At 72.6% G+C, this 56,985-nt stretch carries 39 protein-coding genes, 23 pseudogenes and 2 riboswitches (1 of these 64 only partly in view); of the genes and pseudogenes, 34 read left to right on the forward strand and 28 right to left on the reverse strand.

Annotated features, from left to right (window positions below):
- Positions 1 to 741 (reverse strand): DNA glycosylase AlkZ-like family protein (locus tag ACZ411_RS02370; protein ID WP_464168359.1); only part of this gene is annotated, 741 nt, incomplete at its 3' end.
- 143 nt (positions 742 to 884) lie between these two features.
- Between ACZ411_RS02370 and ACZ411_RS02375 the strand changes: the two genes are divergently transcribed.
- The 4 genes and pseudogenes from ACZ411_RS02375 (at position 885) to ACZ411_RS02390 (ending at position 3,467) form a co-directional block, all read left to right on the forward strand.
- Positions 885 to 1,619 carry an AI-2E family transporter gene (locus ACZ411_RS02375; protein WP_464168271.1) on the forward strand — a complete coding sequence of 245 codons (735 nt, stop codon included), beginning with the start codon at positions 885 to 887 and terminating at the stop codon, positions 1,617 to 1,619.
- Positions 1,523 to 2,974, forward strand: coding sequence for a pyridoxal-phosphate dependent enzyme (locus ACZ411_RS02380; RefSeq protein WP_464168273.1), 1,452 nt, complete (start codon positions 1,523 to 1,525; stop codon positions 2,972 to 2,974). Before ACZ411_RS02375 ends, ACZ411_RS02380 begins: the two co-directional genes overlap by 97 nt.
- A pseudogene (locus ACZ411_RS02385) lies at positions 2,902 to 3,234 on the forward strand (pyridoxal-phosphate dependent enzyme); the annotation flags it as partial. The gene ACZ411_RS02380 and the pseudogene ACZ411_RS02385, both read left to right, overlap by 73 nt.
- 11 nt (positions 3,235 to 3,245) lie before the next feature.
- Entirely contained in the window at positions 3,246 to 3,467 is a 222-nt protein-coding gene (locus ACZ411_RS02390; protein WP_464168275.1) for an ACT domain-containing protein, read from the forward strand.
- A 75-nt stretch (positions 3,468 to 3,542) separates the two neighbouring features.
- Here ACZ411_RS02390 and greA read toward each other — a convergent pair.
- Positions 3,543 to 4,043, reverse strand: a pseudogene (gene greA / locus ACZ411_RS02395) (transcription elongation factor GreA).
- A 41-nt stretch (positions 4,044 to 4,084) separates the two neighbouring features.
- A complete protein-coding gene (locus ACZ411_RS02400; RefSeq protein WP_464168277.1) occupies positions 4,085 to 4,408 on the reverse strand; it encodes a DUF4307 domain-containing protein in 324 nt (107 codons plus the stop codon).
- A gap of 248 nt (positions 4,409 to 4,656) precedes the next feature.
- Here ACZ411_RS02400 and mca point away from each other — a divergent pair, with 248 nt between their 5' ends.
- Both mca and ACZ411_RS02410 read left to right on the forward strand, forming a co-directional pair.
- Positions 4,657 to 5,700: a mycothiol conjugate amidase Mca gene (gene mca / locus ACZ411_RS02405; RefSeq protein WP_464168279.1), complete on the forward strand. Its 1,044-nt coding sequence runs from the start codon at positions 4,657 to 4,659 to the stop codon at positions 5,698 to 5,700.
- Entirely contained in the window at positions 5,673 to 5,885 is a 213-nt protein-coding gene (locus tag ACZ411_RS02410; protein WP_464168281.1) for a hypothetical protein, read from the forward strand. Before mca ends, ACZ411_RS02410 begins: the two co-directional genes overlap by 28 nt.
- 65 nt (positions 5,886 to 5,950) lie before the next feature.
- Here ACZ411_RS02410 and trhA read toward each other — a convergent pair.
- Positions 5,951 to 6,727: pseudogene (gene trhA / locus ACZ411_RS02415) on the reverse strand (PAQR family membrane homeostasis protein TrhA).
- Between the two features lie 82 nt (positions 6,728 to 6,809).
- Between trhA and uppS the strand changes: the two are divergent.
- Together uppS and ACZ411_RS02425 are read left to right on the forward strand one after the other, a co-directional pair.
- Positions 6,810 to 7,608, forward strand: a pseudogene (uppS, locus tag ACZ411_RS02420) (polyprenyl diphosphate synthase).
- Positions 7,609 to 7,936: 328 nt separating this feature from the next.
- Positions 7,937 to 9,241 (forward strand): annotated as a pseudogene (locus ACZ411_RS02425) (PhoH family protein).
- An 82-nt stretch (positions 9,242 to 9,323) separates the two neighbouring features.
- On the opposite strand, the pseudogene ACZ411_RS02430 reads toward ACZ411_RS02425, so the two are convergent.
- From ACZ411_RS02430 to xseA, 6 genes and pseudogenes are all read right to left on the reverse strand, one after another.
- Positions 9,324 to 10,704: pseudogene (locus tag ACZ411_RS02430) on the reverse strand (class II fumarate hydratase); the annotation flags it as partial.
- A gap of 166 nt (positions 10,705 to 10,870) precedes the next feature.
- Positions 10,871 to 11,469: pseudogene (locus tag ACZ411_RS02435) on the reverse strand (carbonic anhydrase).
- Positions 11,470 to 11,684: 215 nt separating this feature from the next.
- Positions 11,685 to 11,891 (reverse strand): annotated as a pseudogene (locus tag ACZ411_RS02440) (DUF4245 family protein); the annotation flags it as partial.
- 97 nt (positions 11,892 to 11,988) lie between these two features.
- Positions 11,989 to 12,345: pseudogene (locus tag ACZ411_RS02445) on the reverse strand (hypothetical protein); the annotation flags it as partial.
- Positions 12,243 to 12,500: an exodeoxyribonuclease VII small subunit gene (locus tag ACZ411_RS02450; RefSeq protein WP_464168361.1), complete on the reverse strand. Its 258-nt coding sequence runs from the start codon at positions 12,498 to 12,500 to the stop codon at positions 12,243 to 12,245. The pseudogene ACZ411_RS02445 and the gene ACZ411_RS02450, both read right to left, overlap by 103 nt.
- 169 nt (positions 12,501 to 12,669) lie before the next feature.
- Positions 12,670 to 13,833 (reverse strand): annotated as a pseudogene (gene xseA / locus ACZ411_RS02455) (exodeoxyribonuclease VII large subunit); the annotation flags it as partial.
- Positions 13,834 to 13,934: 101 nt separating this feature from the next.
- Here xseA and ACZ411_RS02460 point away from each other — a divergent pair.
- The gene (locus tag ACZ411_RS02460) at positions 13,935 to 14,969 is read left to right on the forward strand and encodes a 4-hydroxy-3-methylbut-2-enyl diphosphate reductase (RefSeq protein WP_094117022.1); all 1,035 of its coding nucleotides are present in this window, start codon (positions 13,935 to 13,937) and stop codon (positions 14,967 to 14,969) included.
- Positions 14,970 to 15,206: 237 nt separating this feature from the next.
- Positions 15,207 to 15,815, forward strand: a complete 609-nt coding sequence (locus tag ACZ411_RS02465; RefSeq protein ID WP_464168283.1) for a DUF6264 family protein — start codon at positions 15,207 to 15,209, stop codon at positions 15,813 to 15,815.
- A 93-nt stretch (positions 15,816 to 15,908) separates the two neighbouring features.
- Here ACZ411_RS02465 and fbaA read toward each other — a convergent pair.
- The 3 genes and pseudogenes from fbaA to rmuC (ACZ411_RS02480) all read right to left on the reverse strand — a co-directional run bounded on the left by fbaA (position 15,909) and on the right by rmuC (ACZ411_RS02480) (position 17,839).
- Positions 15,909 to 16,932 (reverse strand): annotated as a pseudogene (fbaA, locus tag ACZ411_RS02470) (class II fructose-bisphosphate aldolase).
- A 105-nt stretch (positions 16,933 to 17,037) separates the two neighbouring features.
- A complete protein-coding gene (gene rmuC / locus ACZ411_RS02475; RefSeq protein WP_464168285.1) occupies positions 17,038 to 17,511 on the reverse strand; it encodes a DNA recombination protein RmuC in 474 nt (157 codons plus the stop codon).
- Positions 17,512 to 17,596: 85 nt separating this feature from the next.
- Positions 17,597 to 17,839, reverse strand: coding sequence for a DNA recombination protein RmuC (gene rmuC / locus ACZ411_RS02480; protein WP_464168287.1), 243 nt, complete (start codon positions 17,837 to 17,839; stop codon positions 17,597 to 17,599).
- Positions 17,840 to 17,942: 103 nt separating this feature from the next.
- On the opposite strand from rmuC (ACZ411_RS02480), the gene ACZ411_RS02485 reads away from it, so the two are divergent.
- Positions 17,943 to 18,278 (forward strand): hypothetical protein, encoded by a 336-nt coding sequence (locus tag ACZ411_RS02485; protein ID WP_464168289.1) that lies wholly within the window; start codon positions 17,943 to 17,945, stop codon positions 18,276 to 18,278.
- Between the two features lie 238 nt (positions 18,279 to 18,516).
- Here the strand turns inward: ACZ411_RS02485 and ACZ411_RS02490 are convergent.
- Positions 18,517 to 19,144 (reverse strand): annotated as a pseudogene (locus ACZ411_RS02490) (3'-5' exonuclease).
- Between the two features lie 93 nt (positions 19,145 to 19,237).
- Between ACZ411_RS02490 and ychF the strand changes: the two are divergent.
- The 3 genes and pseudogenes from ychF (at position 19,238) to ACZ411_RS02505 (ending at position 20,946) form a co-directional block, all read left to right on the forward strand.
- Positions 19,238 to 20,313: pseudogene (gene ychF, locus ACZ411_RS02495) on the forward strand (redox-regulated ATPase YchF).
- Positions 20,314 to 20,369: 56 nt separating this feature from the next.
- The gene (locus ACZ411_RS02500) at positions 20,370 to 20,651 is read left to right on the forward strand and encodes a type II toxin-antitoxin system RelE/ParE family toxin (RefSeq protein WP_464168291.1); all 282 of its coding nucleotides are present in this window, start codon (positions 20,370 to 20,372) and stop codon (positions 20,649 to 20,651) included.
- On the forward strand, positions 20,626 to 20,946 hold the full coding sequence (locus ACZ411_RS02505; RefSeq protein ID WP_464168293.1) for a HigA family addiction module antitoxin: 321 nt from the start codon (positions 20,626 to 20,628) through the stop codon (positions 20,944 to 20,946). Before ACZ411_RS02500 ends, ACZ411_RS02505 begins: the two co-directional genes overlap by 26 nt.
- Positions 20,947 to 20,957: 11 nt before the next feature.
- Here the strand turns inward: ACZ411_RS02505 and ACZ411_RS02510 are convergent.
- The 3 pseudogenes from ACZ411_RS02510 to ACZ411_RS02520 form a co-directional block, all read right to left on the reverse strand.
- Positions 20,958 to 21,727, reverse strand: a pseudogene (locus tag ACZ411_RS02510) (SCO1664 family protein).
- Positions 21,727 to 22,276 (reverse strand): annotated as a pseudogene (locus tag ACZ411_RS02515) (DUF3090 domain-containing protein). Before ACZ411_RS02515 ends, ACZ411_RS02510 begins: the two co-directional pseudogenes overlap by 1 nt.
- A gap of 24 nt (positions 22,277 to 22,300) precedes the next feature.
- Positions 22,301 to 22,995: pseudogene (locus ACZ411_RS02520) on the reverse strand (histidine phosphatase family protein).
- A gap of 182 nt (positions 22,996 to 23,177) precedes the next feature.
- Between ACZ411_RS02520 and ACZ411_RS02525 the strand changes: the two are divergent.
- From ACZ411_RS02525 to ACZ411_RS02535, 3 genes are all read left to right on the forward strand, one after another.
- Entirely contained in the window at positions 23,178 to 23,567 is a 390-nt protein-coding gene (locus tag ACZ411_RS02525; protein WP_464168295.1) for a hypothetical protein, read from the forward strand.
- Between the two features lie 72 nt (positions 23,568 to 23,639).
- Positions 23,640 to 24,128, forward strand: coding sequence for a DUF2510 domain-containing protein (locus ACZ411_RS02530; protein ID WP_464168297.1), 489 nt, complete (start codon positions 23,640 to 23,642; stop codon positions 24,126 to 24,128).
- Between the two features lie 213 nt (positions 24,129 to 24,341).
- On the forward strand, positions 24,342 to 24,764 hold the full coding sequence (locus ACZ411_RS02535) for a TlpA family protein disulfide reductase (RefSeq protein ID WP_464168299.1): 423 nt from the start codon (positions 24,342 to 24,344) through the stop codon (positions 24,762 to 24,764).
- A gap of 10 nt (positions 24,765 to 24,774) precedes the next feature.
- On the opposite strand, the gene ACZ411_RS02540 is transcribed toward ACZ411_RS02535, so the two are convergent.
- From ACZ411_RS02540 to ACZ411_RS02550, 3 genes and pseudogenes are all read right to left on the reverse strand, one after another.
- A complete protein-coding gene (locus ACZ411_RS02540; RefSeq protein ID WP_094116328.1) occupies positions 24,775 to 25,230 on the reverse strand; it encodes a universal stress protein in 456 nt (151 codons plus the stop codon).
- A 2-nt stretch (positions 25,231 to 25,232) separates the two neighbouring features.
- Positions 25,233 to 26,698, reverse strand: a pseudogene (locus ACZ411_RS02545) (APC family permease).
- Between the two features lie 156 nt (positions 26,699 to 26,854).
- Positions 26,855 to 27,307: a MarR family transcriptional regulator gene (locus ACZ411_RS02550; RefSeq protein ID WP_464168302.1), complete on the reverse strand. Its 453-nt coding sequence runs from the start codon at positions 27,305 to 27,307 to the stop codon at positions 26,855 to 26,857.
- A gap of 216 nt (positions 27,308 to 27,523) precedes the next feature.
- On the opposite strand from ACZ411_RS02550, the gene ACZ411_RS02555 reads away from it, so the two are divergent.
- Both ACZ411_RS02555 and ACZ411_RS02560 read left to right on the forward strand, forming a co-directional pair.
- Entirely contained in the window at positions 27,524 to 27,928 is a 405-nt protein-coding gene (locus ACZ411_RS02555) for a hypothetical protein (RefSeq protein WP_464168304.1), read from the forward strand.
- A 368-nt stretch (positions 27,929 to 28,296) separates the two neighbouring features.
- Entirely contained in the window at positions 28,297 to 28,596 is a 300-nt protein-coding gene (locus ACZ411_RS02560; RefSeq protein ID WP_464168306.1) for a GIY-YIG nuclease family protein, read from the forward strand.
- A gap of 55 nt (positions 28,597 to 28,651) precedes the next feature.
- Here the strand turns inward: ACZ411_RS02560 and ACZ411_RS02565 are convergent, their stop codons facing one another.
- Entirely contained in the window at positions 28,652 to 29,785 is a 1,134-nt protein-coding gene (locus tag ACZ411_RS02565) for a zinc-ribbon domain-containing protein (protein WP_464168308.1), read from the reverse strand.
- A gap of 46 nt (positions 29,786 to 29,831) precedes the next feature.
- Between ACZ411_RS02565 and ACZ411_RS02570 the strand changes: the two genes are divergently transcribed.
- The 3 genes from ACZ411_RS02570 to ACZ411_RS02580 all read left to right on the forward strand — a co-directional run bounded on the left by ACZ411_RS02570 (position 29,832) and on the right by ACZ411_RS02580 (position 33,398).
- Entirely contained in the window at positions 29,832 to 30,386 is a 555-nt protein-coding gene (locus tag ACZ411_RS02570; RefSeq protein ID WP_464168310.1) for a GNAT family N-acetyltransferase, read from the forward strand.
- 215 nt (positions 30,387 to 30,601) lie between these two features.
- A complete protein-coding gene (locus ACZ411_RS02575; RefSeq protein WP_464168312.1) occupies positions 30,602 to 32,797 on the forward strand; it encodes a glycoside hydrolase family 43 protein in 2,196 nt (731 codons plus the stop codon).
- A complete protein-coding gene (locus ACZ411_RS02580; protein WP_464168314.1) occupies positions 32,697 to 33,398 on the forward strand; it encodes a hypothetical protein in 702 nt (233 codons plus the stop codon). The genes ACZ411_RS02575 and ACZ411_RS02580 overlap by 101 nt, the downstream gene beginning before the upstream one ends.
- Positions 33,399 to 33,448: 50 nt before the next feature.
- Here ACZ411_RS02580 and ACZ411_RS02585 read toward each other — a convergent pair whose 3' ends face one another.
- Complete coding sequence (locus ACZ411_RS02585; protein ID WP_104290097.1) at positions 33,449 to 33,847, reverse strand: ChaB family protein; 399 nt, start codon at positions 33,845 to 33,847, stop codon at positions 33,449 to 33,451.
- A gap of 160 nt (positions 33,848 to 34,007) precedes the next feature.
- Positions 34,008 to 35,705 (reverse strand): alkaline phosphatase, encoded by a 1,698-nt coding sequence (phoA, locus tag ACZ411_RS02590; protein ID WP_464168317.1) that lies wholly within the window; start codon positions 35,703 to 35,705, stop codon positions 34,008 to 34,010.
- Between the two features lie 189 nt (positions 35,706 to 35,894).
- Between phoA and ACZ411_RS02595 the strand changes: the two are divergent.
- Positions 35,895 to 36,245, forward strand: a pseudogene (locus tag ACZ411_RS02595) (copper resistance CopC family protein); the annotation flags it as partial.
- Between the two features lie 502 nt (positions 36,246 to 36,747).
- On the opposite strand, the gene ACZ411_RS02600 reads toward ACZ411_RS02595, so the two are convergent.
- On the reverse strand, positions 36,748 to 37,134 hold the full coding sequence (locus tag ACZ411_RS02600) for a BlaI/MecI/CopY family transcriptional regulator (protein ID WP_464168319.1): 387 nt from the start codon (positions 37,132 to 37,134) through the stop codon (positions 36,748 to 36,750).
- Positions 37,135 to 37,247: 113 nt separating this feature from the next.
- Here ACZ411_RS02600 and ACZ411_RS02605 point away from each other — a divergent pair, with 113 nt between their 5' ends.
- From ACZ411_RS02605 to gcvP, 4 genes and pseudogenes are all read left to right on the forward strand, one after another.
- Positions 37,248 to 37,712 carry an SseB family protein gene (locus ACZ411_RS02605; RefSeq protein ID WP_094116318.1) on the forward strand — a complete coding sequence of 155 codons (465 nt, stop codon included), beginning with the start codon at positions 37,248 to 37,250 and terminating at the stop codon, positions 37,710 to 37,712.
- A 145-nt stretch (positions 37,713 to 37,857) separates the two neighbouring features.
- Positions 37,858 to 37,944: riboswitch (glycine riboswitch) on the forward strand.
- Between the two features lies 1 nt (position 37,945).
- Positions 37,946 to 38,039, forward strand: a riboswitch (glycine riboswitch).
- 46 nt (positions 38,040 to 38,085) lie between these two features.
- Positions 38,086 to 39,295 (forward strand): annotated as a pseudogene (gene gcvT, locus ACZ411_RS02610) (glycine cleavage system aminomethyltransferase GcvT).
- Positions 39,292 to 39,663, forward strand: a complete 372-nt coding sequence (gene gcvH / locus ACZ411_RS02615; protein WP_094116316.1) for a glycine cleavage system protein GcvH — start codon at positions 39,292 to 39,294, stop codon at positions 39,661 to 39,663. The pseudogene gcvT and the gene gcvH overlap by 4 nt, the downstream one beginning before the upstream one ends.
- Positions 39,660 to 42,641, forward strand: a complete 2,982-nt coding sequence (gene gcvP / locus ACZ411_RS02620) for an aminomethyl-transferring glycine dehydrogenase (protein ID WP_464168323.1) — start codon at positions 39,660 to 39,662, stop codon at positions 42,639 to 42,641. The genes gcvH and gcvP overlap by 4 nt, the downstream gene beginning before the upstream one ends.
- Positions 42,642 to 42,735: 94 nt before the next feature.
- On the opposite strand, the gene ACZ411_RS02625 is transcribed toward gcvP, so the two are convergent.
- The 3 genes and pseudogenes from ACZ411_RS02625 to ACZ411_RS02635 all read right to left on the reverse strand — a co-directional run bounded on the left by ACZ411_RS02625 (position 42,736) and on the right by ACZ411_RS02635 (position 45,686).
- Positions 42,736 to 44,334 (reverse strand): solute symporter family protein, encoded by a 1,599-nt coding sequence (locus ACZ411_RS02625; RefSeq protein WP_464168364.1) that lies wholly within the window; start codon positions 44,332 to 44,334, stop codon positions 42,736 to 42,738.
- A 20-nt stretch (positions 44,335 to 44,354) separates the two neighbouring features.
- Positions 44,355 to 44,763 (reverse strand): annotated as a pseudogene (locus tag ACZ411_RS02630) (DUF485 domain-containing protein).
- A gap of 107 nt (positions 44,764 to 44,870) precedes the next feature.
- Positions 44,871 to 45,686 (reverse strand): CPBP family intramembrane glutamic endopeptidase, encoded by an 816-nt coding sequence (locus tag ACZ411_RS02635; RefSeq protein ID WP_464168325.1) that lies wholly within the window; start codon positions 45,684 to 45,686, stop codon positions 44,871 to 44,873.
- A 587-nt stretch (positions 45,687 to 46,273) separates the two neighbouring features.
- Between ACZ411_RS02635 and ACZ411_RS02640 the strand changes: the two are divergent.
- From ACZ411_RS02640 to ACZ411_RS02655, 4 genes and pseudogenes are all read left to right on the forward strand, one after another.
- A pseudogene (locus ACZ411_RS02640) lies at positions 46,274 to 46,396 on the forward strand (hypothetical protein); the annotation flags it as partial.
- 394 nt (positions 46,397 to 46,790) lie between these two features.
- Positions 46,791 to 47,822 carry an ABC transporter substrate-binding protein gene (locus ACZ411_RS02645; RefSeq protein ID WP_464168366.1) on the forward strand — a complete coding sequence of 344 codons (1,032 nt, stop codon included), beginning with the start codon at positions 46,791 to 46,793 and terminating at the stop codon, positions 47,820 to 47,822.
- A 179-nt stretch (positions 47,823 to 48,001) separates the two neighbouring features.
- Complete coding sequence (locus ACZ411_RS02650) at positions 48,002 to 49,528, forward strand: ABC transporter permease (RefSeq protein ID WP_104344483.1); 1,527 nt, start codon at positions 48,002 to 48,004, stop codon at positions 49,526 to 49,528.
- A gap of 3 nt (positions 49,529 to 49,531) precedes the next feature.
- The gene (locus tag ACZ411_RS02655) at positions 49,532 to 50,713 is read left to right on the forward strand and encodes an ABC transporter permease (RefSeq protein WP_464168328.1); all 1,182 of its coding nucleotides are present in this window, start codon (positions 49,532 to 49,534) and stop codon (positions 50,711 to 50,713) included.
- A 53-nt stretch (positions 50,714 to 50,766) separates the two neighbouring features.
- Here the strand turns inward: ACZ411_RS02655 and ACZ411_RS02660 are convergent, their stop codons facing one another.
- Positions 50,767 to 51,372 carry a PH domain-containing protein gene (locus ACZ411_RS02660; RefSeq protein WP_464168330.1) on the reverse strand — a complete coding sequence of 202 codons (606 nt, stop codon included), beginning with the start codon at positions 51,370 to 51,372 and terminating at the stop codon, positions 50,767 to 50,769.
- A gap of 71 nt (positions 51,373 to 51,443) precedes the next feature.
- Between ACZ411_RS02660 and ACZ411_RS02665 the strand changes: the two are divergent.
- The 3 genes and pseudogenes from ACZ411_RS02665 to typA form a co-directional block, all read left to right on the forward strand.
- Positions 51,444 to 53,134, forward strand: a pseudogene (locus ACZ411_RS02665) (ABC transporter ATP-binding protein).
- Between the two features lie 109 nt (positions 53,135 to 53,243).
- A complete protein-coding gene (locus ACZ411_RS02670; protein WP_464168332.1) occupies positions 53,244 to 55,097 on the forward strand; it encodes an ABC transporter family substrate-binding protein in 1,854 nt (617 codons plus the stop codon).
- A 116-nt stretch (positions 55,098 to 55,213) separates the two neighbouring features.
- Positions 55,214 to 56,985: pseudogene (typA, locus tag ACZ411_RS02675) on the forward strand (translational GTPase TypA); it runs 137 nt beyond the window's last position.

A 56,985-nucleotide genomic window follows, 5' to 3' on the forward strand; every position in this document is an offset into this window, starting at 1 on the left:
GGCGTCCCTCCACCCGGGCACGGTCACCGGCAGCACCTCGCCCGCGTCCGCGAGGTCGCGGAGCGCCCGGTCGGTCGCGGCGCGGGACAGGCGGTGGTAGTCGCCGAGGTCGGCGGCGGTGCCGATGCCGTGCGCGACGGCGGACCGGCGGACGAGCTCGCGCACCGCGTCCTCCTCGGGCACCTCGCGGGCGAGGACGGACGCGGGCAGCACGTCCTCCGCGAGCCCGTAGACGCGCTCGAACCCGCGGCGGCCGGCGCTCGCGATCTCGCCCCACGCGAACATCGCCTCCAGCGCCCGCTTCACGTCCGACCAGCCCCACCACGGACCCGTGCGGACGTTCGCCTCGTGCTCGACGGCGCTCGCGGGCACCGGGCCGGTGCGCGCGAGCTCGGCGCGGAGCTCCCGGATGAGGGGCGCGTGCTCGAGCGCCCAGGAGCCCGGGCGCGTGCGGCGGGCGCGCTCGGCGTCCATCCGCCAGCGGAACAGGGGCAGGTCGTCCACGGGCAGCACGGCCGCCTGGTGCGCCCAGTACTCGGTGTACGCGCCGCCGCCGCCGAACAGCATCCGGTCGAGCGCGGCGCGGTCGTAGGGGCCGACGCGGGCGAGGACGGGGAGGTTGTGGCTGCGCTCGAAGACGTTGACGGAGTCGATCTGCAGCAGGCCGAGCCGGCGGGTCTCCGCGGCGAGGCGGCGCGTGCCCGCGGCGGCGTGCGGCCGGCCGAGCCCCTGCGCCGCCAGCGCGACGCGTCGGGCGAGGGCGGGGGGACACGGTGTCGACCATGCTCCGACGCTACCCGCGGCCGCCGACGGGGAACCGGAAGGGCGTGGCCGCGCACCCCGCCCGGCACCGGCTCGCGGAGGCCCGTCCGTAGACTCCCAGCATGATCTTCGGCCAGCGATCCCGCGCCCGCGCCGCGGCGGACGCCCGCGCGGTCGAGCGCCGCGCCGATCCCGACATCGACAGCGTCCAGCCGGTCGCGCGCACGGTCGCGGAGACCGTGCCGCCGGGCATGGTCATCGCGGGGGCGTGGGCGCGGCGCCTGCTCCTCATCCTCGGCGTGCTGGGGGTCGTGGGCTGGCTCGTGATCCAGCTCGAGTACGTCGTGATCCCGCTGCTGCTCGCCATCGTCCTCGCGGCCCTCCTCGTGCCCATCTCGTCGTGGATGCAGCGCCACCACGTGCCCAAGTGGCTCGCGGTCGCGATCTCCGAGATCGGCGTCATCGTGGCGGTAGCCGCGCTCGTCTACCTCGTGACGACGCAGATCATCGGGCAGTACGACTCCATCCGGGCGCAGACGCTCACGCGCTACGCGGACGTGCGCGGCTTCCTCACCGACGGCCCGCTGCAGCTCTCGGAGGCGCAGCTGAACGACGCGTACACCCAGGCGGTCGACGCGGTCCAGCGCGACGCGGGCGTGCTCCAGCGGTGCGCTGTCCGTCACCTCGTCGCTCGGGCACGTCCTCACGGGCGTCCTGCTGGTGCTCTTCTCGACCCTCGATCCTCATCGACGGCGCGGGCATGTGGCGCTGGGTCGTGCGGCTCTTCCCGCGGCTCGCGCGCCCCGCCGTCGACGGCGCGGGCCGCGCGGGCTGGACGACGCTGCAGAACTTCGTGAAGGTGCAGGTGCTCGTCGCCCTCATCGACGCGGTCGGCATCGCGGGCGGGGCCGCCATCATCGGGGTGCCGCTGGCCATCCCCATCGGCGTGCTGGTGTTCCTCGGATCGTTCATCCCGATCGTCGGCGCCGTCGTCACGGGCACGCTCGCCGTGTTCGTCGCGCTGGTCTACAACGGGCTGACGCAGGCGCTCATCATGATCGCGATCGTGCTCATCGTGCAGCAGGTGGAGGGGCACATCCTCCAGCCGCTCATCATGGGCTCGGTCGTGAAGGTGCACCCGCTCGCCGTCGTGCTGTCGGTCGCGGCCGGCATGGTCGGCGGCATCGCGGGCACGTTCTTCGCCGTGCCGCTCGTCGCCACCGTCAACTCCATGGTCAAGCACGTGGCGAGCGGAGCCCTGGCGCGGGCAGCCCGAGCCCCCGCCTCCCGCCGTCCCCGCCGACGCCTCGCACGCCACCCGCCGTCCCCGCCCCAGGAAGCGCACCCCATGACCGACGCCGCCACCGCCCCCGCCGCGCACGCCGACCCGCCGCTCCTGCGCGCCGTCGGCGACGAGCTCGACCCGAGCCAGCTGGGGGAGGACGCCGCCGCCCTCGCCGGGGAGCTGCCGCGCGGATCGGCGCCGACGCTCGCCCGCATCGAGGAGGCCCGCCAGGTGGTCGGCCGCGTGGCCGACGTGACGCCCATGGAGTCCTCGCGCTTCCTCGCGGAGATCCTCGGCAGCCCCGTGCACCTCAAGTGCGAGAACCTGCAGCGCACCGGCTCGTACAAGATCCGCGGCGCGTACAACCGCATCTCCCGGCTCACCGACGAGGAGAAGGCGCGCGGCGTCGTCGCCGCGTCGGCGGGCAACCACGCGCAGGGCGTCGCGTTCGCGGCGCGCGAGCTCGGCATCCGCGCCACGATCTTCATGCCCACGGGCGTCGCGCTGCCGAAGCTCCAGGCCACGCGCCAGTACGGCGCGGAGGTCATCCTCCGCGGCCACACGGTCGCGGAGCCGCTGCTCGCGGCCGCGGAGTTCGCGGCGCAGACCGGCGCGGTGCTCATCCCGCCCTTCGACCACGAGGACGTCATCACGGGCCAGGCCACGCTCGGCCTCGAGATCCTCGACCAGACGCCCGACGTCGAGACGGTCGTCGTCCCCATCGGCGGCGGCGGGCTCATCTCGGGCGTCGCGACCGCGCTGAAGCTCCGGGCCGCCCAGGAGGGCCGCACGATCCGCGTCGTCGGCGTGCAGGCGCGGAACGCCGCCGCGTACCCGCCCTCGCTCGTCCGCGGGCCGCGCGACCCGAGATCGAGATCACGCCCACCATCGCCGACGGCATCGCGGTCGCGAAGCCGGGCCTGCTGAACTTCGACATCATCCGCGAGAGCGTGGACGAGGTGGTCACGGTCGAGGACGACGACACGGCGCGCGCCCTGCTCCTCCTCCTGGAGCGCGCGAAGCTCGTGGTGGAGCCGGCCGGCGCCGTGGGCGTCGCGGCGATCCTCGCGGGACTCTGTGCGGGACGCCGGCCGCACGGTCGTCATCCTCTCCGGCGGCAACATCGACCCGCTCATGATGGAGCGCGTCATCAGCCGGGGCCTCGCCGCGTGCCGACCGCTACGTGAAGCTGCGGATCATGCCGCCCGACCGCCCCGGCCAGCTCGCCCGCACCTCGCAGATCATCTCCGAGGCGAACGCCAACGTGGTCGAGGTGCTGCACACGCGGCACGGCCAGGGCCTGCAGATCAGCGAGGTCGAGCTCGAGGTGAGCGTCGAGACCCGGGGTCCCGAGCACACCGCCGAGGTCGTCCAGCGCCTGCGCGAGGCCGGGTACGACCCGCGCCTCCAGCGCGATTGACGTCCTGACGCACCCGGCACGCGGGAGGGCCGCGGACCATCCGGTCCGCGGCCCCTCTCGTCGTGCTCGTCGCGACTACGGCGTGTAGTTCTCCACGGCCTGGATCTCGACGGGGATCTCGCGGCCGTTCGGCGCGGTGTACGCGCCCTTCCGCCTCGACCTCGCCAGCCGATGATGGCGGCGCCGAGCTGGGCGATCTGCTCGCTGTACACGTCGAGGTCGCTGTCGCCCGCGATCTCGCGGTTGCCGAGCAGGAACTTCGTCTCGTCGCCCGCGATGAGCGCGGTGACGACGGTCCCGGGGCTCCACGATGCCGTGGCTCTCGGGGGCGTCCCCGACCTCGGCCGTGCGGAGGAGCTGCGTGAGCTGGCGGATGCGGGCCTCGATCTCTGCCCTGCTCCTCCTTGGCGGCGTGGTAGCCGCCGTTCTCCTTGAGGTCGCCCTCCTCGGCGGGCGATCTCGATCTTCTTCGCGATCTCCTCGCGGCCCTGCACGCTGAGGGTGTCGAGCTCCCTGCTGGAGGCGGTCGAACGCCTCCTGGGTCAGCCAGGTGATCTCGCCTCGCTCCTGCGCCACGGTGGACTCCTTGCACTCGCACGGACGCCCCGACGGATCCGTCAGGGCGAATCCCCCAACTCTAGGCGGGCCAGCAGCTGTGGATCAAGCCGGTGACTGGGGGGACCGGTGGTGCGGAGGCGCACCGTCTCCATCCGCTCGAACCCGTCCTGCGCCGGCAGCTCGACGACCTTCCAGCCGACGATGGAGCGCTGCTCGTCCTGCGCCTGCACGGCGCACCACGCCGCGTCGCCCGCCGGCATGACCACCGAGAAGGTCACGTCGATGGTGCGGTCGTCCACGATGTCGAAGGCGCGGTCGGTGGCGTCGATGGAACCGGACGCCTGGTCGAGACCCGCCCACAGCACCCACGCGCCGAACACCACGGCGACGAGGCCGCCGGCTGTGCCGTAGAGCCAGCGCTGGCGGATCCGCGCGGGTCGCGTGCGACCGTAGCGCTCGTCGAGCGCGGCGGTGGTGGGGAGCGCGGGGACGCGGTGCTCGACGGTCTCGTCGTCGTCCGCGGGAGCGCCGGCCGGGGACGGGGGAGCGGGACCCTGTCGTCACGGCAACTCCTCCACACGCACCTTGTACTCTGGGGATCCAGACGACCGTCCCCACCCTCTGGAGCCCCGTGACCCTGCGCCTCATGGCCGTGCATGCCCACCCCGACGACGAGTCGAGCAAGGGCGCGGCGACGTACACCCACTACACGCAGCAGGGTGCCGAGGTCATGGTCGTCAGCTGCACCGGCGGCGAGGCCGGCGACATCCTCAACGAGGGGCTCGCCGATCGCGCGATGGCGGAGCGCGACCTGCCGGGCCTCCGCCGCATCGAGATGGCGCGCGCGCAGGCCGTGATGGGCGTGCAGCACCGCTGGCTCGGCTACGTCGACTCCGGCATGGCGCGCGAGGACGGCTCGCTGCCGCCCGCGGCCTTCGCGAGCATCCCGGTGGAGGTGTCGGCCGAGCCGCTGATCCGCCTGGTGCGCCGGTTCCGCCCGCACGTGCTGGTGGCGTACGACGAGAACGGCGGCTACCCGCACCCCGACCACATCCAGGCGCACATTGTGGCCATGGAGGCGTGGCGCGAGTCCGGCGTCGCCGGCTCCTACCCCGACGCGGGCGAGCCGTGGGAGGTCTCCAAGCTCTACTTCGACCGGATCTTCAACGGCGCCAAGCCGCGGGCCGTGCGCGAGCACCTGGTCGCCACCGACGCGGCCCCGGAGATGCTCGAGGCCGTCGACGAGATGCTCGGCTGGATGGGCGACCGCCCCGACCTCGCGACCACGCACGTGGACGTCGGCCAGCACTTCGAGGCCCGCGACCGCGCGCTGCTCTCGCACGCGAGCCAGGTCGCCCCCGACAGCACGTTCTTCCGCTGGCCGCGCGACCTGCAGCAGCGGGCGTGGCCGTTCGAGGACTTCCAGCTCGGCGCGGGTCGCGCGTCGACGCGCCGGACGAGGAGCACGACCTCTTCGCCGGCATCGTCGACGAGGAGAGCGCGGTGCGCGCGTGATGCGCCAGGACCTCGTCCTCCGTCTCGCCGCCGCCGTCACCACGCCGAGCCCCACGCCCACGGCGGAGTTCGACCCGGACACGGTCTCCCCGGGCCGCCATCGGCTTCATCGCGATCTTCTTCGTCGCCGTCGTGGTGCTGCTGCTCATGGTGGACATGACGCGCCGGATCCGCCGCACCCGCTACCGCGAGGAGATCCGCGGGCGCCTGGAGGCCGAGAAGCTCGAGGCCGACCTCGCCCGCGACGCGGCGCCGGAGCGGGGACCGCGCACGTCCACCGACGCGGACCCCGGAGCGGACGCTCCCGCCGCGCCGGACGACCCGGCCGCCCCGCCCCGCGCCTGAGGGGCGCCCGCCCGACGCAGGGGCGCCCGTCCGACGAGGGGCGCACGTCACACGAGGGGCGCCCGTCACACGAGGGGCGGATCCGTCGCCACCAGCAGGATCCCCGTCCAGTGGCAGAGGAACGCCCTACGAGCGTGAAGGCGTGGAAGATCTCGTGGAAGCCGAAGCGGCCCGGCCACGGGTTCGGCCGCTTCAGCGCGTAGACGACGGCGCCGACCGTGTAGGCGCAGTCCGCCGGCGAGGATGAGCGTCATCATCGCGGCGTCGGCGCGGAAGAAGTCGACGATGAAGACGAGCGACGCGTACCCGAGCACCAGGTAGAGGAGCACGTAGAGCCACCGCGGGGCGCCGATCCACAGCACGCGGAACAGCACGCCGAGGACCGCGCCCGACCACACCAGCCAGAGCAGCAGCACCGACTTCCCGTGCGGCAGGGCCAGGACCGTGATGGGCGTGTAGGAGCCGGCGATGAGCAGGAAGATGTTCGCGTGGTCCACGCGCTTCAGGAGGACCTTCGCGCGCGGCGACCAGTCGAACCGGTGGTAGACGGCCGAGACGCCGAACAGCAGCAGCGACGACGCCACGAACACGGCGCAGGCGACGCGGGCGGCGGTGCCGTCGGCCACCGCGATGAGCACGACGCCGAGCACGAGCGCCACCGGGGTCATGCCCGCGTGCAGCCAGCCGCGCCAGAGGTGGGCCGGGGCTCGGGCCCCGCGTCCTGCGCGTCCTCGACGAGCGGGAGGTGCGGGGGACGGGGCCGTCCTCCTCGCGGCGCTTCCGCAGCGGCTCCGCTCGTCCGGGGTGCCGAGCGGTCCGGGGGAGGCGGCGGCGGGCGTCATCCTGCGAGTGTAGGACAGCCCCGGTGACGTCACCCGGCCGGGGCGATCCGCGCCTCCCGGCGCGTGGGATAGCGTGGGACACGTGCGAGAGAAGCCGATCCGACCGTGCGCGCGGTCTGCTCGACCCGGGCGTACCAGAAGCGCATCCGCCGGGGCCTCGACCGCACCGCGCTCCCGCACCACATCGCGATGATCCTGGACGGCAACCGCCGGTGGGCCCGCCAGCTGGGCCTAGAGTCCGCGGCGCACGGCCACCGCGCCGGGAGCCGGCCGAGCTTCCTGGAGTTCCTCGAGCTGGTGCGACGACCTCGACATCAAGGTCACGACGCTCTACCTGCTCTCCACCGACAACCTCACGGGGCGCGGCAGCGCCGAGCTGACGGCGCTCATCGACAATATCCACATCGGCCAGCTCGCGGAGGACCTCTCGCGGCACCGCGACTGGCGCGTCGAGCACGTCGGCTCGGACCAGGGCCTGCCGCCCGAGCTCCTCGCCCGGCTCGACGCGTCGGAGGAGCGCCTCGAAGGGGGACGCGGGGCTGCACATCAACCTCGCGGTCGGGTACGGCGGGCGCACCGAGATCGCGGACGCCATGCGCAGCATCGTCCAGTCGCACCACCTCGCCGGCGGCACACTCGAGGACCTCGCGGCCCTCCTCACGCCCGATCTCATCGGCGAGCACCTCTACACGGGCGGGCAGCCGGACCCGGACCTGGTGATCCGCACCTCGGGCGAGCAGCGCATCAGCGACTTCATGCTCTGGCAGTCGGCCCACAGCGAGCTCTACTTCATGGAGGCGCTCGGGCCCGACCTCCGCGAGGTCGACTTCCTCCGCGCCCTCCGCGACTACTCCTCCCGCCAGCGCCGCTTCGGCTCCTGACCCGCGCGGCCCCGGTGCTCCGGCTGCTCGGCCGGCCCCGCTCCGCCGGTCGCCGCCGCGGCGCCGGGCAGAGAGTTAACGTCCCCTGACACATCGGGACGCGCGTGGCTCTGGCCACCGGGCGGGTTCGACGTAGGTTCCACTCATCGGGCATGGCGCCCGATCGAGAGGGCCGCAGCATCGCTTCTCGTCACCGTGGCCCGATCGCCGTCAGGATCCGAGCGCGAACGCTCGGGGATGGAGTGGCCCGTGGCCCCGATGGACAGCCAGAGCAGCACCGCACGGCACGTGGGCCGGGGAGGGGACGCCGCAGGCCGAGCGCACGTACGTGCTCGACACCTCCGTCCTCCTGTCCGACCCGCGGGCGCTCTTCCGCTTCGCCGAGCACGCGGTGGTGATCCCGGTCATCGTCATCACGGAGCTCGAGTCGAAGCGGAACGACCCCGAGATCGGCTACTTCGCCCGCCAGGAGCCCTCCGCCATCTCGACCAGCTCCGGGAGGAGCACGAGCGGCTCGACTTCCCCATCGAGGTGGGCGAGGCCGGCGGCACCCTGCGGGTGGAGCTCAACCACTCCAGCATGGCGGCGCTCCCCAACGGGCTGCAGCTCGGCGACAACGACTGGCGCATCCTCGCGGTCGCCCTCAACCTGTCGACCGAGGGCCTCGCCGTCACGGTCGTCTCGAAGGACATGCCGCTGCGCGCGAAGGCCGCCTCCATCGGCCTCCAGGCCGAGGAGTACCGGGCCGAGCTCGCGGTCGACAGCGGCTGGACCGGCATGGCCGACGTCACGCTGTCCAGCGAGCAGATGGCCGACCTGTACGAAGCGGGACACGCTGCAGACGCGGGCGGTCCAGGACCTTCCCGTGAACACGGGCGTCGTCCTGCACTCCGACCGCGGATCCGCCCTCGGGCGGGTCGTCCGCCGCGGGACCGTCAAGTCCGTGCGCGGCGACCGGGAGGTGTTCGGGCTCAAGGGGGCGCTCGGCCGAGCAGCGGCTCGCGATCGACCTGCTCCTGGACCGCGAGGTGGGGATCGTCTCCCTCGGCGGCAGCGCGGGAACCGGCAAGTCGGCGCTCGCCCTCTGCGCCGCGAAGCTCGAGGCGGTGCTGGAGAAGCAGCAGCACCGCAAGATCATGGTGTTCCGGCCGCTGTACGCGGTGGGGGGCCAGGAGCTCGGCTACCTGCCGGGCGACGCGGCGGAGAAGATGAACCCGTGGGCGCAGGCCGTGTTCGACACCCTCGGCTCGGTCGTCTCGCAGAACGTCATGGACGAGGTGGTGGAGCGGGGGATCCTCGAGGTGCTGCCGCTCGCGCACATCCGCGGGCGCTCGCTGCACGACGCCTTCGTGATCGTCGACGAGGCCCAGTCGCTCGAGCGGAACGTGCTGCTCACGGTGCTCAGCCGCATCTCGGGCAGAACTCGCGCGTGGTGCTCACGCACGACGTGGCGCAGCGCGACAACCTGCGGGTCGGCCGGCACGACGGCGTCGCCAGCGTCATCGAGACGCTGAAGGGCCACGAGCTGTTCGGCCACATCACGCTGACGCGCTCGGAGCGGAGCGCGATCGCGGCGCTCGTCACGGGGCTGCTGGACGGCGACCCCGTGTGGTCCGCGGGGCCGCCGGCATGACGACGGGCGCCGGTCCCTGAGGGGATCGGCGCCCGTCGGCGTCGGTGGTGCGTCTAACGGTGCGGGTGGTCGTCCCTGACAGGCCGGGCGCCGTCATCCGCAGCACGTCGAGGCCCTGGTCGAGCTGCTCCTCGGCGATCTCGCCGCGCTCGACGTAGCCGAGGTCGACGACGGCCTCGCGCACCGTCATCTTCTGCGCGACCGAGTGCTTCGCGATCTTCGCCGCGGCCTCGTAGCCGATGATGCGGTTCAGCGGCGTCACGATGGACGGCGACGACTCCGCGAGCGCGCGTGCGTGCTCCTCGTCGACGCGCAGGCCGTCGACGGTCTCGTCGGCGAGCAGGCGCGTGGAGGACGAGAGGATCCGGATCGACTCGAGCAGCGACGAGCCCATGACGGGGATCGCGACGTTGAGCTCGAACAGGCCCGAGGCGCCCGCCCAGGCGACGGTGGCGTCGTTGCCGATGACGCGCGCGCAGACCATGAGCACGGCCTCGGGGATGACCGGGTTGACCTTCCCGGGCATGATCGAGGACCCGGGCTGGAGGTCGGGGATGTGCAGCTCGCCGAGGCCCTGTGTTCGGGCCCGAGCCCATCCAGCGGATGTCGTTGCAGATCTTGGTGAGGCTGACTGCGAGCGTGCGGAGCGCGCCGGGAGGCGTCGACCAGGCCGTCGCGCGCGCCCTGCGCCTCGAAGTGGTCGAGCGCCTCGGTGACGGGCAGGCCGGTGTCGTCGGCGAGGACCTGGATGACCTTCTGCGGGAACCCGAGGGGCGTGTTGATGCCCGTGCCCGTGGCGGTGCCGCCGAGGGGGACCTCCGCGACGCGGGGGAGCGCGGTGCGCACCCGCTCGATGCCGAGGCGCACCTGGCGGGCGTAGCCGGCGAACTCCTGGCCGAACGTGACCGGGGTCGCGTCCATCAGGTGCGTGCGGCCCGCCTTGACGAGCCCCTTCCAGGCCTCGGCCTTCGACTCGAGCGCCTCCGCGAGGTGCTCGAGGGCGGGGATCAGCTCGGCGAGGAGCGCGCCCGTGACGGCCACGCGCACCGAGGTGGGGAACACGTCGTTCGACGACTGCGACGCGTTGACGTGGTCGTTCGGGTGCACGGGCTCTCCCGAGCGACGCCGTGGCGAGGGCCGCGAGGACCTCGTTCATGTTCATGTTCGAGCTCGTGCCGGAGCCCGTCTGGTAACAGACACGTCGATGGGGAAGTGCTCGTGGCGGATCCGCCCGCCACCTGGTCCGCCGCGGCGACGATCGCGTCGGCGACGTCCGCGTCGATGATGCCCATCTCGCCGTTGACGATGGCGGCGGCGCGCTTGATGCGGGCGAGCGCCTGGATCTGCGCGGGCTCGAGGCCGCGGCCGGAGATGGGGAAGTTCTCGACGGCGCGCTGCGTCTGGGCGGCGTAGAGCGCGTCCCTCGGGACCCGCACCTCGCCCATCGTGTCGTGCTCGATGCGCGGAACTCGTCCGTCGTGCCGCTGTCTGATCCGGGGAAGTGTCGACCACGCTGTTTCTCTCTCCTTCGGGACGGGTGATGGACCGGGCCTCGTGGGCCCGGGGTACGGGGGCGGCGCGCACGGCGCCGTCGGGCATGCGGGTGGGGCCTCCGCGGGCGGCGGCGCCCTAGCGGGGGATGTCGCCCACGATGACGTCGGGCACCGCGGTGCCCTCGAGGAGCTTGTAGTTGGCGCCGACGATGGCCAGGCTACCGGCCGCCACCCGGTCGGAGATCATCTCGGAGGCCTCCAGCATGCGGGTCACGGTGTCGCGCAGGTGCTGGCGTCCGACCTCGCCGGCGTCGACCTCGGACGGGACGACGGGGTCGCCCGCGACACGGCGGACGGCGGGCTCGATGGGCGCGATGAGGCGCGCGATGTGCGGCGGCAGCGCCTCGGCGTCGGGCGCCGCGCTCTCGATGGCCGCGCGCACGGCCCCGCACTCGTCGTGGCCGAGCACGACGATGAGCGGCACGCCCAGCACGGCGACCGCGTACTCGAGGCTGCCGAGCACCGAGTCGGAGATGATCTGGCCGGCGTTCCGCACCACGAAGAGGTCGCCGAGGCCCTTGTCGAAGATGATCTCGGCGGCGAGGCGGGAGTCGCTGCAGCCGAAGAGCGCGGCGACCGGGCGCTGCACGTGCGCGAGGGCCGCGCGGCGCTCGACGTCCTGACGCGGGGTGCTGGGGGCGAGCCCTGGACGAAGCGGGCGTCGCCCTCGACCATCTCGGCCCACACCTCGGCGGGTGCCTGCGCGACCTCGTCCTGATCGAGGTCATCCCTCGATCCCCTCTCCGGGGTGCGGTGGTGCTCGTGGTGCCCTCGTCCGGCGTCGGGGCGGGGGTCGCGGAGGAGCCCGCCTCCGTTCCGCGCGCGGCGGCCACGGCGTCGATGGCGGTGCGCAGCTCGTTGGCGTCGGCCGTGCCGTAGACCGCGTAGGTGCTGTCGCCGTCGACGGCGCTCGCCGCGAGGACCACGTTGCCCGGGTCCTCGGCCTGGCCGTTGTCGTACAGGGTCCACTCGAGGCCGCCGATCTCCTCCTGGCTCACCTCCGGCGCCGACTGGAGGGTCTCGTCGAGCCAGGTGGGGTTCGCGTCGATGCCCTGGGAGATGCCGATGTAGCGGTTGCTCGGCGTGATGAGGCCGATGTACCAGACGGCGACGCCGTCGCGGCCGGCCGGTCGGGATCTCGGCGTCGTTGCTCTTCCAGGCCGTGGGCAGGTCGGGCACGACGAGGGTCTGCGGGAAGCCGCCCTGCGCCTCGGCGGCCGTGGCGCCGTAGTCGACGTCGGGCAGGATCGTGGTGTTCGAGCGGGGCACCAGAGCGACGATTACCGCGACGGTGGCGACCGTGACGATGAGCGAGTACAGCAGGTTGCGGAAGGTCTGCTTGGCGCGGTGACGGCGCGAGTCGGCGGCCTTGCGGGCGGCGGTCTCCTCGGGCGTCTCCGGTCGGCCCAGCTCGGCGACGACGTTCGGCGTGCGGTCCTTCGCCACGGTCAGCCGGCGTCGGACGCGGTGGTGCGGGCGGCGTCGAGCCGTGCCTTGGCGCCGAGCAGCCACTCCTCGCAGCGGGCCGCGAGGGCCTCGCCGCGCTCCCACAGCGCGATCGACTCCTCGAGCGTGGACGCGCCCTGCTCGAGGTCGGCGACGACGCGCACCAGCGCGTCGCGGGCCTCCTCGTAGCTGAGCGCGGAGAGGTCGTCGGGCAGGCGGGCGCCGGTGTCGGTGCCGGTGTCGGCGGGGCTGGTGGGCATGGGGGAAAGACCCTGGCTTTCGGAGCCGGGCGCGGGCCGGGCCCCGCGGGTGGGGGACGAGGGCAGGCAGGGCGGCCGACGACGGGATGTCGTCGGTGGGGCCGGTGGAGGTGGCGCCGAGCGCGCCTGCGGCGAGGCGGAGGACGAGGCCCGTGCCTGCCGGGGCGTCCGCGGGGGTGCGGAGCGCGGATCCGTCGGCGGCCTGGACGATGGCGTACCCGCGGTCGAGGACGTGCTGCGGGGACAGGGCGCGCAGCTGCCGCGAGAGCTCGCTCGTGCGCTGCACGCCGCGCTCCACGACGCGGCCGGCGAGCTCCGCGGAGCGCGCGATGTACCGGCCGAGCTCCTCGGCGCGCGAGTCGACGATCCATGAGGAGCCCGTGAGCACGGGACGGGAGCGCAGCTGCTCGATGCGGTCGATCTCGCCCCGCACCTGCGAGGTGAGGCGCATCGACCGATGCGGGCGCGCGCCTGCTGCACGCGGGCGAGCTCCTCCGAGACGTCCGGCGACCACGCGCTTCGCGGCATCAGTGGGGGTGGACGCGCGGAGGTCGGCCACGTCGTCGAGCAGGGGCCGGTCGGCCTCGTGGCCGATGGCGCTCACGAGCGGGGTGCGGCAGGCGGCGGCGGTGCGCACGAGGGTCTCGTCGCTGAAGACGAGCAGGTTCTGGAAGTCGCCGCCGCCCCGGGCGATGACGATGACGTCCACCTCGGGATCCTCATCGAGCACGCCGATGGCGCGGGTGACCTCGCCCGCGGCCCGGTCGCCCTGCACGGCGGTGTGCACGACGCGGAAGCGCACGCTCGGCCAGCGCAGCTGCGCGTTCCGGAGGACGTCCTTCTCGGCGTCGGAGTCCTTGCCGGTGATGAGGCCGATGCAGCCGGGGAGGAACGGGAGGCGCCGCTTGCGGTCGGCGTCGAACAGGCCCTCCGCGCGCAGCGTCTGGCGCAGGCGCTCGAGGCGCTCGAGCAGGTCGCCGAGGCCGACGTGCCGCATCTCCAGCACCTGCATGGTGAGCGTGCCGCCCTTGACCCAGTAGTTGGGCTTGACGAGCGCGACGACGCGGGCGCCCTGGCCGAGGTCGGCGGGGATCTTCGCGCGCACCGACGACCAGACGGTGAAGCTGATGGTGGCGTCGACGTCGAGGTCCTTGAGCTTGCCGTAGACGTTGCCGCCGGAGCCGCCCCATTGGGTGATCTCGCCCTCGACCCAGGCCGTGCCGAGCCGGTCGATCCAGCCCTTGATCTTGCCGGACAGCACCGAGACGGGCCACGGCGCGTCGACGGTCGGGGCCCCCGCGGCGGGCATGGACACGGTGCGCGTCTCGCTCATGGCTCCCCACTCGGCGCCCAGCGCGGGCGCATACAATCGGATGCGTGACTACAGCGACCACTGACCAGCGACTCGTGGGAGCACCCGTCGTCAGCCTGTCGATGCCCCGGATGCCCGGCGTCCGCAACAGGCTCAAGGATAACCCGGTGGGCGGACCCAAGAAGGTCCTGCTCGCCGCTCCCCGGGGCTACTGCGCAGGCGTGGACCGCGCCGTCGTCGCCGTCGAGAAGGCCCTCGAGCGCTACGGCGCCCCCGTCTACGTGCGGAAGCAGATCGTCCACAACGTGCACGTCGTCTCCACCCTCGAGCGCATGGGCGCGATCTTCGTGGAGGAGGTCGACGAGGTGCCCACGGGCGCCCACGTCGTCTTCAGCGCCCACGGCGTCTCGCCGGCCGTCGTGCAGGGCGCCGCCGACCGCGGCCTCCAGGCCATCGACGCGACCTGCCCGCTGGTCACCAAGGTGCACCGCGAGGCGGTGCGCTTCGCGAAGGCCGACAAGCAGATCCTCCTCATCGGCCACGAGGGCCACGAGGAGGTCGAGGGCACCGCGGGCGAGGCGCCCGAGCAGACCATCGTCGTCAACTCCCCGGAGCACGCCGACACCATCGAGGTGCGGGACCCGGACAACCTCGTCTGGCTCTCGCAGACCACGCTCTCGGTCGACGAGACCATGGAGACCGTCCGTCGCCTCCGCGTGCGCTTCCCGAACCTGCAGGACCCGCCGAGCGACGACATCTGCTACGCCACGCAGAACCGCCAGGTGGCCATCAAGAAGGTCGCGGTCGACGCCGACCTCGTCATCGTCATCGGCTCCGCGAACAGCTCCAACTCGGTCCGCCTCGTCGAGGTGGCCCTCGAGTACGGCGCCAAGGCGTCCTACCGCGTGGACTACGCCTCCGAGGTCAAGCAGGAGTGGCTCGACGGTGTGCAGACGGTCGGCGTCACGAGCGGCGCCTCCGTCCCCGAGGTCCTCGTGCAGGAGCTGCTCGACGACCTCGCCGACGCCGGCTACGGCGACGTGACCGCGGTCGTGACCGCGGAGGAGGACCTCGTGTTCTCCCTCCCCAAGGAGCTGCGCAAGGACCAGTCCGGCAACACGGACTCGCGCGCCATCGGCGGGCGCACCCGCGCGTGAGCGACGACGACGGGCAGCGCCGCTCCGGCCGGCCCGCCCCGCGCTTCGGCGAGTACGCGTCCCCGTCGTCCTCCGCGGGCGGCTCCTCCGAGCTGTCCGAGGCCGATGCGCGCATCGTCGCCGAGGCGGCCGCCTACCGCGAGGCCGCGGCCGCCCGGGACGCTCCGGGTGGCGAGGGCGTCGCGAAGGGCCGTAAGGCCGGCAAGCAGGCGGCGCCCGCAGACCCTCGCCGAGCAGATGGCGGCGGAGCGCAAGGCCGCGCGCGAGCGCCAGCAGGCCGAGCGCCGCGACGCCGAGAAGGCCGCGGTGGACGCGCGTCGCGCATCCGAGAGGACCGCGGCGACGGAGCGCCGGGATGCGCGACGTGCACCCGCTCCCCCGCGCCCGGATCCCGCTCCGGACCAGCCCGCCGGCTCGGCTCCGGGTACGACGCCCGGACGCCCCGGCTACCTCGCCGGCCAGGAGCCGCGTCGTGCGCCGCGGCGGTTCGACGCGGCCATCACCATCGGCCTGCTCGCCGCCGGGCTCGTGAACGTGGCCGGCAGCATCGGTGCCAACTCGGATCCCTCGCAGGCCATCGACCAGTCCTACGCCCTCTTCGGCGGGGGCACCTACACGGTCACGCCGCAGACCGCGGTCATCGGCATCGCGGTCAACGTCGTGAACGTGGTCGTGTTCGTGCTGACCGCGTGGATCGCCCTCGAGCTCGTGAAGCGCCGGCGCATGGCATTCTGGGTGCCCATCGCGGGCGCGGTCCTCGCCACGGTGATCACGAGCGTGCTCGTGCTGACGCTCATCATCCAGGACCCGGCGTTCCAGCAGATCATGTCGAACGGCGGGCCCTGACGGCTGCACGCACGCGAACGACGGCGGGGCCGGTCCACCAGGACCGGCCCCGCCGTCGTCCCCCCGCCCGGAGCGGGAGCGCGACCGCCGTCGCTAGCTCTGCGACTTCCCGTGCGAGCCGAGCTGGCGCGTGGCCTCGACGACGCGAGCGGCCATGGCCGACTCCGCCGTCTTGCCCCAGGCGCGCGGGTCGTACGTCTTCTTGTCGCCGACCTCGCCGTCGACCTTGAGGAAGCCGTCGTAGCTGCGGAGCACCGAGTCGGCGATGGAGCGGCTGAACGCGTACTGCGTGTCGGTGTCGATGTTCATCTTCACGACGCCGTTGCGCACGGCCTCGGCGATCTCGTCGTCGGAGGAGCCGGATCCGCCGTGGAAGACGAGGTCGAACGGCTTCTCGGAGGTGCCGTACTTCGACTGGATGCCGTCCTGGATCTCCTTGAGGAGCGACTGGGCGCAGCTGCACGCCGCCGGGCTTGTACACGCCGTGCACGTTGCCGAAGGTGAGCGCGGCCATGCAGCCGGCCTGGTCGCCGAGGCCGAGGGCCTCGACGGTGGAGATCGCATCCTCGAGGGTCGTGTAGAGGTGCGCGCCGGTGTCGTGGCTGACGCCGTCCTCCTCGCCGCCGACGACGCCGATCTCGACCTCGAGGATGGCGTTGATGGCCTTCATGCGGGGCAGGAGGTCGGTCGCGATGTCCAGGTTCTCGTTCAGCGGGATGGCCGAGCCGTCCCACATGTGCGACTGGAAGATGGGGTTGCGGCCCGCGCGGACCTCCTCCTCGCTGGCCTCGATCATGGGGATGACGAAGCCGTCGAGGGCGTCCTTCGGGCAGTGGTCGGTGTGCAGGGCGACCGTGATGTAGTTCTTCGCGACCTCGGTGGCGAAGCGCGCGAAGGCGAGGGCGCCGGCCGCGCGGTTCTTCACGGTGTGGCCGGAGAAGTAGTCGGCGCCGCCCGTGGTGACCTGGATGATGCCGTCGGAGCCGGCGTCCGTGAGCCCCTGGAGGACCGCGTTGATGGTCTGCGAGGACGAGACGTTGACCGCGGGGTAGGCGAATCCGCCGGACTTGGCGCGATCCAGCATCTCGGCGTACTGCTCGGGGGTTGCTACGGGCATGGTGCATCTCCTTCGGCGGATCCACGGCGACGCCGTGCGGCTGACGCGGGCCCTCGGCGGCCGGTGGGAGGTGCTCCCGCGGCCGGGCCCCGCGTGCTCGCCACTCTACCGAGCGGTCGCGTCGGCGTCCCCGGACGCCCGGGGAGCGGATGCGGCCGACGTGAACTCTGTCCGCCGCCAGCTCGCGCGTGGTGGCCTCGAGCGGCGCGAGGGTGCCGATGACCTTCGATGGTTCGAGCCGGCTGAGGCGGCGGGCGGTGGGCAGCACCTGGCGCTCCAGGGATCCGACGACGCGGTTGTAGTCGCCGACGGCGCCCGTGAGGAGCGGCCGAGCTTCGCGATGTGCTCGCCGCTGGTGGCCAGGCGGGCGTGCAGCTCGCGGCTGAGGTCGAAGAGCTGCTTCGCGTCCTCCGTGAGGACCTCCTGCTGCCAGCTGAACGCGACGGTCTTGAGCACCGACCACAGCGTGACGGGGGAGGAGAGGGCGACCCGGCGGCTGAACGCGAACTCCATGATGCTCGGATCCGCCTCCAGCGCCGACGACACCAGCGACTCGCTCGGGATGAACGCGATGACCATCTCTCGGGCTCGCGTCGAGCCCCTCCCAGTACGCCCGGCTGCCGAGCGCCGTGATGCGGTCGGCGCACCGCCTGCACGTGCTGCTTCATGAGGTGGTCGCGGCGCGCGCCCTCGGGCCGGTGGCGGAGGCGGGGATGGCGCTCGCCTCGAGGTACGCGGTGAAGGGCGCCTTGGCGTCGACCGCGATGTTCTTGCCGCCCGGGAGGTGCACCACCATGTCGGGCCGCCCGACGCCCTGGGCGGTGGAGACGCTGGTCTGCACGTCGAAGTCGACGCGGTGGATGAGGCCCGCCGCCTCCACGACGCTCCGCAGCTGCGTCTCGCCCACACCCCGCGCGTGCTGTTGGAGCGGAGCGCGGAGGCGAGCGTCTCGGCGGTGGCGCGCAGCCGCTCCTCCGCCTCCGTGGCGCTCCGCAGCTGCTCGCGCCGCCGTGCTGCTGGCGGCGCTGCTCCTCGAGCTCGTGCACCTTCGCCTGCACCTGCTTGAGGCTCTCGGCGACCGGGCTGAGCGCCGTGAGCACCCGGCCGTCCTCCTCGGTGCGGGCGACCTCGGCGCGCTGGACCTCGCGGAGGCGTGCCTGCAGCTCCCCGATGCGGTCCTCCTGCTGCCCGATCTGCTCGCGGAGGTGGGATTCCTGGGCCTCCAGTCGCTCGCGGTGCAGCGCGTCCTGCGCCTGGGCGCGCTCCGGCGTACTGCGCGGCGGCCTGCCCGACCTGCTCCTCGGCGAGGCGCTCCGTGCGGTCGAGCTGCTCCCGGAGGGCCGTGACGGTGGCCTCCGCGGCGGCGAGGCGGGCGGCCTCGCCCGCGCGGCCCGGCGCATCGACCCCGGAGCGGGCGCGGGACACGGCTATGCCCGCCACTGCGCCCACGGCCAGGCCGATGACGAGGCCGACGAGCAGGGCGATGACGGGATCCATGCGTGCAGTGTGCCAGCGGCCCCCGACACGGCCGGGACGTGCGGCGCGCGCCCGGAGGACGGATCCGGCGGGGTGCACGGGAGCGGATCAGGCCCAGTCGATGGGCGGGGTCGCGGCGGCCGACGCCCGCGCGACGGGCTGCGTGCGCGGCGCGCCGATGCGGCCCATCCCGACGCCGACCGCCTCGGCGAGGCCCGTCAGTGAGGCGGCGCCGTGCCGTCCGGCCGCGTGCACGACGATGGCCGCGCAGGCCCGCGCGTCGGCCAGCGCCTCGTGGTGCGCGAAGTCCTCGAAGCCCGCCGCCGTGCGGCCACCGGCAGCCGGTACGACTCGAGCGCGTAGGTGCGGCGGGCGACCTGGAGGCTGCAGAGGTAGGAGTACGGCGGCGGGATGAGCGCGGTCGCGCGGCACGCGCCCTGGATGACGCCCATGTCGAAGCGCGCGTTGTGGGCGACGAGGTGGTCGTCGCCCGCGAACGCCATGAGGCGCGGCAGCTGATCGGCCCAGCCGAGGGCGTCCGCCACGTCGTCCTCGACGATGCCGTGGATCCGCGTGTTCCAGACGGAGAGGAGTCGTGCCCGGCCGGCGGGCGGATGAGCCACGACGCGGTGTCGACGACGACGCCGTCCCGGACCTTGACGAGACCCACCGAGCAGGCGCTCGCCGACGAGTTGTTGGCGGTCTCGAAGTCGATCGCGGTGAAGTCCAACGGCATCGATGCTCGCACGCACTACGATGCCGGATCCCGGGAGAGCCCGGCCGTCCATGGGCAGGGGAGGAGGCGGCCCGCCCCGTACCATGGTCTCCCGTGGCTCTCACTATCGCGATCGTCGGTCTCCCCAACGTCGGCAAGTCGACGCTCTTCAACGCCCTGACCAAGAACCAGGTGCTCGCCGCGAACTACCCGTTCGCGACCATCGAGCCGAACGTGGTGGTGGCGGCATCCGGACCCGCGCCTCGAGGTGCTCGCCGGCCTCTTCGGCTCCGAGCGGATCCTCCCGGCCCCCGTCTCCTTCGTCGACATCGCGGGCATCGTCCGCGGCGCGAGCGAGGGCGAGGGCCTCGGCAACCAGTTCCTCGCGAACATCCGCGAGGCCGACGCCATCGCGCAGGTCGTCCGCGGCTTCGAGGACGAGGACGTCGTGCACGTCGACGGCCGCGTCGACGCGGCCAGCGACATGGAGACCATCAACACCGAGCTGATCCTCGCCGACCTCCAGACCCTCGAGCGCGCCGAGCCGCGCTACGAGAAGGAGCTGAAGACCAAGCGCATCGAGCCCGTCGTGCTCGAGACGGCGAAGGCCGCGCGCGAGTGGCTCGACTCGGGCAAGCCGCTGTCCGCGTCCTCCATCGACCTCGAGCCCGTCCGCGAGCTCGGGCTGCTGACCGCGAAGCCCTTCATCTACGTGTTCAACGTCGACGAGCAGGTGCTCGGAGACGAGGATAAGCTTCGCGGAGCTGGCTGCCCTCGTGGCGCCCGCGCAGGCCGTGTTCCTCGACGCGAAGATCGAGTCGGAGCTCATCGAGCTCGACCCCGAGGACGCCGCCGAGATGCTCGCGAGCACCGGCCAGGAGGAGCTCGGGCCTCAGACCAGCTTCGCCCGCATCGGCTTCGAGACGCTCGGCCTCCAGACCTACCTGACGGCGGGCCCGAAGGAGACGCGGGCCTGGACCATCGGCAAGGGCTGGAAGGCCCCGCAAGCCGCCGGCGTGATCCACACGGACTTCGAGAAGGGCTTCATCAAGGCCGAGGTCATCTCCTACGACGACCTGGTCGAGACCGGCTCCATCGCCGAGGCGCGCTCCAAGGGCAAGGCCCGCATCGAGGGCAAGGAGTACGTCATGCAGGACGGCGACGTGGTGGAGTTCCGCTTCAACAACTGATCGGATCTGTGCATGACGCCGGGCGTCATTGACGCGTAGCGTTATACGATCACCCTGTGATCAGATCGTTCGGCAGCAGGATCACCGAGCGCATCTGGGATCAGCAGTACGTCAAGGGCATCGCTCGGATGATCCTGAGGGCGGCGCTCCGGAAGCTCGAGGCGGTGAACGCGGCGGTGGACGTCGAGGATCTTCGCGTCCCGCCCGGCAACCGTCTCGAACGGCTGAGAGGCGACCGCCGTGCTCAGTACAGCATCCGGGTGAACGACCAGTGGCGGATCTGCTTCATCTGGCGAGAGGGAGGTGCGGAGGATGTCGAACTCGTCGACTACCACTGAGGGCGATCGGATCGCGCCGATCCATCCGGGAGAGATCCTGATGGCGGATTTCATCGAGGGCTTCGGGATCACGCAGAACAGGCTCGCCGTGTCGATCGGCGTCCCGCCACGGCGCATCAACGAGATCGTGCATGGAAAGCGCGGCATCACCGCCGATACCGCCGTCCGCCTCGCACGCTACTTCGGCACCTCGGACGAGTTCTGGATGAACCTCCAGTCGCACTACGAGCTGCGGCTGGAGCGGCGTTCCTTGCAGGACCGGATCGCGGAGATCGTCCCGCTCCGGATCGCCTGATCGCGGTCGGCTCAGAACAGCGGCCAGGGCACCGCGGACTGCTGTCCCGCGGGCTCCGGGAAGCGGGCGTCGGCGCGGCAGCCGGACGCACCGGGTGTCGAGCGCGGCGAGCTCCTCCGGGGCGACGAGGTCGGCGAGCTCGCGGCCGAGGTCGCCGTCCAGCCCGGCGCGGACGCGGTCGACGCCGGCCAGCTCCTCGGCGGTGAGCGCCTCGCCCATCCACCCCCACAGCACCGTGCGGAGCTTGTGGTCCCGGTGGAAGGTGAGGCCGTGGTCGACGCCGTGGCGGTGGCCGTCCGGCATCGCGAGCACGTGGTAGCCCTTGCGGTCGGCGTTGTTGACGATCACGTCGAAGACGGCCATGCGGCGGAGCGCGGGGGAGTCCTCGTGGATCAGCGTCACCGAGTTCCCCCTCCTGGTCCTCGCCCCCGAGCACGGTGCGGTAGCCGGTCTCCGGCACCTCGTCCGTGGGGATCAGGTCGACGGCGTCCTGGTCGGGATCCTCGTCCTGCCAGAGCTGCACCATGCCCGGGCCGAGCGGGCCGTCCCGCAGCCAGGTGCGGGGCACGACGTCCCAGCCGAGCGCCTCCGAGATGAGGTACGCGGCGACCTCGCGGTTCGCGAGCGTGCCGTCGGGGAAGTCCCACAGCGGGTTCTCGCCCTGGATGGGCTTGTAGACCACGGCGGTGTCGCCGATGGTGCCGAGGAAGGTCGCGTTGGACGCGGTGCGGATGCGGCCCGTGAGCGTCAGCTCGGCGGTGACCAGGTCCGTCGCCGGCATCAGTCCTCGCGAGCGATGCAGATGTGACCCTCGGGGTCCATCGGCTGGCCGCAGAACGGGCACGTCGGGCGGCCGGCGTCCACGATCTCGCGGGTGCGGAGGGCGAACGCCCGGGCCGCGCCCACGGGCAGGCGCACGACGAGCATCTCGCCGTCGTCCGCGGACGGCATGCCGGGGAGGTCGTCGTCCTCGTCGCCGTCGGTCAGCGGATACGCCTCGATGACGACCTGCGCGGTCGTCGGATCCGCAGCCGAGGCTCATCGCGCCGGCGCGGAAGCGCTCCTCGACGGGTTCGAGCGCATCCTCGTCGACGAGCTCGCGCGGCGTGTTCGTCGGGACGCTGAAGGGGTTCCCCTCGACGGCGACGAGCTGGTCGAGGATCTCGTCGATCTTCTCCGCGAGGAGCGCGGACTGCTGCTTCTCGAGGGCGATGCTCACCAGCTGCTGGCTGGCGCGCACCTGCAGGTAAAACGTGCGGGCACCCGGGAGGCCGATGGTGCCGACCACGAGCCGGTCGGGCCAGTCGAACTCCAAGGCGCTTGTGGGCATGTCACCACTCTAGGCGCGTGCGCATCACGGTGCGCTGTGCCCGGCGCCGCCGCCGACCGGCGCATCGCCGGAGCCCGTAGGGCCCGCGAGCCAGGAGAGGTCGCCCGCGTCGCTGTTGGTCGCGTGGACGGTGGGGCGGCTCGCGCCGTAGCGCACGATCGAGACGGACGCGGGTCCCACGTCGATGCGCTGGAACAGGTCGAGGTGCGTGCCGAGGGCGTCGGCGAGGATCGACTTGATGACGTCGCCGTGGCTGACCGCGACCGACACGGCACCCGGTCCGCGCTCGGCCTCGATGGCCGCGTCATGGCGGCGGATCGCCGCGACCGCGCGCGCCTGCATCCCGGCCATGGACTCGCCGCCGGGGAAGACGACCGACGACGGGGTGCGACTGCACGCGCGACCAGAGGTCCTCCTTCGCGAGGTCGCCGAGCGCGCGGCCCTGCCAGTCGCCGTCAGTGGCACTCCGTGATGTCGGGCTCGATCGGCTGGGCCGGCTTCCCCGTCTGGTGCTCGAGGATCCGCTGCGCCGTCTCCCAGCATCGCTGGAGCGGGCTGGACACGACGGCGGCGAGCGGCACGGCGGCGAGCCGCTCGGCGGTGCGGTCCGCCTGCTCGCGGCCGATGTCGTCGAGGTCGACGCCGGGGGTGCGCCCCGCCAGGATCCCGGTCGCGTTCGCTGTGGTGCGTCCGTGCCGCACGAGGATCACTGTCGCCATGCGGCGAGCCTAACGAGGCGGGCTGAGGCGGGGTCGCGGGAGCGGGGTCGCCCCAGGGCGTCGGTCGTCCAGCGAGCCGGCCGCGGCCCGAGACACCAGGACTGTGGAGGACACCGACAATTGTGGTCAGGAGGGTTGTACGTTCCTGTCATCGGACCGTCCGACCGGGATGGAGGCTGCGGATGAGCATGCTGGTCACGCTCGGCGCCGTCGTGCTCGTCGGCGGGAGCATCGGGTACCTCGGTTCCATCGACGACCCCACCGGGGTGAGCAGGGCGTCGATGGTGCCATCGGCGGTCCTCCTGGCGGCGAGCGCGTACGTCCTCTTCGCGTTCGTCCCCTCCTCGGGATACGGGCCGCCGGTGCTCGCGATCAGCATGGTCGCCGGGTCGGCGCTGGCCGCGGGGATCGCGCTGCGGAGGCATCCGCTGGCGAAGGGCATGGGGTACTTGCAGCGCGTGGGCCTCGGATCCCGGCAGACCCGCCTGCTGCGCGAGTACGCCGCGCAGCAGCGGCACAGCGAAGCCGACGCCGACCGTCAGTCGCGGGCGGTCCGACGGAGCGCGTCGTGAGGGGTTGCGCGACTGGTCGCGCGACGGTGCCTGCGCCACGATGGCGGGAGGGACGACGAGGAGGGGGACGCCATGGCGACCGATGCGCAGGCCGGTTGGTACGACGACGGATCCGCGACCATGCGCTGGTGGGACGGGGCGCAGTGGACCGAGCACGTGATGCCGCCGACGCCGCCCGTCCCGCCGGCCTCCCCGGTGGTGGCCCCGACCGCGGCCGTCCCAGCTGCGTCTATCGAGCCGCCTGCGGACGTCGCAGGCCACACGGTGGCCATCGGGAGGTCGGTCACGCGTCCTGGCGCCGGCCAGGGCGGTGCGACGACGCCGAGCAGGACGGACTCCGCCGTCGCCTCGGGTCAGGCCTACGTCGTGCTCCAGATCATCCTCAAGGAGAAGCTGTGGGGGACGGGCAGCGGCAACCTCACCGAGCTCGAGCACGCGATCAACGAGCAGGCGGCGAAGGGGTACCGCTTGCACACGATCTCGACGGCATCCTCCGGCAGCAAGGGGCTCGGCGGCGGCGATCGGATCCAGGCGACCTTGGTGTTCGAGCGGCTCGGGTGACGGCAGCGACTCCGCTCCCGTCCCGTCCCGTGCTGAGCGCGTGAAGCGTCGACCGCGTCCCTCGCCGCCGCCGCATTGGTGCTGGCGGCGGCCCTCAGCGGGTGCACGGCATCTGACGACCTCGCGCAGCAGTTCCGCTCGGGGGACGGCAAGGGGTACATCTCCGGAGACGGGCGAGTGACGGAGTTCAGCGTCGAGGATCGAGGCGCGCCCGTGGCGTTCGTCTCAGACGACACAGCGGGCACGGCCGTGACCGCTGAGCAGTTCCGCGGCAAGGTCCTCGTGGTCAACTTCTGGTACGCCGAGTGCGGTCCCTGCCGGCTCGAGGCGAAGGACCTGAACGAGGTCAGCGCGGCGACGACGGACACGGCGATGTTCCTGGGCGTGAACACCCGGGATTCGGCAGCCAACGCCGACGCATTCGTCCGTGCCTTCGATGTCCCCTACGACACCGTGCTCGACGCGCAGGACAGCAGCGTCCAATTGGCATTCGCCGAAAGGACAGCACCCAACGCCACGCCGTCGACGATCGTGCTCGACCCGGAGGGCCGCGTGAGCGCCCGGATCCTCGGGCTGGTCGACCCCAGCACGCTCACGGCGTTGATCGCGACGGCCGCGGCGACGCCGCCCGCCTAGACCGGACGCGCTACGCCTGCCCGCGCACCGTCGGCCGGCAGATCAGCACCGGGCACGGCGCCGAGTGCTGGACCCGGCTGGCGGTGCTGCCCAGCAGGATGGTCGCGGTGAGTCCGCGGCTGCCCGCGGCCATCGAGATGAGGCCGGCGGAGAGCTCCTCGGCGGCGCGGATGATCTCGGTCGCGGGGGAGCCGCTGCGCACGTCGCGGTGGATGGTGGGGCCCCAGCCCTCGAACACGTGGGCGACCACCTCGACGGCGGACTCGGCGTCGCGGCGGTAGCTCAGCTCCGTCTGGCCGTGCGCATGGCGCGGGCCGAGCTCGTTCGCGAACGGGGCCGCCGCGTAGGGGCTGACGACCGCGAGCACGGTGACCTCGGTGATCTCGCGGGAGTCCGCGATCACCTGGAACTGGCGGGCCGCCTCCAGGGAGGCGCGGGATCCGTCGGTGGCGACGATGACGTGCATGCTCAGACCTCCCGGTCCGTCGGGGAGGACGCGGCGACGCCCGCCGCGGCCTCGAGGTCCGGCTTCTTCCCGCCGAGCGTCCGCTGCGCGAGGTAGAGCACGAGGCCCAGCGCGAGGAGCCCGCCCACCCACCAGAGCGCGTCGGGATCGTCGACGAGCGTGTAGATCAGCACGGCGACGTTGCCGAGGATGCCCACGATGAGCAGCGGCGTGTTCGCCCGGTAGGTGTCCGGCGTCTCGTCCTTCCCGCGCAGCTTCAGGCACGCGACGATCACCAGCGCGTAGATGAAGAGGAGGAACACGACCGTGATGGTGGCGAGCCGGTCGACGATGTCGAGCCGCTCGTCCTCGGGGAGCCCGGCCTGGCTGGAGCGGATCGCCGCGCCGATGATCAGCAGCGACGCCACGACCGCGCCGCCGAACAGCAGCGCGACGTACGGGCTCCGGCGGGCTGGGTGCACCTTCGCGAAGACCGCGGGCACGACGTTCTCGCGGGCCATGCCGAACAGGATCCGCGACTGCGCCACCACCGTGACGAGCGCCGTGTTGCTGATGGCGACCATGGCGATGAGGCCGAAGATCACGAGCATCACGGCGGCGGGGATGAAGAACAGGTCGGCGCGCACCACCTCGAGCAGCGTGTTGCCGGCGAGGGCGTCGATCGGCACGGCCAGGGCCGCGGCCATCGACACCAGCACGTAGACGACGCCGGCGGTCATCATGCCGCCGATGAGCGCGCGGGGAACGCGCGGGACGGGTCGATGGTCTCCTCGGCGACGTTGGCCGCGTTCTCGAAGCCCGTCATGGCGAAGAAGGCGAGCGAGACGCCCGCGAGCACGGCGAGCACCGCGGATCCGGCGCCGCCCTCGACCTGGAACTGGAGGAGCACGGACGGGTCGCCGACACCCTCGACCAGCGCGATCACGCCGATGGCGACGACCACGACGAGGCCGCTGATCTCGATGAACGTCATGACGACGTTCGCGATGACCGACTCGCTGATGCCGATGAGGTTGATGACCGTGATGAGGGCCACGAACGCGACGGCGATTCCGGTCGACGCCCAGATTGCGGACTCGGGCAGGCCGATCAGGTCGCTGAGGTACCGCACGAATCCCGCGGCGAGCGAGCCGACCGCGGCCATGTTGGCGCTCAGCATGCAGATGGTGATGAAGAACGTGAGCACGGGGCTGCGGAACGCCTTGTTGATGTACAGCGAGGCGCCGGCGGCCTGCGGGTACTTCGTCACGAGCTCCGCGTAGGCGAGGCCCGTGATGGTCGCGATGGAGACGCCCACGAGGAACGCCATCCAGAACGCGCCGCCCACGGCGGCGGCCACGAGGCCCACGAGCACGTAGATGCCGGATCCCAGCACGTCGCCGACCACGTAGAAGTACAGCTGCTTGGCCGTGATGGAGCGCTTCAGCTCGGATCGCGGTGGTGCGGGTGCCTCGATGGGGTTCGCCATTTCCCCACCCTAGGGGCGGGGTGCCGTGCGGTGAAGAGCCGGTTGCGGCCCTCGATCATGCGGTATGCGTCGTCGCGGGAGGCGATCGCCGCGGATCCGGTGGTGGAGAGCGCGCCGTGACGCGACCGACGGCTCGCGACCGACGGCTCGCGGCCGTCAGCTCGCGTCCGGGCCGGTCGCTCCCTGCGTGGTGGTCGCGGCGAGCTTCTCCATGAGCTCGGCCGTGCGCCGCAGCTCCTCCTCGTCGGCGACGGGGCCGACGGCCGAGGCGGCCTCGCGCAACCATCCCGCGCGCGCCACGAGCACCGCGGCCAGGAGCTGGCGTCCGGCGGGGGCCACGACGAGGTGCGGCCCGATCCTGTCCGTCTCCTCGGCGAGGACGCCGCGGTGCAGGAGGGCGGCGAGGCTCGGGACGAGTGCGGCGCGCGACGTCCGGGTCCAGACCGCCAGGGACCCGCGGTCCACCCGCATGTCGGTGGCGACCACGCGGAGGAGCTGGATCTGGAGCCCGGTGAGCCCGTCCCAGGCATCGATCGTGGCGGCGTCCATGACGTCGAAGACGTCGCTCATGCCGACGATGAGCCGTCCGAGCACGTGCGGATCCGTCATGGCGCTCCTCCTCGGGAGCCGGTGGCGACGACCCCAGGTCGTCGGCTCTCGACGGACCGTATCGCCCGACGGCGCCCGAGGCCAGGGGCGACGGCGAACCGTCACGACATCCTCCCGTCTGCGATGCTGGCACCGGATGCGCGCCGTGGGAGCGCGACCGTGACGAGGAGGTCGCATGAGCGCCGCAGCAGTCGCCGGATCCGCGGGGGCTCGCCGGTGACGCCCCGGATCCGGGCGCTCCTCCTGACGGGCATCATCACCGGGCTGACCATGGCCGTCGTCGCGGCCGCCCGGCCCTGGACGCGCCCGGACGAGCCCGACGACTGGGTCGTGCCGCGCTTCGCCGCGGGCGACGCGGGATCCGCCTACGAGGCCTTCGAGTCCCTCGCGGCGACCGAGGCGGCGGGCGACGACGCACTGCAGCTGCTCGAGGCCGGACGCATCGACGGCAACGAGTTCGGCGCCGATTCCTACGACGTCTACTTCGTGGGACCCGACCGCCGGATCATGTGGGAGGTCCTCGCGCCGATCTTCGCCGGGGCGCCCGTGCCGTGGACCTCGGTGGAGCTCCGCCGCGGGCTCGCGGACGACGCGCCCGTGGTGGTGCGGGCTAGGCGCTGACCGCAGGACCCGCCGCCGCGCCCCGCCGGTCAGCGGGGCGGCGGCATCGCGGGGCGGCGGCATCGCGCGCCCGCGGTGTCGGCGCCCGCGTCTAGCGTCGGGGCATGACGTCGAGCGGATCCCTCAGGTGTCGGGCCGCGGCCTGCGTCGCGCCCGCCGAGCCGGGGCGCCCGTGCCCCTGTGCGCGGCGCACCTCGTGGCCGCGGCGGCCTGGGCGGCAGCGGCAGCACGGCGTCGAGGACGTGCTGCCGTCGCCGTGCCCGGCCTGCGGGTCGCGCCTGGGCGTCCGCTATCCGTCGGGCTGGCTGTGCGCCGTCTGCGAGTGGCGGCACGGCGATCACCCGGATGGGGAGCTCGCGCCGCCGCGGGTGGACGTCGTCTACTACATCCGCTTCGGCGACCGGCTGAAGATCGGCACGAGCGCGAACCCCCGCCAGCGGCTCGGCACGCTCCGGCACGACGAGCTGCTGGCGTTCGAGCGCGGCGGGCGCGCGGTGGAGCGGGCGCGGCACGCGCGGTTCGCGCGGCAGCGGTTCGACCGCACGGAGTGGTTCGCGCTCGACGACGAGCTGCGCGAGCACGTGCGGGCGCTCGCCGCGGGGCAGCCGGACCCGTGGGAGCTGCTCGCCCGGTGGCGGAGCGCGGCGCAGGCGCTGCGGGTGAGCTGACGCCCGCCGCTCGCTCGACCGCCGCCCTCCCGACCGAGCCCGCCGCTCGCTCGCCTCAGCCGGAGGCCGCGGTCGCGTCGGCGTCAGCGTCGGCGTCAGCGTCGGCGTCGGCGACCGGAGGTTCGCGCAGGTAGGCGTCGACCAGGAAGGGGCCGCGGATCTCGCGCAGCCGGTCGAGCAGCAGGTCGACCGTGCCGCGCGTGAGTCCGGAGACGCAGAGGTCGTAGGGCCCGAGCGGGGGCAGCTTCCCGGTGCGGATCCGGACGACCTCCCAGCCGACGGCCCGGAGCGCCCGGTCCTTCCGGCGATCCGCCTCCTCGCGGCGGCCGACGTGCTCCAGCCCGTGGCGGCCGGTCGAGTCGTACTCGACGGCGACGCGGAGCTCCGGCAGCAGGATGTCGGGCCACGCCTCGAGGTGCTCGAAGAACGGGCGGGCGAGGCGCACGGCGTTGAGTCCCGGGGTGTGCTCGAGGCGCGCGGCGAGCTCCTGCCGCAGGCGCTCCTCGACGGCGGATGCGGGCGGCGGCGCGCAGGCGCTCGCGAACGGCTCGCCGACGGGGAGGTCGGGGGTCCTGCCGCAGACGCCGGGGGAGCGGCGGGTGCGGGCGACGGGCGGATCCGCGACCGGAGCCGGGTCCCGCACCGCCCGCGGCGCCGGGCTCGGCGTGCCGTCCTTCCCGCGCCGGTCGCGCGCGGTGCCGCGGGACGCGGGCATGCCGTCGCGCGCGCCCCGCCGCGGGCGCGGCGAGCCGGAGGGCGACGACGGGGACCCGGGCGCGAGCCCGCGGGCCGCCGGGGTCGGGGCACCCGCCACCGGACCCGCCACCAGCGGGGACGCGCCCGGCCAGGGCACCCGGTCCGCCATCGGCAGCACGGGCGTGCGCGGAGCCGCCGCCTCGGCGCACTCCGGGCACCACGACGACCGGCGGCGCTCGCGGCCCGGGCGCACGCGCTGCTCCTCGGGGGTCGCGACGAAGACGTGACCGGTGTCGCACTGCCAAGTGAGGAAGACGTCGGCGGCGGGCGGCACCTGGGTGAGCGTGATGCCGCGGTTGAACTCCGGGTGGTACTGCCGGATGAGCACCGGGAACGACGCCCACGCCTCCCGGTAGGCCCCCACGGGATACGGCACGTCGAGGCCGCGCGACCAGCGGCGTCGCGCCCACCACGCATCGACCGGCTCGGGCATGCGGTCACGCTACGAGGAGCCACCGACCTCGGCCTAGCCTGGGGCCGTGCCCGACCTCGTGACCGACCGCCTGCTGCTCCGGCGCTACGCCGCCGCCGACGCGCCCTTCCTCCTCGACCTGCACTCCCGGGCCGACGTGCAGCGGTGGATCGGCTCGGGCCGCGTCGAGGCGGATCCGGCCCAGGCCGCCGCGCGCGCGGACCGCTACGCCGCGCTCGACCACCCCGTGCGCGGGATCTGGGCGATCGTCGACCGCGCCGACGGCGCCCTCCTCGGGTCGCTGCTGCTGAAGGGGCTCCCCGCATCCGCGGATCCCGTGCCGGACGACGACCCCGCCCCGCGCGACGCGCCCGCGGAGGGCGAGACGGAGATCGGCTGGCACCTGCACCCGGACGCCTGGGGACGCGGCGTCGCGACGGAGGCGGCGCGACGCGTCCTGGTGCACGCGGCCTCCGGCGGGCTGACGCGCGTGCTGGCCGTCACGAACCCGGCCAACGCGCCGTCGCAGGCCGTGTGCCGGCGCATCGGGATGCGCGCCCTCGGCCGCACCCGCGGCTACTACGACGCCGAGTGCGAGCTGTTCCGCGTCGACCTCGGCTGAGGGGGATCGGGCATTCGTCCCGCGTCCCTTTTCCGGCATCCGAGGAATCCGCGACTAGCGTGGGAGGCGATGCGAGGGGGCTCCGCGACGATGCGGCGCGTCTCGATCCGCATCGCGCACCAGGAGGACGATCGATGATGATCACGCAACCATCCGCACCAGGACGCGGGACACCCGCGGACGGAGCACCGCAGCCACGCCCGAGGAGGAGGGGGATGCGCGCGGTCGCCGTGACCGCCGGCCTCGCCACCGCCCTGTCCCTCGCGGGGCTCCCCGCGCACGCCGCGACGCCGTCCGGCGCGGCCGCGCGGGCCGCCGCAGCCGCTCCCGCAGCCGCTCCCGCAGCCGCTCCCGCAGCAGTCACCCCGCCGGCTCCCGCCGCCGTCGAGGACGCGACGTTCACCCCGGGCGAGGCTCGCCTCGACACCGCGGGGAACGTGATCCAGGCGCACGGCGGCCAGATCGTCCCCTCGGTCGACGAGACCGGCGCCACCGTCTACTACTGGTACGGCGAGGACCGCTCCAACGGCTACGCGTCGAGCCCCGGCGTGCACGTGTACTCGTCGCGCGACCTGGAGGCGTGGACCGACGAGGGCCTCGCGCTCCGGGCCATGTCGTCGCCCGACCAGTTCGACGCCGACCCCTTCTTCGCCGCCCTCTACGGCGACCTCGACGCCGACGCGCGCGCCGCCGTCTACGAGGACCTCGGCACGACGCCCGCGGCCGGGTCCTCGCGCCCGGCGGCGATCCTGGAGCGCCCGAAGGTCATCCACAACGAGGCGACCGGCCAGTGGGTCATGTGGATCCACACCGACGGCCCCACCGCCACGAGCGACGCCCAGTACGCGAAGGCCACCGCGGGCGTCGCGGTGTCCGACTCGCCGACCGGCCCGTTCCGCTACCTGCAGGACTACCGGCTCCACGAGGCGCCCCCGGGCGAGCCCGACTACCAGCCGAGCAGCAAGGGCATGGCCCGGGACATGAACCTGTTCGTCGACGACGACGGGACGGCCTACATCATCTACTCGAGCGAGGAGAACTACTCGCTCTACATCTCGAAGCTCGACAGCGACTACACGGCGCTGGCGACCGGGCCCGCCGACGCGGTCAAGGGCGTCGACTTCACGCGCCCCTACATCGGCGCGCACCGCGAGGCGCCCGTGCTCTTCAAGTCGCACGGCACCTACTACCTCATCACCTCGGGCGCGACCGGCTGGAACCCCAACCCGGCCTCGTACGCGACGGCGACCGACATCCTCGGCACCTGGACCGACCGCGGCAACCCCGCGCAGGGCGACGGCGCCGCCACGACCTTCGGGTCGCAGAGCACCTCGGTGATCCCGATCGACCCGGAGGGCGGCCGCTTCGTCTACATGGGCGACCGGTGGACGCCGGACGACCTGGCGAACGCGCCGTACATCTGGCTGCCCCTCTCCTTCGGCGAGGGCGGATCCATGACGCTCACCGACCCGGGCACGTGGAGCGTCCGCGATATCCCGGCCTACGCGCCGTGGGAGGTCACGACGGAGATCGCCGCCACCGTGCGCACCGACGACGCCTCGTCGCTGCCCGACGAGGTCGAGGTGCGGAGCGACGGCACGACCACGACGACCGGCATCACCTGGGACGCCCGGGCGCTCGCCGGGGCCGGTCCCGTGCAGCTGCGCGGCACGCTCGACGACGGGGCGCACGCTCGTCCGCCGCGTGGTCGTCGTGCCGCAGGACCTCGAGTACGCGGTGGACGCGGGCGGCTGGGCGACGGCAGACTGGAAGGCCGTTGTGCAGGCGGCCGCGGGCGACGCGCCGCTCCTCGGATCGGTGCCGGAGCAGCCGCTCGGCCAGGACCCCGCCACCGGCACCACCTGGGGCTGGACCGGATCGAGCGACGTGAAGGGCGACGCCGGCGGCGACCTGTACTCGACGCTCCGCTGGGCGAAGTCGGGCGCGACGCTCACGTACTCCTTCGGCGGGCTGACGCCCGGCGAGCACCGCGTCGACCTCGGGTTCTCGGACCCGTGGACCACCGCGAGCCGCACCGCGCGCATCACGCTGAACGGGCAGGTCGTCGAGCGGGCGCGGCCCTTCGGCGCCGACTCCTCGAGCGCGTACACCGCGGTCGTCGGGGCGGACGGCGTGCTGGAGGTGGAGATCGCGAAGGCGGCGGGACCGGACATCCAGGTCAGCTTCCTCCTGGTCTCCGGCGGCCCCTCGGCGCTCGCCGAGCAGAGCATCGCGTTCACCGCGCCCACCCGCGCGACCGCGGGCGGCGACCCCATCGCGCTGAAGGCCACCGCGACCTCGGGCCTGTCCGTGTCGTTCGCGGCCTCCGGGGCGTGCGAGGTCGACGGCGATCAGCTCACCCCCACGTCCGCGGGCGTCTGCACCATCACCGCGACGCAGGCGGGGGATGACGAGTACGCACCGGCCGAGGCCGTCACGCGCACCTTCCGGGTGCAGGCGGCGGTCCTCGACGACTTCGCCCGACGCGGCTCCGCGGTCGGCGGATCCTGGACCGGGTCCACCGCCGCGACCGCCTACCGGCTCGCGGCCGGCACGCTCCGCCCGTACCAGGGCGGCGCGCTCCTCCACGGCGAGGCGCTCGGCGCCACGCAGGAGGCGGCGGTGCGGCTCACGAAGGTGTCCCGCACGGCGCAGTCGGTCGGCCTCGTCCTCAAGTCGCAGTCGGCCCGCACGGTCGACCGCGGCGCGATCACGGTCGCGTACGACGCGCGGACGAAGGCGATCACCACCACGGCGATCGCGACCGACGGCACCCGCACGGCCTACCCGGCGATCCCGGTGGAGCTGCTCGCGGGCGACGTCCTCACGGCGCGCTACACGGCCGACGACACGGTGGAGGTCCTCCTCGACGACGACCTCGTCGCCACGACGGAGCTCTCCGACGCGGACGCCGCGCGCTTCCACGACGCGACCGGCCGCATCGGCCTGTGGACGCAGGGCGCGCTCCTCACCGTGCTCGACGACTTCCGCGGCGGCACGACGGTCGGCTGACGACCGGCCGGCGAGCGGGGGCGCGTCACGACGCGCCCCCGCTCCCGGCGTCAGTCCCCGCTCTCGCGGGCCCTCCGGGTCTCCCGGTCGTTCGCCTTCCGGATCCCGTCCACCAGCTCGTCCTTCGTCATGCGGCTCCGGCCGCTCACGTCGAGGCGGCGCGCGACGTCCATCAGGTGCGCCTTCGACGCGTTCGCGTCGACCCCGCCCTGCGTCCCCGCGCCGCGACGCTCGGCGCCGTCGTCGGAGGGGCCCTTCTCGCCCTTCGGCTCCCAGTGGTCGCCGACCTTCTCGAAGCCGTGCTTCAGCGCGGCGTAGGCGGTGCGCTCGGCGCGCTCGCCGGATCCGTACTGCTCCTCCGCGGAGGCGTGCGCGGCCGACCAGGTGGCCTGCGCGTGCTCGGGGGAGCGGCGGATGGTGCTCGGCATGTCGTCGTCGTCGGGGGCCACGGATCCTCCTCGTGCTCGGGGCGGGCGCCTCGTGCGCCGCCGTCCCTCCACCCTGCCCCCTCGACCGCCCGGAGGCGCAGCGCGCGTCACCCGGACGCGCACGAAGGGGCGCCTCCCCGGTAGTGGCGGGGGAGGCGCCCCGACATGGTGGGCGGCGGTGCTAGCGGAGGGTGACCTTCGCGGTGACGGCCTTGCCGGTCTGCGCACCGGTGAGGGTGAGCGTGAGCGGGCCGCTCGTGGCGGGGGCGGTGAAGGGGATCGTCACCTTGCCGTCGATGACGTCGAAGGTGCCGACGAGCTCGCCGGCGGAGGTGGTGAGCGTCACCTGGCGGTCGCCGGCGAAGCGGGTGCCGGTGATCGTGATCCTCTCGCCCTTGTCGGGACGGAAGTCGCTGGAGACGACCGAGGCGCCCTTGCTGAGCGCGGCCGTGTCCCGGTCGAGCCTCAGCGTGTTCGCCATCGTGAAGAAGGTGTCGGTCTGGTCGGTGAGGCCGACGACGTTCGCCGCCCCCGGGCCGTAGGCCGCGACGCGGACCTGGCTGCCGGTGTGCTGCTGCGACCCGCCGAGGGCCGCGGTGCCGTAGGACAGCTTCATGACGCCGCCGTCGAGGGTGCGGACGGCGGCGCTGAGCGACGTGGGCGGCGTGTTGTCGACGATCTGGCTGGAGTGCGCGTGGTCGGCCGTCACGATGACGAGCGTGTTGCCGTCCTTCTTCGCGAACGCCATCGCGGACTGGACGGCCTCGTCGAGGTCGAGCGTCTCGCCGATCTGGCCGCAGGGGTTCGCGGCGTGGTCCTGCTTGTCGATGCTGGCGCCCTCGACCTGGAGGAAGAAGCCCTTGCCGTCCTTGTTCGTGTCCAGCAGCGAGATCGCCTTGTCGGTCAGCTTCGCCAGCGACAGGTCGCTGCTGAGGCGGGCCGGGTTCGGAACGCAGTCCACGGGGGCGAGGTCGGCGCCGCCGACGGTCGCGGGGGTGGGCGAGAAGCGGGTGGGGAAGTTGCCCGGGGTGAACAGGCCGAGGACGGGCTGCGTCTGGTCGGCGGCCTTCACGCCGTTCAGACCGGCGGCGTCCCGGACGACCTGGTAGCCGCGCTGGGCGGCCTGGTCGAACAGGGTCCGGCCCTGGTACCGGCCGGCCTTCGCGGTCTGGGTGAAGCTCGCGGATCCGCCGCCGAGGGTGACGTCGGGGCGGGTGTCCAGCAGCTGCTCGCTGATGGAGCCGAGGCCCCCGGCAGCGAGGGCGTCGTCGCCGCACGAGGCGGAGTCGGGGCCGTAGCAGGAGCGGCTGTCGACGTGGGCGACCTGGACGGCCGGGGTGGCGTCCTGGATCTCGGCGGTGCTGACGTCGCCGGTGCGCAGGCCGTTGGCCTTCGCGATCTCCGTGAGGGTCGCCTGCGGCTTCCCGTCGATGTCGACGCTGATCGCGCCGTCGTAGGTCTTGGTGCCGGTGGCCCAGCCGCTGCCGGTCGCGGCGGAGTCCGGGACGTAGTCCGGCTTCCCCTTGCGGTCGCCGTCCTTCTCGAGCGAGTACGTCGTGTACTGGCCGGTCAGGGGCGGGGCGTCGAGGCCCGGGAGGCGACCGGCGGCGCCGTACTGGTAGTCACGGGCGATCGTGATCTCGGAGTCGCCCATGCCGTCGCCGATGAGGAGGATGACGTTCTTCGCGCCGGAGTTCTTGATCTCGGCGCGGATCTGGGAGGTCTGGTCGGCGCCGCCGAGGCGGGCGGCGCCGCCGTTCTGCGAGAGGGCCATGCCGGCGGCGAACGCGCCGGCCGGCAGCAGGATCGTCGCGACGACGGCGGCGGCGGCGATCGGGAGGACGCGGCGACGCGGCTTCGGGGAGGTGGTGGACTTCATGGGGATGCTGTTCTCCTAGGTGGTGCCCCCGGGCGGGGCGCATCCCAGCGTCCGCCGTACGGCGTCGGCGCCAGGTGTACCGTCGGCGTCCAGCGCGCGAACATCGTTGCCACGTGTCAACTTCTGCGCATGCGACGCGTCGCCCGGGACGGCGTGCCGTGCCCCCGCCGCCCAGGGGATGATGGACCCATGGCGTCTCCGCTCCACCCCCGCACCCCGTCCCTCCTCCGACGCGCCGCGCTCGCCGCGGGCGCCGCCGCGCTCGTGCTGGGCGGTGCGCTGATCCCCGCGGGTCCCGCCTCCGCGCACGACCGCCTGGTGGGGTCCACGCCCGCCGCGGACGCCACCGTCACCGCCGAGCCCGGCACCATCGCCCTCGACTTCAGCGAGGACCTGCTCTCGCTCGACGCCCAGAACTCGGGCTTCGCCATCCAGGTCGTCAACGCGTCCGGCGGCACCTTCCACGAGGACGGCTGCGTCACGGTCGACGGCACCACGGCCACGAGCCGCATCGCGCTCGGCACGGCCGGCACCTACCAGGTCACGTGGCGCGCGGTCTCGAGCGACAGCCACCCCATCGACGGCACGTACTCCTTCACCTACGCGCCCGAGGGCGACACGACGGGCACGCCCGCGGTGCTCGCCGCGCCGGCATGCGGCGACGCGTGGGCGGGCAGCGCGGCCACCGCGACGCCGGAGCCGGAGCCCGAGGGCACCATGACGACGCAGGGCGCCGAGGACCAGGTAGCGCCCGCCCCGACGTCCGACGCGCAGTCCGGCGAGTCGGTGCCGCTCGCCGACGCGGCGGAGACCACGCCCGTGTGGGTGTTCGTCCTCATCGGCCTCGTTATCCTCGCGGCCGCCGTGCTCGTCGTGCTCGGCGTGGTGCGCCGGTCTGTCGCGCCGGTTCCCGGGCGAGGACGGGCGGAGCGTCGGCGGTCCGACCGACGGCGCCGACGACCCGCGCTAGCCCCGGCGACCCGCGCTGGCCCCGGCGACCCGGGCCAGCGCCAGCGACCCGCGCCAGCCCCGACGACCCGCGCTAGCCCCGGGGATCCGGGGCCTGGTCGTCCCCGCCGAGGGCGCGGCGCAGGGCCTGGAGGTCGTCCCCGTCGAGGGTCCCCGCGAAGCGGAGCAGCGCGGCCTCGCGGTCGCGCGTGGCCGCGAGCGCGCCCGACATGAGCGACGCCGCGTGGTCCGTGCGCGATCGCGCGGGCGCGAACGTGAGGGCGCGCGCCTCGTTCGAGCGGGTGACGAGCCCCTTCTGGCCCAGCCGGTCGAGGACCGTGAGCACGGTCGTGAGCGCGGGCCGGGGATCCGGGATGCGCGCGACGACGTCCTTGCCGGTGAGCGGCTCGTCGGCGTCCCACAGGGCGTCCATGATTGCGGCCTCGAGCTCCCCGCGGGGGCGCTGGCGTCCGATCGGCACGGTCGGCTCCCCTCGGGTAAGGCGGTGGATGGAGGTCACGATCCTACGCCGGACCGCGGCTCCCGCTCCGCGGCCCTCAGCCGGCACCCCGCCGGATCGGGCACGATGGACGCATGACCGATTCACAGGACCGAGAGCCCACCCCCCTCGAGCAGGCCATCGCGCGCGGCCAGGCCGGCGAGTCCGACATGACCGCCGTCCTCACGGAGTTCATCAACACGACCGTGGTGGTGCCCACCGCGACGCCCCTGACCCCGGAGACCGACCAGCTCCAGCCGGTCCTCTTCGACCGCGACGGCGTGCCCATGCTCGCCGCGTTCACGCACGAGGACCGCATCGACGAGAAGGTCACGAGCGTGGCCGACCACGTCGCCACCATCCCCGCCGCCGAGCTCGTCCAGGCGATCCCGGAGGGCACCGGCCTCGTCATCAACGTGGGCACCACCGACGGCTTCGAGATGATGCCCGAGGGCGTCGCGCAGCTCGCCGACGACGTCCGCCGCGTCATCGACCAGGACGAGGACGGCACGCAGCCCGGCGCCCCCACCCCGTCCGCGCCGTCGCCCGACGCCGTCTGACCGAGGCACGCCGACCACCCGGCGCCGCCGCACCCGAGCAGGGGGCGGCGGCGTCGTCGCGTCCGGGGCGTGCACGCGGCGTCCCCCGGATCGTCACACGACGGAAACGTCCCGCTCGATATGCTGGTCCACGTAGCACGGCCGCGCACGCATCGCGGGAGAGCTCCTCCGGGAGCACCGAAGGAGCAAGCCTCCCCGCCAATCTCTCAGGTCCCTGTACCGCGATGCACTGGCCACTCTGAAAAGCAGTCGTCCCGTACGGCTCGCCCACGGTGAAAGCACCGTCCTCGGACGGCGCGAAGCTCTCAGGCACATGACAGAGGGGGAGTCCCGCACCCGGCGCGCCCGCGCCGGAGGAACCCGGGAGGACTCCATGCCCGACGCACCCGCCGACGCCCCGGACGAGGCGCAGCCCCGCCGCTCCCCGCTGCACGCCGTGCACGAGGGCGGCGGGCGCCTCCTTCACCGACTTCGCGGGCTGGCTCATGCCGGTCCGCTACACGAGCGACCTCGCCGAGCACCGCGCCGTGCGGGAGGCCGCCGGCATCTTCGACATCTCGCACATGGCCGAGATCTCCGTGGAGGGGGAGGGCGCCGCCGCGTTCCTCGACTCCGTCCTCGCGGGCCGGCTGTCCGCCATCGCCGAGTGGCAGGCGAAGTACACGCTGCTGCTGGATCCCTCCGGCGGCATCGTCGACGACCTCATCGTCTACCGCACCGGCGAGGAGTCCTTCCTCGTCGTCGCCAACGCCGGCAACCACGATCCCGTGCTCGCCGTCCTCGCCGAGGCCGCCGCAGATCGCGACGACGTCGAGGTCGACGACGCGAGCGACGACGTCGCGCTGATCGCCGTCCAGGGCCCGGTGTCCCGCGCGATCCTCGAGGCCACCGAGGGCCTCGACACCGAGGCGCCGCTCGAGGCGCTCCGCTACTACCGCGCGACCCCGGCGCGCTTCGCCGGGCAGGACGTGCTCGTCGCCCGCACCGGCTACACGGGCGAGGACGGCTACGAGCTGTACGTCGCCACGGAGGACGCCGTCGCGCTGTGGGAGGCGCTCATCGCCGCCGGCACGCCGCTCGGTCTCCTGCCGACGGGCCTCGCCTGCCGCGACACCCTGCGCCTCGAGGCGGGCATGCCGCTCTACGGCCACGAGCTCGGCCTCCACACGCTCCCCGTCCAGGCCGGCCTCGGCAAGGTGGTCGCGCTCGCCAAGGAGGGCGACTTCCGCGGGCGCGCCGCCGTGGAGCGGGGCCCGGATCCCGTGGCCCGCGTGCTCGTCGGCCTCGTCACCGAGGGCCGGCGCGCACCCCGCGCCGACTACGCCGTCTACGCCGAGGAGGCGGCGGGCGACTCCGCCGCCGCCCTCGAGGCCGTGATGGACGCGACCGAGGGCGCCGTCCCGCCCGTCGGCATCGTCACCAGCGGTGCCCTGTCGCCCACGCTCGGCCATCCCGTGGCCATGGCGTACGTGGATCCCCCGCTCGCCGCCCCCGGCACGCGCCTCACCGTCGACGTCCGCGGCACGCGCGTGCCCGCCACCGTCGTGACCCTCCCGTTCTACTCGCGAAAGGCCCTCGCATGACCGACCAGACCAGCCTCCAGTACACCGCCGAGCACGAGTGGGTGCAGGTCGACGGCGACGTCGCCACCGTCGGCATCACCGCCTACGCCGCCGACAAGCTCGGCGACGTCGTCTTCGTCGAGCTGCCCGGGGTGGGCGACGAGCTCTCCGGCGGCGAGGTCGTCGGCGAGATCGAGTCGACCAAGTCCGTCGGCGAGCTCTTCGCGCCCATCGACGGCACGGTCACCGAGGTCAACGACGAGGTCGTCGCCTCGCCCGACCTCGTGAACAGCGACCCGTTCGGGGCCGGCTGGCTGGTGAAGGTGCGCTTCGAGGCGCTCCCCGCTCTCCTCAGCCACGACGAGTACCGCGCGCTGGTGGGCGAGTGACCGCCGTCGACGCCGGCACGCGCCCGGCCGCCACCGCCGTCCCCTCCTCCGTGCCCGACGCGGCCGAGGAGTCGTCCGCGTTCGCGCCCGGCGCGTTCGGCGCCCGGCACATCGGCATCGACTCGGAGGCGCGCGCCACCATGCTCGGCGTCCTCGGCCACGACTCGATCGCCTCGCTCCTCGCGAAGGCCGTGCCGGAGACCATCCAGGTCGGCCGGTTCCGCACCGACGGCGACTCCGTGCTGCCCGAGGCAGCGACCGAGCGGGACGCCCTCGCGGAGCTCCGCCGCATCGCCGGCCGCAACCGCGTGCGCACGTCGATGATCGGCCTCGGCTACCACGACACCATCACGCCCGCCGTCATCACCCGCAACGTGCTCGAGAACCCGAGCTGGTACACGGCCTACACGCCGTACCAGCCGGAGATCTCGCAGGGCCGCCTCGAGGCGCTCATCAACTTCCAGACGATGGTGGCCGAGCTGTCCGGGCTCGCGACCGCGAACGCGTCCATGCTCGACGAGTCGACCGCGGTCGTCGAGGGCATGCTGCTCGCGCGCCGGGCCTCGAAGGCGAAGACGCCCGTGTTCCTCATCGACGCCGACGCGCTGCCGCAGACGCGTGCGCTCCTCGACAGCCGCGCCGCCGCCCTCGGCATCGACCTGGTCGCCCACGACCTCGCCACGGTGGATCCCGCGGAGCTGCCCGACGCGTTCGGCGCCTTCATCCAGTACCCCGGCGCCTCCGGCCGCGTCTGGGACCCGAGCGCGGTCATCGCCCGAGTCCACGAGGCCGGCGGCCTGGCGGTCGTCGCGGCCGACCTGCTCGCCCTCACGGTCATCACGTCGCCCGGCGAGCTCGGCGCGGACATCGCGGTCGGCACCTCGCAGCGCTTCGGCGTGCCCATGGGCTTCGGCGGTCCGCACGCGGGGTACCTCGCCGTACGCGCCGGCCTCGAGCGGCAGATGCCCGGACGGCTCGTCGGCGTCAGCCAAGACGCGGCCGGGCATCCCGCCTACCGCCTCTCGCTGCAGACCCGCGAGCAGCACATCCGCCGCGAGAAGGCCACGAGCAACATCTGCACCGCGCAGGTGCTCCTCGCGGTCATGGCGTCGATGTACGCCGTGTACCACGGGCCGAAGGGCCTCCGGGTGATCGCGCGCCAGGCCAACCGGGGCGCCCGCCGCCTCGTCCGGTCGCTGGCGTCCGTCGGCGTCGAGCCGCTGCACGCGGCGTTCTTCGACACCGTGCGGGTCTCTGTGCCCGGCCGTGCCGACGAGATCCTCGCCGAGGCCGCCCGGGGCGGGGTCAACCTGCTCCGCGTGGACGCCGACACGCTCGGCTTCAGCGTCGACGAGGCCACGCGCACCGAGGACCTCCGGGTCGTCGCCCGCGCGTTCGGCGCGGAGCTCGCCGACGACGAGGGGGCGGCCGGCGACCTGTCGTCGATCCCCGAGGCGTCCGTGCGCACGAGCGAGTACCTGACGCACGCGGTCTTCTCCACGCACCGGTCCGAGACCGGCATGATGCGCTACCTCAAGCGTCTGTCCGACAAGGACTACGCGCTCGACCGCGGCATGATCCCGCTCGGCTCCTGCACCATGAAGCTCAACGCGGCCACCGAGATGGAGGCGGTGACCTGGCCCGAGTTCCAGGCCATCCACCCCTTCGCGCCCGTCGACGACGTGGAGGGCTACCTGGAGCTCGTGCTGCAGCTCGAGACCTGGCTCGCCGACGTCACGGGCTACGACACCGTGAGCCTGCAGCCGAACGCGGGCAGCCAGGGCGAGCTCGCGGGCCTCCTCGCGATCCGCGGCTACCACCTCGCGAACGGCGACGCCGAGCGCACCGTGTGCCTCATCCCGCAGAGCGCGCACGGCACCAACGCCGCGAGCGCCGTGCTCGCGGGCATGCGCGTCGTGGTCGTCGCGTGCGACGAGCTCGGCAACGTCGACCTCGGCGACCTCCGTGCGAAGATCGCCGAGAACCGCGACACGCTCGCGGGCCTCATGATCACCTACCCCTCCACCCACGGCGTCTACGAGCACGAGGTCGGCGCGATCTGCGACGCCGTCCATGAGGCTGGCGGCCAGGTGTACGTCGACGGGGCGAACCTCAACGCCCTCCTCGGCTTCGCCCGGTTCGGCGACTTCGGCGGCGACGTCTCGCACCTCAACCTGCACAAGACGTTCTGCATCCCGCACGGCGGCGGCGGGCCCGGCGTCGGCCCGGTCGCGGCGAAGGCGCACCTCGCGCCCTTCCTGCCCGGCCACCCGCAGGCGCAGCGCAACGTGCACGCGCTCGTGCAGGGCGGCGTCGTCTCGACCATCGAGCACGGTGGCGCCCCGGTGTCGGCGGCGCCCTACGGGTCGCCGAGCATCCTCCCCATCAGCTGGGCCTACGTCCGGATGATGGGCGCGGAGGGCCTCATGCAGGCGACCGGCGCCGCGGTGCTCTCGGCGAACTACATCGCCGCGCGCCTGCGCGACCACTACCCGGTCCTCTACGCCGGGGAGGACGGCCTCGTCGCGCACGAGTGCATCCTCGACCTCCGCCCGCTCACGGCCGCCACCGGCGTGACGGTGGACGACGTGGCCAAGCGCCTCGTCGACTACGGCTTCCACGCGCCCACGATGAGCTTCCCCGTGCCCGGGACCCTCATGGTCGAGCCGACCGAGAGCGAGGACCTCGCCGAGGTCGAGCGCTTCGTCGCGGCGATGATCGGCATCAAGCAGGAGGCCGACTCGGTCGCCGCGGGCGAGTGGCCCGCCGACGACAACCCGCTCCGGAACGCGCCGCACACGGCCGAGTCGGTCATCGCGGGGGAGTGGATGCACGCGTACACGCGCGAGCGCGCCGTCTACCCGGTGGTGGCGACGCTCGTGCGCGACAAGTACTGGCCGCCGGTGCGCCGCATCGACCAGGCGTACGGCGACCGCAACCTCTTCTGCGCGTGCCCGCCGCCGGAGGCCTTCGCCTGATCCGCGGCTGACGCACGCCGCACGACGCGCGCACGACGAGGGCGGCGGGACCATCCGGTCCCGCCGCCCTCGTCGCACGTCCGGCAGCCGAGCCCTAGTGCTCCGTCGCCTTCTCGGCGCCGTGCCCGGTGAGCGAGCGCACGTCCATCTCGGCTGCGACGAGCGGGTCCTCCTTGCGCGTCGACGTGACCGTCCCGATCCAGCCGAGCAGGAACCCGACGGGGATCGACACGATGCCGGGGTTGCTCAGCGGGAACCACGAGAAGTCGGCTCCCGGGATCATCGACGTCTCGGCGCCCGACACCACGGGGGAGAACGCGATGAGCACGAGCGCCGTCCCGAGCCCGCCGTACATGCTGAGCACCGCGCCCCGGGTGGAGAACCGCCGCCAGTAGAGGGAGTAGAGGATCGTCGGCAGGTTGGCGCTCGCGGCCACCGCGAACGCGAGCGCCACGAGGAACGCGACGTTCTGCCCGTTGGCGCCGATGCCCGCGATGATCGACACGATGCCGATCACGACCACCGTGATCCGCGCGACCCGCACCTCGCCGTTCGCGGACACCTGCCCCTTCTTGATGACGCTGCCGTACACGTCGTGCGCGAAGGACGCCGCCGCCGTGATGGTGAGCCCGGCGACCACCGCCAGGATGGTCGCGAACGCCACCGCGGCGATGATCCCGAGGAGGATCGGCCCGCCGAGCTCGAGCGCGAGGAGCGGCGCGGCGGAGTTCACGCCGCCGGGGGCCGCGAGGATCCGCTCGCTGCCGAGCAGCGCGCCGGCACCGTAGCCGAGCACCAGGGTGAAGAGGTAGAAGACGCCGATGAGCCAGATCGCCCAGACGACGCTGCGGCGGGCCTCCTTCGCGGTCGGCACCGTGTAGAAGCGCATGAGCACGTGGGGGAGGCCCGCCGTGCCGAGCACCAGCGCGAGCGCGAGCGACAGGAAGTCGAGCTTCGTGATCCCCGTGGCCCCGTACTGGTTGCCGGGCTCGAGCACGGGCTTGTCGGCCGCGGCCGCCGCGGCGCCCATCAGCTCCGAGATGTTGAACCCGTGGATCGCGAGCACCCACACGGTCATCACGGCGGCGCCCGCGATGAGCAGGCACGCCTTGATGATCTGCACCCAGGTGGTGCCCTTCATCCCGCCGACGAGCACGTAGACGATCATCAGCGCCCCGACGACCGCGATCACGAGCGACTGCCCGAGCCGGTCGTCGATGCCGAGCAGCAGCGAGACGAGCCCGCCGGCGCCCGCCATCTGGGCGAGCAGGTAGAAGAAGCAGACCGCGAGCGTCGTCGTGGCCGCGGCCAGCCGCACCGGACGCTGCTTCAGCCGGAAGCTCAGCACGTCGGCCATCGTGAACTTGCCCGTGTTGCGCATGAGCTCGGCGACCAGCAGCAGGGCCACGAGCCACGCCACCAGGAACCCGATGGAGTAGAGGAACCCGTCGTACCCGTTGATGGCGATGGCGCCGACGATGCCGAGGAACGACGCCGCCGAGAGGTAGTCGCCCGCGATCGCGGTGCCGTTCTGCGGTCCGGTGAAGGAGCGGCCGGCGGCGTAGTAGTCCGCGGCCGTCGAGTTGTTCCGGCTCGCGCGGAAGACGATCACCAGGGTGATGACCACGAACGCCCCGAAGATCGAGATGTTGAGGACCGGATCGCCCGTGTCGGTCGTCGGCGTGGTGGCCATGACCGAGACGCCCGGCGCGCTCACCGTCGGCCGCCCTTCCGGCGCTTCGGCGGGGTGCTCCCGCGGGGGCGCGTCGCGGCGACGCGCTCGCGCTCCTCCAGGTCGGCGCGGATCTCCGCGGCGATCGGGTCGAAGCGCGCGTTCGCCCGGCTCACGTACCAGGTGGTGATGGCGAACGTGGTGACGAACTGCCCGAGCCCCAGCAGGATCCCGAGGTTCACGTTCCCGATGACGGGCGTGGACATGAACTCGTGCGCGTAGTCCGACAGCAGGACGAACGCGAAGTACCAGACGAGGAACGCGACGGCCAGCGGGAAACACGAAGCCGCGGTGCGCGCGCTTCAGCTCCCGGAACCGGGCCGAGTCCTCGACCTCCCGGTAGTCGACGGCCGGCCGGGGGTCCCCGACCGGATGAGCGGCGTCGCCCATGTGATCTCCTCGAGATGAGGCCGCACCTCGTCGTGCGACATTCCCAGGTTAGGCACAGGCGACGGGTGTTGACCAGGGCCCGCCCCCGGATCGTCCGGCGGGCCGGCTCAGGAGAACAGTCCGGGCAGCAGCTGCAGCGCCACCGGGTACCCCACGAAGCTCACGACGTCGAGGATCAGGTGGGCCACCACGAGGGGCGCCGTCCGGCCGAACCGCACGTAGCACCAGCCGAACACGACCCCCATCGCCACGTTGCCGACGAAGGGCCCGTAGCCCTGGTACAGGTGGTAGCTGCCCCGCAGCACCGCCGCAGCGAGGATCACGGTCCACGTCCCGAGCCGCCCGTTCCCCCAGCCGAGCTCGCGGAGCCGTGTGAAGAGGTAGCCGACGACGATCACCTCCTCCTGCAGGGCCGCGCGGAGCGCGACCAGCACGAGCACCGGCACGGTCCACCAGTAGGAGTCGAGGGCGGTCGGCACCACGTCGACGGTGATCCCGAGGGCCCGGCCCGCGAAGTACAGCCCGAGCCCGGGCACGCCGATGAGCGCGGCGAGCCCGAACCCGGCGGCGACGTCGCGTACGGGCCGGGTGAGGTCGAGGCCGATGCGCCGGAACGCGCTGTGGCCGGGCTGCCACAGGAGGTAGAGCACGAGGGCCACCGGCACGAGCGCGGTCGCGACATCGAGCAGCTGGTAGAGGAGGTCGAACACCTGCCGGTCGTTCAGGCTCCGGTTGATGGTCGCGCTCTGCGACCCCAGCGACTCGGTGCGGGTCGACAGGTCGACGATGCGGAGGACCGAGTACACCGCGCTCGCCCCGAGGGAGAGCCCGAGCACGATCGCGATCTCCCACCGGAGCCGCGTCCGCGCCGTGCGCTCCAGCGGCGGACGGGGGGCGCGGGGGCGGTCGGGAGCGTCGGGCACGGGCCGATCCTAGGCGCGCGCGCCCGCCCGGCCGCCCGGCGGCTGGGCGTGGCCGGTGAGGGCCCCGGACGACGCGATCCGTCGCCGGAGGCGGTGGGAACGCGCGATCCCGACGGTCGAGACGCACGGATCCGGACCCCGACGCACGGATCCGCGCGTCCGAGTTACCGGTATGTAACGTTTGGGTCCAGTTTTTGCAAAGACTCCCAGCCGTACCTAGGGTCGTTCTTATCTGCGCGGTCGACCGCACGCACGGTGGGTCCGCGCCATTCCCATGCACAGGAGGAACATTGAAAATCAGACGCCTTGTGGTGGCTGGTGCTGCAATTGTCTCCGGTGCCCTCGTCCTCAGCGGCTGCTCTGCGCCCGCTCAGGAGTCCGAGGTCATCGACGGCTCTTCGATCACCGTGGCCTGGAACGACCCGTTCCTCGAGTACAACAACCTGTCGGCGACCGGCAACGCGACCGCCAACACGAACATCGTCTACCTGACGAACCGATCGTTCAACTACTACGACGACGGCCCGACCCTGGTGAAGGACGAGGACTTCGGCACCTACGAGAAGGTCTCCGACGACCCGCTCGTGGTGAAGTTCACCATCAAGGACGGCGTCAAGTGGAGCGACGGCACCCCCGTCGACGCGGCGGACATGCTGCTCAACTGGGCGGCGAACACCACGAACGTCAACACGGTCGGCGGCGACGACGTCCAGACCGACGAGGAGACCGGCGCGGTCACCACCGGCGACGACCAGGTCTTCTTCAACTCCGGCGCCGTGGCGGACACCCGCCTCGGCCTCGTCACGCAGACCCCCGAGATCGGCGACGACGGCCGCAGCCTGACCTACACGTACGACAAGCCGTACGTCGACTGGGAGGTCGCGACCGGCAACGGCGTCGGCGTCTCCGCCCACGGCACGACCCAGCTCGCCTTCCCGGACGACGACCTGTCGGCCGAGGACGCCAAGGACAAGCTGATCACGGCGATCCAGGACAAGGACGCCAGCGTCCTCGCCCCGGTCTCCAAGATCTGGAACGACGGCTACCGCTACTCGGACATGCCCGGCCGAGGCGCAGAAGACGCTGGCCACCGGCCAGTACGTCATCTCGGACCTCAAGGCCGACCAGTACGTGACGCTCACCGCGAACCCCGAGTACACCGGCAGCAAGAAGCCGAAGTACCAGGAGATCACCGTCCGCTTCATCGCCGACCCGCAGGCGCAGATCCAGGCCCTCGAGAACGGCGAGGTCTCGATCGCGTCCGGCCAGCCCACGGCTGACCTCCTCAAGCAGGTCCAGGGCCTCAGCGGCGTCGAGTACAAGGGCCAGGCCGAGGGCACGTACGAGCACGTCGACCTCCAGACCACCAACGGCGGCGCGTTCGACGCGGCGAAGTTCGGCGGCGACGAGGAGAAGGCGAAGCTCGTCCGCCAGGCGTTCTTCAAGACCCTGCCGCGCGAGGAGATCCTCGAGAAGCTCATCAAGCCCCTCCAGGAGGACGCGGAGCTCCGCAACTCGAACGTCTTCGTGCCCGGCACGGAGAACTACGAGGCCTCCGTGAAGGAGAACGGCTACGCCGACCAGACGGTCGACATCGAGGGTGCCAAGGCGCTCCTCGCCGAGGCCGGCGTCACGGGCACGATCGACGCCCGCGTCCTCTACGGCCAGGGCAACACCCGTCGCCAGCAGGAGTTCGAGCTCATGCGCCAGTCGGCCAGCCAGGCCGGCTTCAACCTCATCGACGTGAACAGCGCGACGTGGGGCGCCGACCTCTCCAGCAAGACCGACTCGTACGACATCGCCCTCTTCGGATGGCAGTCCACGAGCCTCGCGGTCGGCGAGTCCGGCCCGAACTACCAGACCGGCGGCATCAACAACTACTACGGCTGGTCCAACCCGGAGATCGACGACCTGTTCACGCAGCTCGACACCGAGACCGACCCCGACAAGCAGCGCGACATCCTGATCCAGGCGGAGACGCTCATCCAGGAGCAGAGCTGGACGACGCCGATCTTCCAGTTCCCGGGCCTCACGGCCTGGAGCGACACGGTGACGGGCGTCAAGCCGGCCTTCCTCTCCCCGACGTTCTTCTGGAACTTCTACGAGTGGGCACCGGCGAACACCTCCGCCGAGTAGCACGGCAGCAGTGAACGCGCACCCCCGAACGGGGTGAGCGTGAGGGTGCCGAGGCCACCTGGCCTCGGCACCCTCTCCATGTCCGTTGCCGATTCGTGATCCGCGGATCCGGCCGCGTATGCTCTCGTCGGGTCGGGTCACGAGCCCTGGCCGAACACAGAAAGGGACGTCGTCGCCCTGTGCTTACCTTCGTCTTGAGACGCCTCGTCGCGTCGTTCTTCGTCCTCCTGGGCGCCAGCTTCATCATCTACAACCTGGCCGCCAACTCGGGTGATCCGCTCGCCGACCTGCGCGAATCGCCGTCGCCCAACCGCGACGCGCTCATCGCGGCCCGCACGGAGGCGCTGAACCTCGACGTGCCGCCGCCGCTGCGCTACTTCACCTGGCTCGCCGGCGTCTTCAAGGTGTTCATCGGCCAGATCGACCTGGGGCGCGCCATCGACGGCCGCGAGGTCAACGGCATGATCGCCACGGCGGCCGGCCAGACCATCCAGCTGGTGACCATCGCCACCGTCATCGCCGTCATCATCGGCGTCGCCATCGGCATGACGACGGCCCTCCGCCAGTACAGCGGCTACGACTACACGGTCACGTTCTCGTCGTTCCTCTTCTTCTCCCTCCCCGTCTTCTTCGTGGCCGTGCTGCTGAAGCAGTACGTCGCCATCGGCTTCAACGACTTCCTGACGGACCCCTCGATACCGCCGCTGGTCATCGTGGTGCTGTCCCTCCTCTCCGGCTTCGTCTGGATGAGCATCATCGGCGGCGACCCGAAGCCCCGCCTCGTCGTGTTCGGCTCCGCCACCGTCATCACCGCGATCGTGCTCACGTACCTCACGATCACCGAGTGGTTCGCGCGCCCGGGGCTCGGCATCCTCCTCATCGCCGCGCTCGGCGCGCTCATCGCGGTGCTCATCACGTCGCTCTCCACGGGCCTGCGCAACCGGCGCGCGTTCTACTCCGCGCTCGGCATGGCCGCCCTCGGCGCCGCGCTCTGGTTCCCGCTCCAGTACGTGCTCACGGTCTCCGCCCCCTGGTGGATCACGCTCGTCCTCATCGCGGCCTTCGCCGTGGTCGGCATCGTCGTCGGCTACGTGGTGGGCCAGAACGACAAGCCCATCGTCGCGCGCGGCGCCGCCATCACCGGCGGGCTCGTGGCGCTGCTGATCATCGTCGACCGCGTCATGCAGGTGTGGCCCGACTACGTGCAGAACACGCGCGGGCGCCCCATCGCCACCGTCGGCGCCGTCACCCCGGGCCTCAACGGCTCGGTCTGGCAGGGCATGCTCGACAGCTACACGCACCTCCTCCTGCCCACCATCGCGCTGCTGCTCATCTCGGTGGCCAGCTACTCGCGCTACTCGCGGGCGAGCCTGCTCGAGGTCATGAACCAGGACTACGTGCGCACCGCGCGCGCGAAGGGCCTCACCGAGCGCACCGTCATCATGCGGCACGCGTTCCGCAACGCCATGATCCCCGTCGCCACCGTCATCGCCTTCGACGTCGGCGCGCTCATCGGCGGCGCGGTCATCACGGAGACGATCTTCGCGTGGAAGGGCATGGGGTCGATCTTCCAGGACGCCCTGCGCACCACCGACCTCAACCCCCTGATGGGATTCATCCTGATCACCAGCATCCTGACCGTGATCTTCAACATGCTGGCCGACATCCTGTACTCGGTCCTCGATCCTCGAATCCGGGTGAGCTGACACATGACGAACGCACTGATGGGGAACCCCAACGACCCCCACAACGACCCGAACCTGCCCGAGGGCGGTGCCAACTCCGAGCTGACCATCGAGCAGCGCGAGATCGAGGGCCTCAGCCAGGGCACCGTCGTCCGCCGTCGGTTCCTGCGTCACAAGGGCGCGATGACCGCGCTCGTCGTGCTCGTCCTGGTCGCGATCCTCGTGTACTCCTCCGTCGGCATCCAGTTCCTCGGCCTGCGCATCCCGGGGTGGTGGATGTGGGGCTACGAGAACGCCTCGCCCATCGTCAACGGCGGCGACCCGACATGGGTGCTGCCGTTCCAGTTCGGCTCCCACCCCTTCGGCCAGGACGAGATCGGGCGCGACATCTTCGCCCGCGTCATGCGCGGCACGCAGCAGTCCATCGTCGTGATGGTCGTATACGGCATCATCGCCGCGTTCCTCGGCATCGTGATCGGCGCCCTCGCCGGGTTCTTCCGTGGCCGCATCGACTCGATCCTGATGCGCTTCACCGACCTGATCATCGTGATCCCGGTCATCGTCATCGCCGCCGTCCTCGGCCGCACCTTCGGCAGCCTCGGAGCGGCCGTGCTCGGCGTGACGCTCGGTCTGGTCGGCTGGCCGAGCCTCGCGCGCCTCGTACGCGGAGAGTTCCTCAGCCTCCGCGAGCGCGAGTTCGTCGATGCCGCCCGCGTCGCTGGAGCCTCCAACAGCCGCATCGTCTTCCGGCACATCCTGCCGAACGCCATCGGAGTCGTCATCGTGTCGACGACGTTGCTCATGAGCGCGGCCATCCTGCTCGAGGCTGCGCTGTCCTTCCTCGGCTTCGGCATCCGGCCGCCGGACGTCTCGCTCGGCCAGATCATCAACGAGTACCAGGGCGCCTTCTCGACCCGGCCGTGGCTGTTCTGGTTCCCGGGCCTGTTCATCATCATCATCGCGCTGTCGATCAACTTCATCGGCGACGGCCTGCGCGACGCGTTCGACCCGCGCCAGCGGCGCATGCCGGGCGGACAGGGCCCCTACCGCCAGATGTTCGCCATGCTCACGGGCCGCGGCGGACGCGACAGCGGCCCGAAGGCAGGGTCGGGCGCCGAGGGCGTCCGCGTCTCGCCGCCCGTCGGGTCCGCGCGACCGGACTCGCAGGCAGACGGCCCGGCGTCCGACCGCACGGACGGCCGATGACGGTGACGGCGACGCGCCGGCCCGTCGGCCCCGCCCGCGGCTCCGGTCCGGTCTCAGACCAGGCTGCTCGCCACGGTCGCGACGACCAGCACCGCCAGCACGGCGATCTCGACCCAGTGCGTACGGACGCGGCGGGCCGCCTCCTCGACCGGGCCGCCCAGGTGGCCCGCCTCGGCGAGGTCGGCCAGGCGCAGCCGGATCACCGTGGCCGCGTCGCCCGAGTCGGTGCGCGGCAGGTCCCCGCGACGGGCGTCCCGCATCATGGCGCTGAGGTACGGCTGGTTCCGCTCCTCCTTCGTCGTGATGTAGGCGTTCGAGTGCCGGCCGGGCGCCGGAGCGGCCCAGGCCGTGACGCGCTCGTGCGCGGTCGTGATGTTCAGGGCCCACTTCGTGTCCACCCGGCGGATCGCCGGCCACGAGATGTCGTGAGTGCGGAAGACGTTGCGGATCTCGACGCCCTCCGTGGCGATGCGCACCCGCGGGTTCCAGAAGACGAGCCACGACGCGTAGGCCAGCATCAGCGGAGCCCACACCGCCGTCGGCAGGAGGTCGGCACGACCACCGACCACGGTGCTCACGAGCACCAGGACCGCGATCGCCGAGACGATCACGGTCAGCAGGCGTCCGAACGACGGGCGGATGACGACGGGCTGATCCATGGCCTCATCGTCCCACGGCCCGCATCGACGCCCCCCGACACCCCTACTTCCACCAGCCAGGAGGCCGCAGCATGAGCGCTCACGCGAACGGGGCGGATCCCGCCGCCCCCATCCTCGAGGTCTCCGGCCTCGGAGTCGACTTCTGGGTCGGCGACGAGTGGATCCCCGCGGCCATCGACCTCGACTACACGGTCAACCCGGGCGAGGTGCTCGCGATCGTCGGCGAGTCCGGCTCGGGCAAGAGCGTCAGCTCGATGTCGCTGCTCGGCCTCCTGCCGAAGAACGGCCGGGTCCGGGGAGCGCCAAGCTCAAGGGCGTCGAGATGGTCGGCGCCGACCAGGCGACCCTGCGGAAGGCGCGCGGCAACGACATCGCCGTCATCTTCCAGGAGCCGATGACCGCGCTGAACCCCGTCTACACGGTGGGCTTCCAGATCGTGGAGGCGCTGCGCGTCCACCAGTCGATCATCCCGTCGGCCGCGAAGGTGCGCGCGCTCGAGCTGCTGAAGCTCGTGGAGATGCCCGACCCGGAGAAGGCGTTCGACTCCTACCCGCACCAGCTCTCTGGAGGGCAGCGCCAGCGCGCCATGATCGCCCAGTCGCTGTCGTGCGACCCCGACATGCTGATCGCCGACGAGCCGACCACGGCGCTCGACGTGACCATCCAGGCGGAGATCCTCGACCTGCTGCGGAAGCTGCACCAGCGCCTCAACAGCGCGATCGTCATCATCACCCACGACATGGGCGTGGTCGCCGACCTCGCGACCAACGTCATCGTGATGAAGAGCGGCCGCATCGTCGAGCGCGGCTCGGTGCGCGAGATCTTCCAGGCGCCGAAGGACCCGTACACGAAGCAGCTGCTCGCGTCGGTGCCGCACCTCGGCACCGGCGAGGCGTCGCAGGTGGAGGTCGCGGCCCGCACCACCGAGCCCGCCATCTCTCTGAAGGACGTCGACATCGACTACCCGAAGCTCGGCCGCGTGCCGGCGTTCCGGGCCGTGTCCGGCGCCTCCTTCGACATCCACCCCGGTGAGGTCGTGGGCGTCGTCGGCGAGTCGGGATCCGGCAAGACGACCATCGCCCGCGCCGCGGTCGGGCTCCTGCCCGTCGCCGGCGGGGAGATGACGGTCGCGGGGCGCCGCATGACCGGCATCTCGCAGAAGGACCTCCGGGCCGTGCGCCGCGAGATCGGCATCGTCTTCCAGGACCCGGGCTCCTCGCTGAACCCCCGCTGGCCCATCGGCCAGAGCATCGGCGAGCCGCTCGAGCTCTCGGGCCAGTTCTCGAAGAAGCAGCAGAGCGACCGCGTCGAGGAGCTCCTCGACCAGGTCGAGCTGCCGCGCAGCTTCCGCAACCGCTACCCGAACGAGCTCTCGGGCGGTCAGCGCCAGCGGGTCGGCATCGCCCGGGCGCTCGCGCTCCGGCCCAAGGTGCTCGTGGCCGACGAGCCCACCTCGGCGCTCGACGTGTCGGTGCAGGCGCGTGTGCTGGCGCTCTTGCAGGAGATCCAGAAGGAGCTCCAGTTCGCGTGCCTCTTCGTCAGCCACGACCTCGCGGTGGTCGACCTCCTCGCCGACCGCATCGTGGTGATGAACCACGGCAAGATCGTGGAGCAGGGGCCGACCGAGTCGATCCTCCGGAACCCGCAGCACCCGTACACGCAGAAGCTCATCGCCGCCGTGCCGCTGCCGGATCCCGACCAGCAGCAGGAGCGCCGTCAGCTCCGCGAGGCCCTGCGCGACCAGCAGCCGCCCGCGGCCTGATCCGCGGCGCGCCCGCGCCCGCACCACCCGGCCCGCCGTCCGGCGCACCCCCTCGCGGGGGCGCGCGGGCGGCGGGCCTCGTCATGCCGCTCGCGTAGGATCGTCCGCGATGGACAGCGACACGCGAGGCCCCGAGGCCGCTCCAGCCCGGCGCCCGCGAGGGATCCGCCGGGCCGTCCGCGGTGCCTCCGCCGCCGTCGCGCTGGCCCTCGTGGCCGGCCTCGCCGCCTGCGCGCCGACGACCGGGATGGTCGCCGACACCGAGATCCGCGCCGCGCTGCCCACGTCCTTCACCTCCTACAACGCGGCCTCCCGCACCGGCGGGACCGACGGCAACCGGGAGATCGTCCACGCGACGAACGCCCGCTTCTCGGAGGTCGCCCCGGACGGCACGGTCGCCGCCGACCCCGGCTACGGGTCCGCGCGGGTCGTCTCCCGCGACCCCTTCACCGTCGAGTACACCGTCGCCGAGGGCGTCCGCTGGTCCGACGGCGAGCCCGTCGACGCGGCCGACCTCCTGCTCGCCTGGGCCGCGGGGTCCGGCGCGCTCGACACCCCGGGCTTCGACGCGTCCGGGTACGTCGACGAGTCCACCGGCGGGTACACCGGCCCGCTCCCGGAGGAGGCGGTCTGGTTCGACTCCGCGGCCGACGAGACGCTCACGCACGTGACGCGCACGCCGGAGATCGGCGACGGCGGCCGGTCGATCACCATGGTCTTCGACGAGTACGCGCCCGACTGGCGCCTCGCGTTCGAGGTCGGGCTGCCGGCGCACGCCGTCGTCCAGCTCGCGCTCGACATGTCGAGCCCCGGCCGCGCCAAGCAGACGCTGGTGGACGCCGTGCAGGACGGCGCCCCCGAGCTCCTCTCGCCCATCTCCGACGCGTGGAACCGCGGCTTCGGCGTGGCCGAGATCGCGGCGCACCCCGACCGGGCCGTGGGGTCCGGGCCGTACGCCATCGACTCGATCGACCCGGGCACCTCCATCACGCTCCGGGCCAACCCCTACTACTCCGGCTTCCACCGGCCGTCGGTCGAGCGCATCGTCGTGTCCACCATCGAGGACCCCGACGCCGCGGTCCAGGCCCTGGCCGCCGGCGACGTCGACGTGATCGCGCCGGCGGCCGACGGTCGGGTCGCCGACGCGCTCGACGACCTCGACGGCGTGCAGGTCGTCCGCGGCGCGTCCGCGACATGGGAGCGCCTCGACCTGCAGACCGCCGGCGCCCGCAACCACGCGATGTCGGACGTCGCCGTCCGCACCGCCTTCCTGGCCACGATCCCGCGCGACGAGATCCTCCGCGACGCCGCGGAGCCCCTCGACCCCGACGCCGCCACGCGCGACTCGTTCGTCCTCTCCCCGGGGACGGACGGCTACGCCGACCAGGTGCGTGCCAACGGGTCGAGCCGCTTCGACGACATCGACCTCGACGAGGCCCGCCGGCTGCTCGCCTCGGCCGGCCAGGCGGCCCCCGAGGTCTGCGTGCTGTACGACCCCGCCGATCCTCGCCGCATCGCCGCGTTCGAGGCGATCCGCGACTCGGCCGGCGAGGCCGGCTTCGTCGTCACCGACTGCTCCACCCCGCAGTGGGAGAGCGTGCTCGACCAGGCGGGCGCGTACGACGCCGCGCTGCTGGCGTCCGAGGACGCGTACCCGTCGGTCGCGTCCATCCGCGCGGCGCACGAGGGACGCGCGGACGCCCGGGACGGCCAGGCGACCGCCGACCCCGACGTCGCGTCGCTCTTCGCCTCCCTCAGCCGCACCGAGGACGACGACGCGCGCACCGAGCTCCTGCTGCGCCTCGACCGCCGCATCTACGGCGACCGCGCCGGTCTGCCGCTCTACCAGCACCCCGCCCTCGCGGCCGCGCAGGAGCGGGTCGGCGGGGTCCAGGTGTCGTCGCACCAGGCCGGGATCCTCGACGACGCCTGGCGCTGGACGCTCGCCCCCGCCGCTCCCTGAGCCCGGTTTGCATCGGCACGATAGACTGGACGACGCTGGGAATAGCAGACGGCGGCTCTTCGCCCTACTCCCTTGATGACAAGGCCAGCATCCTCTTCCCACTGAAGGACAGCACTATGGCGCTAGTCGCGCGCAACGACCTCCGCAATGTGGCCATCGTGGCCCACGTGGACCACGGCAAGACGACCCTGGTCGACGCCATGCTCAAGCAGACGAACTCGTTCGACGCCCACTTCGAGGGCGAGGACCGCATGATGGACTCGAACGACCTCGAGCGCGAGAAGGGCATCACGATCCTCGCGAAGAACACCGCGGTGCTCTACAACGGGAAGCACGCCGACGGCACGCCCATCGTCATCAACGTGATCGACACCCCGGGCCACGCCGACTTCGGCGGCGAGGTCGAGCGCGGCCTGTCCATGGTCGACGGCGTCGTGCTCCTCGTCGACGCGTCCGAGGGCCCGCTGCCCCAGACGCGCTTCGTGCTCCGCAAGGCCCTCGAGGCCAAGCTCCCCGTGATCCTCCTGGTCAACAAGACCGACCGCCCCGACGCGCGCATCGACGAGGTCGTGGCCGAGAGTCAGGACCTGCTGCTCGGCCTCGCCTCCGACATGTCGGACGAGCACCCCGACCTCGACCTCGACGCCATCCTCGACGTGCCCGTCGTCTACGCGTCCGGCCGCAACGGCGCCGCGAGCGCCAACAAGCCGGAGAACGGCGAGCTGCCCGACAACGAGGACCTCGAGCCCCTGTTCAAGGCGATCCTCGACCACGTCCCCGCGCCGACCTACGACGACGCGCACCCGCTCCAGGCCCACGTCACCAACCTCGACGCATCGCCCTTCCTCGGCCGCCTCGCCCTCCTCCGCGTCTTCAACGGCACGATCAAGAAGGGCCAGCAGGTCGCCTGGGTCAAGCACGACGGCACCGTCAAGAACGTGAAGATCACCGAGCTCCTCATCACGAAGGCGCTCGACCGGTTCCCCACCGAGCTCCGCGGGCCCCGGCGACATCGTCGCCGTCGCCGGCATCGAGGACATCACCATCGGCGAGACGCTCGCCGACCCCGAGGACGTCCGCCCGCTGCCCACCATCACGGTGGACGACCCGGCCATCTCGATGACCATCGGCACGAACACCAGCCCGCTCATCGGCAAGGTCAAGGGCCACAAGCTCACCGCCCGCATGGTCAAGGACCGCCTCGACCGCGAGCTCATCGGCAACGTGTCCATCAAGCTCGTCGACATCGGCCGCCCTGACGCCTGGGAGATCCAGGGCCGTGGCGAGCTGGCGCTCGCGATCCTCGTGGAGCAGATGCGCCGCGAGGGCTTCGAGCTGACCGTCGGCAAGCCGCAGGTGGTCGTCAAGCAGGTCGACGGCAAGGTGCACGAGCCCTACGAGCACCTCACCATCGACTCGCCCGAGGAGTACCTCGGCGCGATCACGCAGCTCCTCGCCGCCCGCAAGGGCCGCATGGAGGGCATGAGCAACCACGGCACCGGCTGGGTCCGCATGGAGTTCGTCGTCCCGTCGCGCGGCCTCATCGGCTTCCGCACGGAGTTCCTCACCATCACGCGCGGCGCGGGCATCGCCAACGCCGTGTCGCACGGCTACGAGCAGTGGGCGGGCGAGATCACGACCCGCGTCAACGGCTCCATCGTCGCCGACCGCGCCGGTGTCGCCACCCCGTTCGCCATGGTCGCGCTGCAGGAGCGCATGTCGTTCTTCGTGGAGCCCACGCAGGAGGTCTACGAGGGCATGGTCGTCGGCGAGAACTCGCGTGCGGACGACATGGACGTGAACATCACCAAGGAGAAGCAGCTGACCAACATGCGTCAGTCCACCTCCGACTCCTTCGAGCGCATGACGCCCTCGCGGAAGCTCACGC

The organism is Clavibacter sp. AC415 (genome assembly GCF_979252985.1).

Bases quoted from the DNA above. Each gene is read 5' to 3' on its own strand.
- ACZ411_RS02390 (WP_464168275.1), top strand. From the start codon at position 3,246: ATGCCGCCCGACCGCCCCGGCCAGCTCGCCCGCACCTCGCAGATCATC.
- ACZ411_RS02575 (WP_464168312.1), top strand. From the start codon at position 30,602: ATGCGCGCGGTCGCCGTGACCGCCGGCCTCGCCACCGCCCTGTCCCTC.
- ACZ411_RS02605 (WP_094116318.1), top strand. From the start codon at position 37,248: ATGACCGATTCACAGGACCGAGAGCCCACCCCCCTCGAGCAGGCCATC.
- ACZ411_RS02460 (WP_094117022.1), top strand. From the start codon at position 13,935: ATGCCCCGGATGCCCGGCGTCCGCAACAGGCTCAAGGATAACCCGGTG.
- ACZ411_RS02540 (WP_094116328.1), bottom strand. From the start codon at position 25,230: ATGCACGTCATCGTCGCCACCGACGGATCCCGCGCCTCCCTGGAGGCG.
- ACZ411_RS02530 (WP_464168297.1), top strand. From the start codon at position 23,640: ATGGCGACCGATGCGCAGGCCGGTTGGTACGACGACGGATCCGCGACC.
- ACZ411_RS02625 (WP_464168364.1), bottom strand. From the start codon at position 44,334: ATGGCCACCACGCCGACGACCGACACGGGCGATCCGGTCCTCAACATC.
- ACZ411_RS02655 (WP_464168328.1), top strand. From the start codon at position 49,532: ATGACGAACGCACTGATGGGGAACCCCAACGACCCCCACAACGACCCG.
- gcvH (WP_094116316.1), top strand. From the start codon at position 39,292: ATGACCGACCAGACCAGCCTCCAGTACACCGCCGAGCACGAGTGGGTG.
- ACZ411_RS02660 (WP_464168330.1), bottom strand. From the start codon at position 51,372: ATGGATCAGCCCGTCGTCATCCGCCCGTCGTTCGGACGCCTGCTGACC.
- ACZ411_RS02375 (WP_464168271.1), top strand. From the start codon at position 885: ATGATCTTCGGCCAGCGATCCCGCGCCCGCGCCGCGGCGGACGCCCGC.
- ACZ411_RS02525 (WP_464168295.1), top strand. From the start codon at position 23,178: ATGAGCATGCTGGTCACGCTCGGCGCCGTCGTGCTCGTCGGCGGGAGC.
- ACZ411_RS02465 (WP_464168283.1), top strand. From the start codon at position 15,207: ATGGCGGCGGAGCGCAAGGCCGCGCGCGAGCGCCAGCAGGCCGAGCGC.
- rmuC (WP_464168285.1), bottom strand. From the start codon at position 17,511: ATGGTCATCGCGTTCATCCCGAGCGAGTCGCTGGTGTCGTCGGCGCTG.
- ACZ411_RS02550 (WP_464168302.1), bottom strand. From the start codon at position 27,307: ATGACGGATCCGCACGTGCTCGGACGGCTCATCGTCGGCATGAGCGAC.
- ACZ411_RS02380 (WP_464168273.1), top strand. From the start codon at position 1,523: ATGTGGCGCTGGGTCGTGCGGCTCTTCCCGCGGCTCGCGCGCCCCGCC.
- ACZ411_RS02450 (WP_464168361.1), bottom strand. From the start codon at position 12,500: ATGCCCACCAGCCCCGCCGACACCGGCACCGACACCGGCGCCCGCCTG.
- phoA (WP_464168317.1), bottom strand. From the start codon at position 35,705: ATGAAGTCCACCACCTCCCCGAAGCCGCGTCGCCGCGTCCTCCCGATC.
- ACZ411_RS02565 (WP_464168308.1), bottom strand. From the start codon at position 29,785: ATGCCCGAGCCGGTCGATGCGTGGTGGGCGCGACGCCGCTGGTCGCGC.
- ACZ411_RS02670 (WP_464168332.1), top strand. From the start codon at position 53,244: ATGGACAGCGACACGCGAGGCCCCGAGGCCGCTCCAGCCCGGCGCCCG.
- ACZ411_RS02505 (WP_464168293.1), top strand. From the start codon at position 20,626: ATGTCGAACTCGTCGACTACCACTGAGGGCGATCGGATCGCGCCGATC.